Source organism: Pseudoalteromonas sp. Z1A2 (genome assembly GCF_011378755.1).
Lineage (GTDB): Bacteria > Pseudomonadota > Gammaproteobacteria > Enterobacterales > Alteromonadaceae > Pseudoalteromonas > Pseudoalteromonas distincta.
Map to the genome: position 1 here is coordinate 1 of NZ_WTKX01000029.1, position 49,974 is coordinate 49,974.

42 protein-coding genes and 10 tRNA genes are annotated in these 49,974 nt (G+C 39.8%); 21 read left to right on the forward strand and 31 right to left on the reverse strand.

Annotated features, from left to right (window positions below):
• Positions 1-453 precede the first annotated feature (453 nt).
• Both GQR47_RS16940 and GQR47_RS16945 read left to right on the forward strand, forming a co-directional pair.
• A complete protein-coding gene (locus GQR47_RS16940) occupies positions 454-1,869 on the forward strand; it encodes a sodium:alanine symporter family protein (protein WP_039488519.1) in 1,416 nt (471 codons plus the stop codon).
• A 163-nt stretch (positions 1,870-2,032) separates the two neighbouring features.
• On the forward strand, positions 2,033-3,631 hold the full coding sequence (locus GQR47_RS16945) for a BCCT family transporter (RefSeq protein WP_165724179.1): 1,599 nt from the start codon (positions 2,033-2,035) through the stop codon (positions 3,629-3,631).
• Between the two features lie 458 nt (positions 3,632-4,089).
• Here GQR47_RS16945 and GQR47_RS16950 read toward each other — a convergent pair.
• The 12 genes from GQR47_RS16950 to GQR47_RS17005 form a co-directional block, all read right to left on the reverse strand.
• Positions 4,090-4,176 (reverse strand) — tRNA-Leu (locus GQR47_RS16950).
• A gap of 38 nt (positions 4,177-4,214) precedes the next feature.
• Positions 4,215-4,288, reverse strand: a tRNA-Cys gene (locus GQR47_RS16955).
• Between the two features lie 19 nt (positions 4,289-4,307).
• Positions 4,308-4,383, reverse strand: a tRNA-Gly gene (locus GQR47_RS16960).
• A gap of 49 nt (positions 4,384-4,432) precedes the next feature.
• Positions 4,433-4,519: transfer RNA gene (locus GQR47_RS16965), tRNA-Leu, on the reverse strand.
• 39 nt (positions 4,520-4,558) lie between these two features.
• Positions 4,559-4,634, reverse strand: a tRNA-Gly gene (locus GQR47_RS16970).
• Between the two features lie 64 nt (positions 4,635-4,698).
• Positions 4,699-4,785 (reverse strand) — tRNA-Leu (locus tag GQR47_RS16975).
• 37 nt (positions 4,786-4,822) lie between these two features.
• Positions 4,823-4,896: transfer RNA gene (locus GQR47_RS16980), tRNA-Cys, on the reverse strand.
• 31 nt (positions 4,897-4,927) lie between these two features.
• A tRNA-Gly gene (locus GQR47_RS16985) sits at positions 4,928-5,003 on the reverse strand.
• A 212-nt stretch (positions 5,004-5,215) separates the two neighbouring features.
• Positions 5,216-5,761 (reverse strand): CDP-diacylglycerol--glycerol-3-phosphate 3-phosphatidyltransferase, encoded by a 546-nt coding sequence (gene pgsA / locus GQR47_RS16990; protein WP_032827134.1) that lies wholly within the window; start codon positions 5,759-5,761, stop codon positions 5,216-5,218.
• Between the two features lie 42 nt (positions 5,762-5,803).
• Entirely contained in the window at positions 5,804-7,627 is a 1,824-nt protein-coding gene (gene uvrC, locus GQR47_RS16995) for an excinuclease ABC subunit UvrC (protein WP_039488521.1), read from the reverse strand.
• 9 nt (positions 7,628-7,636) lie between these two features.
• Positions 7,637-8,287, reverse strand: coding sequence for a UvrY/SirA/GacA family response regulator transcription factor (gene uvrY, locus GQR47_RS17000; RefSeq protein WP_002963136.1), 651 nt, complete (start codon positions 8,285-8,287; stop codon positions 7,637-7,639).
• 108 nt (positions 8,288-8,395) lie between these two features.
• A complete protein-coding gene (locus tag GQR47_RS17005; protein WP_165724180.1) occupies positions 8,396-9,547 on the reverse strand; it encodes a dicarboxylate/amino acid:cation symporter in 1,152 nt (383 codons plus the stop codon).
• Between the two features lie 362 nt (positions 9,548-9,909).
• Here GQR47_RS17005 and cysK point away from each other — a divergent pair, with 362 nt between their 5' ends.
• The gene (gene cysK, locus GQR47_RS17010; RefSeq protein WP_002963138.1) at positions 9,910-10,878 is read left to right on the forward strand and encodes a cysteine synthase A; all 969 of its coding nucleotides are present in this window, start codon (positions 9,910-9,912) and stop codon (positions 10,876-10,878) included.
• A 142-nt stretch (positions 10,879-11,020) separates the two neighbouring features.
• Positions 11,021-11,455: a hypothetical protein gene (locus GQR47_RS17015; RefSeq protein ID WP_002963139.1), complete on the forward strand. Its 435-nt coding sequence runs from the start codon at positions 11,021-11,023 to the stop codon at positions 11,453-11,455.
• Between the two features lie 342 nt (positions 11,456-11,797).
• Here GQR47_RS17015 and GQR47_RS17020 read toward each other — a convergent pair whose 3' ends face one another.
• Positions 11,798-14,074, reverse strand: a complete 2,277-nt coding sequence (locus tag GQR47_RS17020; protein ID WP_165724182.1) for an acyl-CoA dehydrogenase — start codon at positions 14,072-14,074, stop codon at positions 11,798-11,800.
• 167 nt (positions 14,075-14,241) lie between these two features.
• Here GQR47_RS17020 and GQR47_RS17025 point away from each other — a divergent pair, with 167 nt between their 5' ends.
• Positions 14,242-16,089: a M2 family metallopeptidase gene (locus GQR47_RS17025; protein ID WP_165724184.1), complete on the forward strand. Its 1,848-nt coding sequence runs from the start codon at positions 14,242-14,244 to the stop codon at positions 16,087-16,089.
• A gap of 66 nt (positions 16,090-16,155) precedes the next feature.
• Here the strand turns inward: GQR47_RS17025 and GQR47_RS17030 are convergent, their stop codons facing one another.
• From GQR47_RS17030 to GQR47_RS17065, 8 genes are all read right to left on the reverse strand, one after another.
• Positions 16,156-16,959 carry a putative porin gene (locus GQR47_RS17030; RefSeq protein ID WP_165724185.1) on the reverse strand — a complete coding sequence of 268 codons (804 nt, stop codon included), beginning with the start codon at positions 16,957-16,959 and terminating at the stop codon, positions 16,156-16,158.
• Between the two features lie 664 nt (positions 16,960-17,623).
• Complete coding sequence (locus tag GQR47_RS17035; protein ID WP_165724187.1) at positions 17,624-18,418, reverse strand: putative porin; 795 nt, start codon at positions 18,416-18,418, stop codon at positions 17,624-17,626.
• Between the two features lie 199 nt (positions 18,419-18,617).
• Complete coding sequence (locus GQR47_RS17040) at positions 18,618-18,992, reverse strand: PH domain-containing protein (RefSeq protein WP_007377979.1); 375 nt, start codon at positions 18,990-18,992, stop codon at positions 18,618-18,620.
• Positions 18,992-19,900 (reverse strand): ABC transporter ATP-binding protein, encoded by a 909-nt coding sequence (locus GQR47_RS17045; RefSeq protein ID WP_007377980.1) that lies wholly within the window; start codon positions 19,898-19,900, stop codon positions 18,992-18,994. Before GQR47_RS17045 ends, GQR47_RS17040 begins: the two co-directional genes overlap by 1 nt.
• Positions 19,897-20,724 (reverse strand): ABC transporter permease subunit, encoded by an 828-nt coding sequence (locus GQR47_RS17050; protein WP_024603655.1) that lies wholly within the window; start codon positions 20,722-20,724, stop codon positions 19,897-19,899. The genes GQR47_RS17045 and GQR47_RS17050 overlap by 4 nt, the downstream gene beginning before the upstream one ends.
• Positions 20,725-20,867: 143 nt before the next feature.
• Complete coding sequence (locus tag GQR47_RS17055) at positions 20,868-22,049, reverse strand: cystathionine beta-lyase (RefSeq protein ID WP_008139073.1); 1,182 nt, start codon at positions 22,047-22,049, stop codon at positions 20,868-20,870.
• A 9-nt stretch (positions 22,050-22,058) separates the two neighbouring features.
• Positions 22,059-22,979, reverse strand: coding sequence for an NAD(+) diphosphatase (gene nudC, locus GQR47_RS17060; RefSeq protein ID WP_002962842.1), 921 nt, complete (start codon positions 22,977-22,979; stop codon positions 22,059-22,061).
• Positions 22,980-23,153: 174 nt separating this feature from the next.
• Positions 23,154-23,657 carry an NYN domain-containing protein gene (locus GQR47_RS17065; RefSeq protein ID WP_024595755.1) on the reverse strand — a complete coding sequence of 168 codons (504 nt, stop codon included), beginning with the start codon at positions 23,655-23,657 and terminating at the stop codon, positions 23,154-23,156.
• Between the two features lie 150 nt (positions 23,658-23,807).
• Here GQR47_RS17065 and GQR47_RS17070 point away from each other — a divergent pair, with 150 nt between their 5' ends.
• Both GQR47_RS17070 and GQR47_RS17075 read left to right on the forward strand, forming a co-directional pair.
• On the forward strand, positions 23,808-24,431 hold the full coding sequence (locus tag GQR47_RS17070; RefSeq protein ID WP_024595754.1) for a hypothetical protein: 624 nt from the start codon (positions 23,808-23,810) through the stop codon (positions 24,429-24,431).
• The gene (locus GQR47_RS17075; RefSeq protein WP_149602928.1) at positions 24,431-25,186 is read left to right on the forward strand and encodes a DUF3307 domain-containing protein; all 756 of its coding nucleotides are present in this window, start codon (positions 24,431-24,433) and stop codon (positions 25,184-25,186) included. The genes GQR47_RS17070 and GQR47_RS17075 overlap by 1 nt, the downstream gene beginning before the upstream one ends.
• 124 nt (positions 25,187-25,310) lie before the next feature.
• Here GQR47_RS17075 and GQR47_RS17080 read toward each other — a convergent pair whose 3' ends face one another.
• Positions 25,311-26,705 carry a DEAD/DEAH box helicase gene (locus GQR47_RS17080; protein ID WP_024595752.1) on the reverse strand — a complete coding sequence of 465 codons (1,395 nt, stop codon included), beginning with the start codon at positions 26,703-26,705 and terminating at the stop codon, positions 25,311-25,313.
• A 200-nt stretch (positions 26,706-26,905) separates the two neighbouring features.
• The gene (locus GQR47_RS17085) at positions 26,906-27,745 is read right to left on the reverse strand and encodes a 2OG-Fe(II) oxygenase family protein (RefSeq protein ID WP_008172584.1); all 840 of its coding nucleotides are present in this window, start codon (positions 27,743-27,745) and stop codon (positions 26,906-26,908) included.
• A gap of 267 nt (positions 27,746-28,012) precedes the next feature.
• On the opposite strand from GQR47_RS17085, the gene GQR47_RS17090 reads away from it, so the two are divergent.
• Positions 28,013-29,215 (forward strand): bifunctional alpha/beta hydrolase/OsmC family protein, encoded by a 1,203-nt coding sequence (locus GQR47_RS17090; protein WP_154903549.1) that lies wholly within the window; start codon positions 28,013-28,015, stop codon positions 29,213-29,215.
• Between the two features lie 58 nt (positions 29,216-29,273).
• On the opposite strand, the gene GQR47_RS17095 is transcribed toward GQR47_RS17090, so the two are convergent.
• Positions 29,274-30,041, reverse strand: coding sequence for an alpha/beta hydrolase (locus GQR47_RS17095; RefSeq protein WP_165724189.1), 768 nt, complete (start codon positions 30,039-30,041; stop codon positions 29,274-29,276).
• A 129-nt stretch (positions 30,042-30,170) separates the two neighbouring features.
• Between GQR47_RS17095 and GQR47_RS17100 the strand changes: the two genes are divergently transcribed.
• On the forward strand, positions 30,171-30,494 hold the full coding sequence (locus tag GQR47_RS17100) for a hypothetical protein (RefSeq protein WP_002959968.1): 324 nt from the start codon (positions 30,171-30,173) through the stop codon (positions 30,492-30,494).
• A gap of 88 nt (positions 30,495-30,582) precedes the next feature.
• On the opposite strand, the gene GQR47_RS17105 is transcribed toward GQR47_RS17100, so the two are convergent.
• From GQR47_RS17105 to aspS, 3 genes are all read right to left on the reverse strand, one after another.
• The gene (locus GQR47_RS17105) at positions 30,583-31,179 is read right to left on the reverse strand and encodes a pentapeptide repeat-containing protein (RefSeq protein ID WP_165724191.1); all 597 of its coding nucleotides are present in this window, start codon (positions 31,177-31,179) and stop codon (positions 30,583-30,585) included.
• A 14-nt stretch (positions 31,180-31,193) separates the two neighbouring features.
• Complete coding sequence (locus GQR47_RS17110) at positions 31,194-31,424, reverse strand: hypothetical protein (protein ID WP_002959972.1); 231 nt, start codon at positions 31,422-31,424, stop codon at positions 31,194-31,196.
• A gap of 119 nt (positions 31,425-31,543) precedes the next feature.
• The gene (aspS, locus tag GQR47_RS17115; RefSeq protein ID WP_165724192.1) at positions 31,544-33,322 is read right to left on the reverse strand and encodes an aspartate--tRNA ligase; all 1,779 of its coding nucleotides are present in this window, start codon (positions 33,320-33,322) and stop codon (positions 31,544-31,546) included.
• 247 nt (positions 33,323-33,569) lie between these two features.
• On the opposite strand from aspS, the gene GQR47_RS17120 reads away from it, so the two are divergent.
• From GQR47_RS17120 to GQR47_RS17145, 6 genes are all read left to right on the forward strand, one after another.
• Entirely contained in the window at positions 33,570-34,418 is an 849-nt protein-coding gene (locus GQR47_RS17120) for a DUF72 domain-containing protein (RefSeq protein ID WP_039488545.1), read from the forward strand.
• A 24-nt stretch (positions 34,419-34,442) separates the two neighbouring features.
• A complete protein-coding gene (locus GQR47_RS17125; protein ID WP_165724193.1) occupies positions 34,443-34,943 on the forward strand; it encodes a YgjP-like metallopeptidase domain-containing protein in 501 nt (166 codons plus the stop codon).
• Between the two features lie 210 nt (positions 34,944-35,153).
• Positions 35,154-37,337 carry a YHYH protein gene (locus tag GQR47_RS17130; RefSeq protein WP_206016176.1) on the forward strand — a complete coding sequence of 728 codons (2,184 nt, stop codon included), beginning with the start codon at positions 35,154-35,156 and terminating at the stop codon, positions 37,335-37,337.
• A gap of 12 nt (positions 37,338-37,349) precedes the next feature.
• Positions 37,350-37,856 (forward strand): hypothetical protein, encoded by a 507-nt coding sequence (locus tag GQR47_RS17135; RefSeq protein ID WP_165724195.1) that lies wholly within the window; start codon positions 37,350-37,352, stop codon positions 37,854-37,856.
• A 203-nt stretch (positions 37,857-38,059) separates the two neighbouring features.
• Positions 38,060-39,436 carry an ATP-binding protein gene (locus GQR47_RS17140; RefSeq protein ID WP_240915906.1) on the forward strand — a complete coding sequence of 459 codons (1,377 nt, stop codon included), beginning with the start codon at positions 38,060-38,062 and terminating at the stop codon, positions 39,434-39,436.
• A 4-nt stretch (positions 39,437-39,440) separates the two neighbouring features.
• A complete protein-coding gene (locus tag GQR47_RS17145) occupies positions 39,441-40,118 on the forward strand; it encodes a response regulator (protein WP_165724199.1) in 678 nt (225 codons plus the stop codon).
• Between the two features lie 152 nt (positions 40,119-40,270).
• Here the strand turns inward: GQR47_RS17145 and GQR47_RS17150 are convergent, their stop codons facing one another.
• Positions 40,271-40,957: a DUF3334 family protein gene (locus GQR47_RS17150; protein WP_002959987.1), complete on the reverse strand. Its 687-nt coding sequence runs from the start codon at positions 40,955-40,957 to the stop codon at positions 40,271-40,273.
• A gap of 116 nt (positions 40,958-41,073) precedes the next feature.
• On the opposite strand from GQR47_RS17150, the gene cmoA reads away from it, so the two are divergent.
• From cmoA to GQR47_RS17175, 5 genes are all read left to right on the forward strand, one after another.
• Positions 41,074-41,799: a carboxy-S-adenosyl-L-methionine synthase CmoA gene (gene cmoA / locus GQR47_RS17155; protein WP_007378000.1), complete on the forward strand. Its 726-nt coding sequence runs from the start codon at positions 41,074-41,076 to the stop codon at positions 41,797-41,799.
• 12 nt (positions 41,800-41,811) lie between these two features.
• Positions 41,812-42,780 carry a tRNA 5-methoxyuridine(34)/uridine 5-oxyacetic acid(34) synthase CmoB gene (gene cmoB / locus GQR47_RS17160; protein ID WP_138488804.1) on the forward strand — a complete coding sequence of 323 codons (969 nt, stop codon included), beginning with the start codon at positions 41,812-41,814 and terminating at the stop codon, positions 42,778-42,780.
• A 190-nt stretch (positions 42,781-42,970) separates the two neighbouring features.
• On the forward strand, positions 42,971-44,023 hold the full coding sequence (gene purM / locus GQR47_RS17165) for a phosphoribosylformylglycinamidine cyclo-ligase (RefSeq protein WP_002959993.1): 1,053 nt from the start codon (positions 42,971-42,973) through the stop codon (positions 44,021-44,023).
• Complete coding sequence (purN, locus tag GQR47_RS17170) at positions 44,023-44,670, forward strand: phosphoribosylglycinamide formyltransferase (RefSeq protein WP_002959994.1); 648 nt, start codon at positions 44,023-44,025, stop codon at positions 44,668-44,670. Before purM ends, purN begins: the two co-directional genes overlap by 1 nt.
• Positions 44,671-44,686: 16 nt before the next feature.
• Positions 44,687-45,421, forward strand: coding sequence for a DUF3108 domain-containing protein (locus GQR47_RS17175; protein ID WP_165724206.1), 735 nt, complete (start codon positions 44,687-44,689; stop codon positions 45,419-45,421).
• Positions 45,422-45,469: 48 nt separating this feature from the next.
• On the opposite strand, the gene GQR47_RS17180 is transcribed toward GQR47_RS17175, so the two are convergent.
• Positions 45,470-46,234, reverse strand: a complete 765-nt coding sequence (locus GQR47_RS17180) for a class II glutamine amidotransferase (RefSeq protein ID WP_165724201.1) — start codon at positions 46,232-46,234, stop codon at positions 45,470-45,472.
• Positions 46,235-46,557: 323 nt separating this feature from the next.
• Here GQR47_RS17180 and fadE point away from each other — a divergent pair, with 323 nt between their 5' ends.
• The gene (gene fadE / locus GQR47_RS17185; RefSeq protein WP_165724203.1) at positions 46,558-49,014 is read left to right on the forward strand and encodes an acyl-CoA dehydrogenase FadE; all 2,457 of its coding nucleotides are present in this window, start codon (positions 46,558-46,560) and stop codon (positions 49,012-49,014) included.
• 740 nt (positions 49,015-49,754) lie between these two features.
• Here the strand turns inward: fadE and GQR47_RS17190 are convergent.
• Positions 49,755-49,831 (reverse strand) — tRNA-Asp (locus GQR47_RS17190).
• Between the two features lie 54 nt (positions 49,832-49,885).
• Positions 49,886-49,962: transfer RNA gene (locus GQR47_RS17195), tRNA-Asp, on the reverse strand.
• Positions 49,963-49,974: the final 12 nt, after the last annotated feature.

The following is a 49,974-nucleotide window of genomic DNA, read 5'->3' on the forward strand; positions in this document are numbered from 1 at the left end:
CCTAAGTAGGTTGGCTGTTAGAACTCAATCTGTACGAGTGCCCACACAGATGATTGCTTTATATTGTTAAAGAACGTTTTGAGTCGCTTCAGCGTCTCAAGGGATGCGAATAATACACCCTTTATTTTTCGAGTCAACACTTTGTTTTAAACTTTCTTTTGGAAGATTTAAAACCGAAGTTTTATTTAACTCTGTGAGTAGTTCGTGCCTCGCTATGCTTCGGCGTTTCCCGTCTCAGTGGGGTCGCATTATAGGGAGCGGCGGATTTTACGCAAGCGTTATTTGCATAAAATAGTAATTAAAATTAAGCCCCAAGCAAGCGCACACGATAAACACAAGTTACCCACAAAACCCTGTTGATAACTCTGTTTTTGAACTTTAAAACTAAACACTTTTATCCTGATGTGATAAGTTGCGGTCACTTTTTTTAACTCATGTATTTAGGCAGTATCCATGACAGACATAATAAATAGTATAAGTGCCCTTCTATGGGGGCAAGTTCTCGTCTACTTATTAATAGCAGCGGGCCTCTTCTTTACTTTTCGACTAGGCTTTATTCAATTTGTGCAATTCCCACATATGTTCAAAGTTATGTTTGGTTCTCGTAAATGTGCCGATAACGAAATTTCATCCTTTCAGGCTTTTTGTACTTCATTAGCAGCTCGTGTCGGTACTGGTAATATGGCAGGTGTTGCTGTTGCCTTATATCTAGGTGGCCCAGGTGCTATTTTCTGGATGTGGCTTATTGCATTAATAGGTATGGCTACAAGTTTTGCCGAGAGTACTTTAGCTCAGGCTTATAAAACAAAAGATGCAGATGGTAATTTTAGAGGTGGCCCTGCTTATTATATGCAAAACGGTCTAGGCAAACGTTGGATGGGAACTTTATTCTCGTTATGTTTAATTTTAGCCTTTGGTTTAGTATTTAACGCAGTACAGTCAAACTCTATTGCTGCAGCATTTGAAGTAGCGTTTGATGTACCTAAGTATATAGTAGGCATTTGCTTGGTTATTGGTTCTGGCATCATTATTTTTGGTGGCCTAAAAACAATTTCTCGCTTTGCTGAAATGGTTGTGCCATTTATGGCATTAGCTTACCTGCTGGTTGCACTTTATGTATGCGCCATTAACTTTACTGCACTACCAGATGTGCTAGTGCTTATTATAAAAAGTGCTTTTGGTATTGAACAAGCTGGTGCTGGTGCTATTGGTTATGGTGTTACACAAGCGATGATCCAAGGTATAAAGCGTGGTTTATTCTCAAACGAAGCTGGTATGGGTAGTGCAGCTAATGCCGCGGCTACTGCGACACCTTACCCTCCTCACCCAGCATCACAAGGTTATGTGCAAATGTTAGGCGTATTTATTGATACTATTGTTATTTGTACAGCGACTGCTTCTCTTATTTTACTATCGCAGCAATTAGTACCTGAATCTGGTGTTATGGGGATTGAACTTACACAAGCAGCATTACAAGAACATGTCGGCGACTGGGGTACTTACTTTATTGCTATTGCTATATTGTTTTTTGCTTTTACTTCTATTGTGGCTAATTACTCTTACGCTGAAACAAATTTAATGTTTTTAGAGCACAACTCTAATAAAGGTATGTTTATCTTTAGACTTGTTGTTTTAGGTATGGTGATGTTTGGTGCTGTTGGTGAGCTTGGTTTAATTTGGACGCTGGCAGATATATCAATGGGTTTAATGGCCATTGTAAACGTTATAGCGCTATTTATGCTTTCAGGTGTTGTTGTATGGCTTTCAAAAGACTATAACGAACAACGCAAAAAGGGCTTAATACCCACCTTTGACAAAAGTAAGCATCCTAAACTTGCTAAAGAGGTTGACCCAGCGGCCTGGGAATAGAAAATAATCAGCGAGCTACGGCTCGCTTTTTTAGTTCTAAAATAACAAATACTACGCTTAATCATCTCATTGCTTATAAATAAAAGTTATATTAATTTTAAAACTATTTTATATTTAATTACGTAGGATATATGAATTAAGTTATCTATAAAAAGGAGATCCGATGGATGACATGACAAAAAAATACAGTATAGACACTACTGATTACCAAGTTGGGCAAGATAATGTACAAAAGTGGGGATTTGATATCCATAACCCAGTATTTGGTATAAGCGCCTTCTTAGTTGTTTTATTTGTAATACTTACCCTAGTTTTTGACCCTACCGTTACCCGTGATGCACTAACCTCGACTAAAGACGCAATAATTAATCAATTTGATAGTTACTTTATGTTACTAGCCAATGCCTTTGTGATCTTTTGCGTTATTTTAGCATTTTCTCCTTTAGGTAAAATTCGGTTGGGTGGCGTAAAAGCTCGTCCAGAACATGGTTACATGTCATGGCTTTCAATGCTCTTTGCAGCAGGCATGGGGATTGGCTTACTGTTTTGGGGAGTTGCTGAGCCAACTGCATATTATACTGGTTGGTATCATATGCCTATGGGCGTTGAGCCAAATTCACCGCAAGCACACTCATTAGCTTTGGGTGCAACCATGTACCACTGGGGTTTACATGGATGGGCGATTTACGCAGTTGTTGGATTAAGCTTGGCTTTTTTTGCATTTAATAAAGGCCTTCCTTTATCTATACGTTCGGTTTTTTATCCATTATTTGGTGATCGCGCCTGGGGGTGGCTTGGTCATATCATAGATATACTCGCTGTACTGTCTACTTTATTTGGTTTAGCTACATCGCTAGGCCTAGGCGCTCAACAAGCTACCAGCGGGATAAATTACCTGCTAGGCACTGATTACGGGACCGCTTTTCAAATATCTGTTATTGGTTTAGTAACGTGCATTGCAATTTTCTCAGTTATTAGAGGTATTGAGGGGGGTGTTAAAGTACTGAGCAATGTTAATTTAATTTGTGCATTTATTTTATTATTAGCTGTTATTGCCCTTACTTTCTCTGATGCAATTACTGCTATTTGGTTTACCCTTGGGGCGTACGTAGAGCACTTTGTACCTTTGAGTAATCCATTCAATAGACCCGATGAAGATTGGATGCACTCTTGGACTGTGTTTTATTGGGCATGGTGGATATCATGGTCGCCGTTTGTTGGGATGTTTATTGCTCGAGTTTCAAAGGGACGCACTGTACGCGAGTTTTTACTCGTCGTCATTGGCCTACCAACGCTTCTTAGTTTGGTTTGGATGGGCGTGTTCGGAAATATGGCAATTACACAAGTTATAGATAAAGTTGGCCCACTTGGACAAAATGGTTTAACTGATATCTCAGTGACTTTATTTCAAGTATACGAGCAGCTACCTCTTTCTAGTTTTATTTCTATTATTTCTATAGCACTCGTTTTGGTGTTTTTTATAACGTCGTCTGATTCAGGATCGCTTGTAATAGATGGTATAACTGCGGGCGGTAAAATAGATGCACCAGTGCCACAACGTATATTTTGGGCTACAGTCGAAGGCGTGATTGCAGCAGTATTACTCTGGGTTGGTGGCTCGCAAGCATTGCAAGCGCTTCAGTCGGGCGTAGTTACTACAGCTTTACCGTTTTCAATAGTACTTATTTTAATGTGTGTTGCGCTTATCCAAGGCTTTTTGAGCGAGTATCCAATTTACAAAGCTCAGAGTAAACTGCAATAACAATTTATCTTTTATAAGCGATCCTCAAGGGTCGCTTATAAAATCTTCGCAATTCGTATAACTAAGTGCTTAACGCATTCCCTATACTCCCACCTTAAATTTATTTTTGACACCGCACTTCTATTACATTCATTAATGCCACCCCTCGTTAAAACTTAGGTACAGGAGTAATTGCCAAGAAAATTAAATAACCAGCGTTCTGATTTTTGCTTTGTTATAAACAGGTGCTCTTATACCAATTCAGTTAATTAACCAGCTGGGATAAAAGTAGTAACTGTTAAATACAAACAGGCAGCTTTATAAATGTATGATGGTGAAACTCTAAGATATTAAAAAGAAATAGATTTTAAAGGTAAGTAGGTATTAAAAATAAGATTAGAGAATTTAAGTAAGAATAATTTTTGAATGTTTTAAAATTAGAAGCAATTTAGAATTTAATCTGAGGATTTGAATAAAGATGGTGCCCGAGGCCGGACTTGAACCGGCACGACTTGTTAGTCGAGGGATTTTAAATCCCTTGTGTCTACCAATTCCACCACTCGGGCATCGAGTTTGCTAATTAAAGCGTGTGGAGTAAATTATATGGAGGCGGAACCCGGAGTCGAACCGGGGTAAACGGATTTGCAATCCGGTGCATGGCCACTCTGCCATTCCGCCTAAATGTTTCCAAATAATTTGGAGCGGTACACGAGGCTCGAACTCGTGACCTCGACCTTGGCAAGGTCGCGCTCTACCAACTGAGCTAGTACCGCAAAATACTATTTTATCAACTTTAAATTATCTTGGTTAAACAATTTAAAGTGGTGCCCGAGGCCGGACTTGAACCGGCACGACTTGTTAGTCGAGGGATTTTAAATCCCTTGTGTCTACCAATTCCACCACTCGGGCATCGAGTTTGCTATTTAAAGCAAGTGGATAAAACTAATATGGAGCGGTACACGAGGCTCGAACTCGTGACCTCGACCTTGGCAAGGTCGCGCTCTACCAACTGAGCTAGTACCGCATCATATTAATTCTAAATTAACCATTTTATAAATTACACTTGGTAATGCAATTAAACCACAAAGTGGTGCCCGAGGCCGGACTTGAACCGGCACGACTTGTTAGTCGAGGGATTTTAAATCCCTTGTGTCTACCAATTCCACCACTCGGGCATCGAGTTTGCTAATTAAAGCGTGTGGAGTGTTGAAATGGAGGCGGAACCCGGAGTCGAACCGAGGTAGACGGATTTGCAATCCGGTGCATGGCCACTCTGCCATTCCGCCCCAGTACGGGGTATTAACCTTAAGATAAACTTGGAGCGGTACACGAGGCTCGAACTCGTGACCTCGACCTTGGCAAGGTCGCGCTCTACCAACTGAGCTAGTACCGCATTTTATTTATCAGTTATTTGAATTAGCACATGATGATTTATGTGAACATTCAGGTAACTGATTAATTACCGTTTTGTTTATCTCGGGGGCTATGCCCTCTCAACACGGACGCATTCTACAGAGATTATTAAACGCGTCAATACAAAAAATGCTAGTTTTGAACTGTTTGCTTGTTTTTTATCTAAAACGGTGCATTATTATACATTTAGAGTTAATTTTTAGTCAATTCACCCCATGCTGCACGTAAATATTGCATCATAGAACTCAAGGTTAAAAAGGTCGCAATGTACAGTAGTCCAAAACTTAAATAGTTCATCCATGTATCATATTGCCAAATCAAACCGATAATGGCTAACATTTGTGCAGCCGTCTTAATTTTACCCATGTTTGATACAGCGACATTACCACGCTTACCCTGCTCTGCCATCCATTCACGAAGTGCAGATATGATAATTTCACGGCTTATTATAATAAGAGCAGGTATAGTCATGTACATTGACTGGTACTGATCAGATAACGCTACAAGTGCGGCACATACCATTACTTTATCAGCAACAGGATCTAAAAAAGCACCAAAAGGGGTTGATTGCTCAAGCTTTCTTGCTAAATAACCGTCTAGTATATCGGTGATTGATGCAAGCCAAAAAATAAAGGCGGCAGCAAAAAAAGCCCAGCTATAAGGCAAATAAAATATCACCAAAAAAACGGGGATAAGAAAAAGTCTAAATGTTGTGAGTGTGTTTGGAATATTCCACATAACTACTTGGATATGTCTTTTTTGCTATATTCGCATGTAGGGCTAGCCCTTGTCATGCAAATGGTTAAATATCTTCTCAGCCATGTCAGGGCTGATCCCAGGAACTTTCTTTAACTGTTCTATATTAGCAGCTTTTACTCCCTGCATGCCCCCTAAATATTTTAATAATGTTTGCCGACGCTTAGAACCGACTCCATTTATTTCTTCTAGTAGTGATTGCGTACGTTGTTTTTGGCGTTTATTACGATGACCTGCAATTGCAAAACGATGAGATTCATCACGTATATGCTGTATTAAATGTAGCGCAGGTGCATCTGAATCCATAGGAATGGTTTTTCGACCACCGTCAATTAATAGTGTTTCAAGGCCTGGCTTACGGCTAGTACCTTTAGCAACACCTACTAACAAAGGCATTTTTGTATGTGGCCAGTTAGAAAAGTACTGCTCCGCGCGCCCCAGTTGCCCCTTACCACCATCAATAAAGATAACGTCTGGAATTTTGTCTTCATCTACTAATTTGTTGTAACGCTTATTAAGTGCAAACTCCATTGCAGCATAATCATCACCACCGGTTATACCCGTTACATTATAGCGCCTATACTCTTTTGTATTTGGGCCTTGTGAGTCAAATACAACACAACTTGCAACAGTGTTCTCACCCATAGTGTGGCTTATATCAAAACACTCCATTCGGGTAATATCATCAAGTCGCAGTGTTGCTTTTAATTGTGCATAACGTTTATTAATAGAGTCTTGGGTACTTTGCTTAACTGCAATACTGTTTAATGCATTTTTATTGGCCAGTTGTAAGTATTGAGCACGCTCACCACGGGTAACTACTTTAAGTGTTACTTTGCGCTCACTTATTTGTGTGAGTGCTTCACCGAGTGCCCCGCTCTCTTCTATTTCAAACGGTAATATGATTTCTTTTGCAATACGCCCTGTTGCTCCTGGCGCTAAATAGTACTGTCCTAAAAATGAAGTCAATATTTCTTGCTCACTTGAATCTTTAGGTACTTTTGGAAAATACGTTTTACTACCTAATACTTTGTGATCGCGGATCATTAATAAATGAATACCATTTAAACCATTTAAATGAGCAAAACCAACTACGTCCATTTCAGCAAAATTACCTGATATAGACTGTTGCTCCTGCATTTTACGAAGTAACATTATTTGGTCGCGAACTTTTGCCGCCAGTTCAAAGTTTAATTGTAGGCTGGCTGCTTCCATTTTCTTTATTAAATCAGCAATAACTTCGTGAGATTTACCCGTTAAAAACTTACGGACATAGTCAACTTGCTCGCTGTAATCATCATCCGTAACTTTATTCACACACGGAGCTGAGCAACGCTTAAGCTGATATTGCAGACACGGGCGACTTCTTGCGCGGTAATAAGCATCTTCACATTGACGAACAGGAAATATTTTTTGCATTAAGCGCAAGCTTTCAGATACCGCTCCCGCGCTCGGAAAAGGTCCAAAGTACTCACCTTTAATTTTACGGCTGCCACGATGAAACGCTAAACGAGGGTGTTTATGGCTAGTTAATAAAATATAGGGATACGACTTATCGTCGCGTAATAATATGTTGTAGCGAGGCTGGTATTTTTTTATTAGATTATTTTCAAGCAACAGCGCTTCTGTTTCAGTATTAGTGAGTGTGACTTCGATGTCACAAATATTACTCACTAAAACGCGTGTTTTGCTGTCGGTAATGTTACTTCTAAAGTAACTGCTCACACGCTTTTTTAAATGCTTAGCTTTACCAACATAAATAACTTGGTTGTCACTATCAAGCATGCGGTATACACCCGGCTCACTTGATAGCGTTTTGAGAAAATGTACGTGATCAAATTCAGACATAAATTATAGTTAGTACGAAACGTCTATATCAATCATTTTATGACGGATTGCTAAATGGGTAAGCTCAACATCACCACCTACATTTAGCTTTTCAAACATACGGTAGCGATAGCTATTTACTGTTTTTGAACTTAGGTTTAAACGCTCAGCTATATTTTGTGCTTTTTCACCTTTAGTGATCATAAGCATAATTTGCAGTTCGCGTTCAGATAAGCTCTGAAAAGGATTTTCGTCTGTGCGACCTGTCACTTGCGCAAGTGCTATTTGCTGTGCAATTTCAGGAGCAATATAACGCTGACCGGCATGAACACAACGAATGGCACGCACCATTTCGTCAGAGCCAGCACCTTTAGTTAAAAAGCCATGTGCACCAATTTGCATTACTTTACTCGGAAACGGGTCTTCACAGTTAACGGTAAGCACAATAATTTTTACATCAGGGCAGTAACGACAAATCTTTTTAGTCGCTTCTAATCCGCCCATGCCTGGCATATTCATATCCATTAATACTATGTTTGGCGCATGCTGACGACAAAACTGTACAGCCTCTTCGCCAGTTTTAGCTTCACCAATTACTTTAAACCCTCGTACATCATCAAGAATACGCTTTATTCCTGTTCGTACAAGTTCATGGTCATCAACTAAAAGTACATTAATCAATGGAACATCCTCACTTACCTAACAACATGCAATTTAATTAAATTAATTTGCCACAGTAACATACATAAAGCGAAACAATAACTAATATTATTGCCTCGCCCTAATAGTTTAAGATGACGATTTTTCGCTAAATCTGTCAACCCATAACGCAATGATACCATCACCCGTTACATTACACGCAGTACCAAAGCTATCTTGTGCCAAATAAAGTGCAATCATTAATGCAACCGCGCCTTCATTAAACCCAAGCATGCTTGTTAATAGACCAAGCGCCGACATAACTGCGCCACCTGGAGCACCTGGTGCTGCAATCATTACTACACCTAACATCATAATAAACGGTAGCATACCCATTAATGAAGGGACTTCCATGCTTGGCGATAAAAACATAACAGCCATTGCACAGGTTACTATAGTGATAGTTGAGCCAGATAAGTGAATAGTCGCGCAAAGTGGTACGGTAAAGTTAGCTACATCTTCTTTAACCTTATTTGCTTTACTTGATTGAAGCGATACTGGAATCGTTGCTGCACTTGACATAGTACCTAACGCTGTAAAGTAAGCTGGTAGCATATTTTTAACTAATTCGATTGGATTACGTTTTAATAGTATACCTGTCGCTATATATAAAACGCTTAACCATAACCAGTGCATAACAAGCGCTGCAATTAGTACTACGCCAAATGTTTGCAGTGTATCTACCACAGTACCCGCTACCGTCATTTCGGCAAATACACCTGCAATGTAAAATGGTAAAGCAGGGATAATTACTTTTGATAATAATCCGTCAATCACATCACGGCCCTGATCAGACACCTTTTTAAGCGTATCAAGCTCTAATTGGCTCATGCCTATACCAAATACAAAAGCAGTTACTAATGCGGTCATTACCCCCATCAAAGGTGGAATTTCTAAATCAATAAAGCTGCCAATTTCTGTAGCAACTTCTGCCTCGAATGTAATACCACCACTTAAAAAAGGGATAACAGCACTTACTAATAAAAATGCAAGCGTACCTGCAATAATTGTAGAGCTATAAGCAAACCCGACTGTTTTACCAAGTAAGTGACCAGACCCTTTTGGTAGGCCTGCAATACCTGATGCAATAAAAAATAATATAATAAGTGGAATGGTAAAGGAGATAATTTGACCAATCAGCTCTTTTACTGTGAATAAAAGTTCAACACCAGTTATAGGTACATATAGTCCAACTAGGATACCGGCCACAATACCGGCAATTAATTTTAAGATTAATTTCATTGTGATTGCTTAATTGAATTTAGATACGTGTTTTTATCATGTTTTAGACGCATTGTGTGATAAAACTATTCAAGTTACATTCATATGCACAAATATTGAACAAACACAGCTTAATTCAATACTCTTTTGAACATTTTTTAACTAAACGAAGTTTTACTCTTTAAATTTTAAATTAAGCCCGCACCTATAATAACTAAAGCACCGCTAATAATTGATTTTTATTTCGACTGGTTATAAGCCCAATAGATATATGTTATAGCCAAACTTTACTTTAGTTTTTTTAAACTCACAGTAAAGTGTGTTTATATAGTTAGTAGCAAAGGCTATTAACACGTTGATCAGATTGCATCCAAAGGAACATTATGTCTACTATTTTTGAAGATAACTCACTAAGCATCGGTAATACACCGCTGGTAAAACTTAACCGTGTTACAGGTGGGAATGTATACGCTAAAGTTGAATCTCGTAATCCAAGCTTTAGTATCAAATGCCGCATTGGTGCATCGATGATTTGGGAAGCTGAAAAGTCAGGTCAGCTTGTTGAAGGTAAAGAACTTATTGAACCAACATCTGGGAACACCGGTATTGCACTTGCATTTGTTGCAGCAGCACGTGGTTACAAGTTAACGCTTACTATGCCAAACACCATGAGCCTAGAACGTCGCAAGCTATTAAAAGCATTAGGTGCAAATCTAGTACTTACCGACGGTGCAAAAGGTATGAATGGCGCAATTGAAAAAGCAAAAGAAATTCAAGCAACAGCACCTGATAAGTATATTTTATTACAACAATTCGAAAACCCTGCAAACCCAAAAATTCACTTTGAAACAACAGGCCCTGAAATTTATGATGCGCTTGATGGCAAAGTAGACTTTTTTGTAGCCGGTGTTGGTACTGGTGGTACTATTACAGGTGTTAGCCGCTACCTTAAAACAGAAAAAGGTCTAAACGTTAAGTCTATTGCTGTTGAGCCAACTAACTCTCCAGTTATTAGCCAAACGCTTGCCGGTGAAGAAATTAAACCAGGTCCTCATAAAATCCAAGGTATTGGTGCTGGCTTCATTCCTGGCAACTTAGATATGGACTTAATTGATGGCGCAGAGCTTGTATCTAACGAAGACGCAATTGCAATGGCGCATCAGTTAATGAAAAAAGAAGGTATTTTAGTAGGTATTTCGTCAGGTGCAGCGGTTGTTGCAGCTAAGCGAATTGCTGAAAAGCCTGAAAACGCAGATAAAAATATTGTTGTTATCCTACCTAGTGCAACTGAGCGCTACTTATCAAGCCCAATGTTTGATGAAGAGTTTAGTGAACAAGAACTAGTACAATAAGTAATTTTAAGATTTTTAGAAGGATGCTTTAGGCATCCTTTTTTATTATTTATTATCCAATTTTCTATTTATTGCCTGCCATACCTTTACATCTGCATAGATAAACCACACACTTTAAAAAAACTAATTAATAATAATTAATATGAAAAAAATCACGAGTTTATTAAGTTTGGTCATCTGTTTATTTTTATCAGCCTGTGGTGACGATACCAAAACACTTGGCGACACTCCTGGCGATACAGCAACCGCTTATTTTGATGCGCTTTATAACCAGCAAGACCTTCAAAAAGCCAGCACCATGGCAACCCCCAACCTTACACGTATAATGAAATCCTACGGCACCGCTAAACAGTTTTCCCGTAACTTAGTAAATATGCAATACGATGAAGTCACCATTGAAGTTGATATGACCAATATGAGCGTCCGTGAACAATACGGCGATAACGCTAAAATAAACCTTATTTTTACCGGCTATTTAAATGGTGATAAAATTGACGAAATGCGCAGTGTAAAAATGCTTCGTAAAAAGGGAAAATGGTACATAGATAAAATTGTTGCCGACCCTTACGCTCGTTAAAAATAAATGAATTAAACATAAAAAGGCCTTACATTCGTAAGGCCTTTTTCGCTTTAGCAGGGCGTGTTGATCTTTGTGGATTGGAATTTGTTCAATCTAGGGGCGATTTAATCGCGGCGCGAGGTTTGTAACCTAGTGGGCTAAGTAAAAACCGAGCAACAAAGAGTTAATCGTCCCTAGAAAGAACCCAAAGGGCAGCGCATGTTTGGCATTTATGCTGCGTTATCGCCTATTTATGGGGAATAACCACACTACATAGGCTCTGCCTTGTCTAAAAACCAAACAGCCTGCTGCAAATTCAACCACGAAAGGTCAACACGCCCTAGTATTTAAAGTAGTGCGCTACAGCTCACCTGGTTGAAAATTATCAACTGCAATGGCTTTCTTTCGTAACTTATTAGCGTGATGCATTGCATCAGCATCCGTTTGCTCTAACAACTTATTTTCAAGTGCATAGTTAATAGCGCCTTCAATATCAAGCGTTGTTGGCACACTGCCCTTGCGCTGCCATTGTTTTAAGTCTTTAAACTGCGCTTGCATATCATGCATAGCTAAAAATGCGCTTTCCATGACCCCTGTACCTGCATTTTCATCTACATAACATAAATGCGTTAAGCGGTTTCTAAATACACCAGGTTGAGTCATACGCTCGCAAATACTTTGTGCTATTTCATCACTTGGTCTGTGGTAATGGTTTCCAAGCGGGAACACGATACGTTTAAGGATAAAATTCACAACCGGATTTGAAAAGTTTTTAAAGAAGCCATTAAACGCTTGGCCAATTTCAAATAATGAGTTCTCAATTGCATATTTTACAAATGGTAAATCAGCTTGTTGGCGCCCTTCATCTTCATAACGTTTTAAAACAGTTGATGCTAAGTACAAATGACTTAATACATCACCCAAACGCGCTGATATCATTTCTTTACGTTTAAGTTCACCGCCAAGCATTAACATTGCAACGTCTGTACAAATAGCTAAGCCTCGGCTCATTCTACTCAGTTGTTTATAATAAATAGCCGTTTCACCACCTACAGGCGCTTTAGCAAAATAACTACGTGTTAAGCCATGCACAAATGCCATACCTGCATTACTTGCTGCAAATATTATATGGTTCATTAATAAACCATCAAATTGTTCAAGTGCTGCGTCGTCATCTTCCATTGCAGCGGCTTCCATTTCTTTTAAAACAAATGGATGACAGCGTGTTGCACCTTGGCCAAATATCATTAAGTTACGCGTTAAAATATTCGCGCCTTCAACCGTAATTGATACTGGAATCCCCATATAGCCATGCGCCAAATAGTTATTAGGCCCTACTTGAATTCCTTTACCTGAATGAATATCCATTGCATCATTCATTACCGTACGACCCATTTCAGTCATATGGTATTTAGCAATCGCTGTTACAACCGACGGGCTTAATTTTAAATCAATCGCACCTGCGGTCATTAATCTGCACGACTCAAGTGTGTAAGTTAAACCACCAATACGCGCAAGTGCCTCTTGCACGCCTTCAAATTGCCCTATAGATACACCAAACTGCTGGCGTACCATGGCATATGCCGATGTCATTTTTGAAGCTAAATGCCCAGTTGCTGCACTTAATGCTGGTAGTGATATTCCACGCCCTGCACTTAAACATTCAACAAGCATTCTCCAGCCACGCCCTGCACACTCTTGACCACCAATGATCCAGTCCAGTGGTATAAATACATCTTTACCGTAAGTGGTACCATTCATAAAGGCCATATTAAGGGGATAATGACGCTCACCCGTTTCAACACCCGGATGATCGGTTGGTATAAGCGCACACGTTATACCTAGCTCTTTTTTATCACCTAATAAAGCGTCTGGATCATACATTTTAAATGCTAAGCCGAGTACAGTAGCCACTGGTGCAAGCGTAATGTAACGTTTTGACCAATTTAAACGCAGGCCCATTACTTGCTCGCCATTGTGCTCACCCATACACACAACGCCTGAATCAGGAATGCTGCCAGCATCAGAGCCCGCCTCTGGGCCCGTTAATGCAAAACAAGGAACATCTGTACCATTAGCTAAACTTGGCAGCCAACGATCTTGCTGCTCTTTAGTGCCATAGTGAAGAAGTAACTCGCCCGGACCTAAGCTATTAGGCACCATAACAGTGACTGCGGCTGTTAAGCTTTTAGTCGAAATTTTTGACACTATCGTTGAATTAGCAATTGCCGAGAACTCACGACCGCCAAATTTTTCAGGAATGATCAGCGCAAAAAAACCTTCTGTTTTTAGGTAATCCCACACTTCTTTTGGTAAGTCTTTGTCTTTTTGTACAATTTGATAATCATCAAGCATCGCCAATAAGGTTTCTACTTGGTTAGCCATAAATGCGTTTTCTTTATCGCTAAGCTCTGGTTTTGGAAAGTGGTGCAGTTTTTGCCAGTCTGGGTTACCACTAAATAACTCACCATCCCACCAAACATCACCTGCTTCCATTGCCTCTCGCTCTGTTTGCGATAATGGCGGAAGCACCTTTTTGAACATTTTAAACGTAGGACGACTAATCAAGTTTAGGCGAATATCTTTAACCGCAAAAATAACCACCACCACGACCAGCAATATTATAAATATTAACATGCGCACATTCCTTACACATTGAATGAAAATAGTAACTTAATTATGACCCATCTTAATTTAAATACAATCATTGCACGACGAGTCGTGAGCCTTAACGCATTCATTTTATTGTTTTAAACATCACTGCTATTATCAACGTTTTAATAACAATAAATTAAAGGAATAGCATGACCCCCTTTCGATTTAAACTAAGTATGAGCGCCTTAATGGTAGCAAGTACTCTTGCTTTAACGGCCTGCGATGCGCAAGTATCTATCGACACTACCGATTCACCACACACTAAAAAAGCTGTAACAGCTAAAGATGCAAATACATTTATAACAAACACAGAAAAAGAACTAAGTGCACTTTATTTAGAATCGAGCCGTGCAGAGTGGATTTACGCAAACTTTATTACTCACGATACATCTGCTCTATCGGCTGAAGTTAACCGTAAAATGACCGAAACAGTCGTGCGTTTAGCAAATGAAGCTGCAAAATACGACGAACTAGAGCTTGATTACGATGCTCGCCGTAAGCTTGATAAACTAAAACTAGCACTTACACTTCCAGCCCCACAAGACGCTGATAAAACAGCACAACTTTCACAAATTGTTGCAGAGCTTGGCGGGCTATATGGTAAAGGTAAATACTGTAAAGAAGATGGCAGCTGTTTGAGCCTTGGCGACATGACCTCAAAAATGGCCACCAGCCGAGATTACAACGAACTACTTGATTTATGGCAAGGCTGGCGTGAAATATCAAAACCCATGCGCCCACTTTACGAGCAACAAGTAGCACTTACCAACGAAGGTGCGAAGGAGCTTGGTTATGCCGATACGGGCGCTATGTGGCGCAGTAAATACGATATGCCTGCTGATGACTTTACCACTGAGCTTGACCGTATTTGGGGCCAAGTTAAACCACTTTATAACTCGCTACATTGCCATGTTCGCGCAAAGTTAGGTGAAAAGTACGGCACCGACAAAGTACCTCAAGATCAGCCAATACCAGCGCACTTACTCGGTAATATGTGGGCGCAAGCATGGGGTAACATTTACGATGTTGTTGCACCAGAAAATGCCGATCCGGGTTACGATGTAACCGAGTTATTAGCTCAAAATAATTACGACGAGCTTAAAATGGTAATAGGGGCTGAAACCTTTTTTACCTCAATGGGATTTGAGCCACTGCCAGAGACCTTTTACGAGCGCTCGTTATTTGTAAAACCAAAAGACAGAGACGTGCAATGTCATGCATCTGCATGGAATATAGATAGCAAAGACGATTTACGTATTAAAATGTGTATTCAGCGCACGGGCGAAGAGTTCTCTGTTATTCACCATGAGCTAGGCCACAATTTTTATCAGCGCGCTTACAACAAACAGCCTTTATTTTATCAAGAAAGTGCCAACGATGGTTTTCATGAAGCCATTGGCGACACCATTGCCCTTTCGGTTACACCAGGCTACTTAAAAGAAATTGGCTTACTAGAGCAAGTACCTGATGAATCAAAAGACATTGGTCTATTAATGAAAATGGCACTTGATAAAGTAGCCTTTGTACCGTTTAGCTTAATGGTTGATCAGTGGCGTTGGCAGGTATTTTCAGGGGAAGTAGCACCAGAAAATTACAATAAAGCATGGTGGGAACTACGTGAAAAATACCAAGGAGTGCAAGCGCCTATCGCACGTAGCGAAAACGACTTTGATCCGGGTGCTAAGTACCACGTTCCGGGTAATACGCCTTATACACGTTACTTTTTAGCGCATATTTTACAATTTGAGTTTCATCGCAGCTTATGTGAAATTGCCGGTAACGATAAAGCCATTCATCGCTGCTCTATTTATAATTCAAAAGAAGCAGGGGATAGGCTAAACGCTATGCTTGAAATGGGTTCATCTCGCCCTTGGCAAGAAGCGCTTGAAACTGTAACAGGTAAGCCGCAAATGGATGCAACAGCAATGCTCGATTACTTTGCACCATTACAAACATATTTAGATAAACAAAACGAAGGCCGCAACTGCGGCTGGTAAATAGCGCTGAACAAAAAGCCCGCTCAAATGAGCGGGCTTTTTGTTCATATTCTAATTTTAGTTAAATTAAAACTGTAAGCTTAAATTTGCAAAGTAAGCATCATAATCAGAATCATCCCAGTTATTGCCGTAACCTGCTTCTAAACCAACATTGTTGTTGAAAAAGTGTTGAGCACCAAGAGTGTAATCATCATTTTTATTAACTGTAACAAAAACCGATGTTGCTTTGCTGAAATAGTAGTTAGATGCTAATTCCCAGTTACTTGAACCGCCATCAACATCTTCAAATTTACCTTCAACAGTCAAGTAGTTACCTTGCTGTAAATCAACAAAGTACTTAGCTGCTACTGCACGGTAATCAAACTCATCATCTGCTGTTACTGTAAAGCCAATATAATCAGTGCTGTTTAACTGGTGGTTATATGCCAAATCAAACACAAACTGATTGTCAGCATCTTCTACATCAACAAACGTAGCTTTTAATACAAGGTTTGGGTTAAAGAAGTAACCAGCTGAAAGTTCAATTACATCCGTGCTTGAGCCAAAATCACTATCGAAATTATTGTACTGTGCACCTAATACAAAATCTTCTACAAAATACTCACCGCCAATGCTAGTAACATCTCCAAAATCATTATCACTGTATGCACCATAAACATTTGTTTGCTTATTGATGTATTCAAATTGATCGTAAGGACCTAAAGTCGCTTTTGGAGAAAAATAATAAGTTGAGTCAACAGTTACTGTGTCATCACCATCTACATCCACGTATCCTACATGGCTGATTGATTGGTAAGTATCTGCAGCTATTGCAGTGGTTGCAGCGCTTGATAATAAAATGCTCGAAATGATAACGGCTAATTTTTTCATTTTAAATTCCCTATAAATATTACTTTTTATGCCTCAGCTGTCTAGCTAAAGTCGGGGCGCATCCTAACGTCAAAAAAATGAACAAAAACTGAATAAGAGGGCAAATTAAAACCACTTGAAATGTAAATAATTACAAGTAAATGTAAACAACGGGTATCAATAAAATCTACGTAACAATAGTCTGTCATCATTTAAACTCAAAAAGTAACAAATAAGGTACAAGTTGTCGCTAAATTAAACACAACTTAATTATTCGATAAACCTCATCAATATAACCTCCCCTCACTAAATTTTTCTAATTTCTCAAAATAATGACTATAATTAATTCATTATTTCTGAATTTATAATAAAAAATAGGTTTGTATAAGTGCATATTTTTATCTGTTTTTTCCAATAACCATTATTTACCAGCAAAAAAAACTCCAATACTCATTATTTTATAGCTATTATCATCGACTCTACTTAATGGCTTTAATAACAATCTAGCCATTTATGGCATTTTTATTTATAACTTAAAGGGGTTATTTAGATGAGCATAATAAAAGCCGTAATTATGGTTAGTAAAAGTTTATAGTTAAAAGATCAAACGTTTATAAACAACAAAGCCCGCTAAATTTAGCGGGCTTTTGATATTACTTTTGTATTAACTAAGTAGGGGACTTAATTAAAACTGGAAACGCATGTTAGCAAAGTACGCATCGTTATCAGAATCATCAGCGTTGTTTTCGTAACCCACCTTTACACCAATATTTTTATTGATAAAGTGTTGAGCACCAAAGCTGTAAGTGTCTTGCTTGTTGTAGTTAGCAAATACAGATGTTGCTTTTGAGAAGTAGTAGTTAGTTTCTGCTACCCATTGGTTTTCTGCGTCATCAATGCTTTCGTATTTACCTTCAAAAGTAAGGTAGTTACCTTGCTGTAAATCAATAAAGTATTTAGCAGCAACTGCACGGTAATCAAAATCGTCGTCTGATGTAAGTGTAACACCTACGTAATCTGTGCTGTTTAGCATGTAGTTGTAAGCTAAATCAAATAATGCGAAATCGTCGCCGTCTTTGTTTTCAACTAGTGTTACTTTTGCAAGTAAATCAGGGTTGAAAAAGTAACCACCCGTCAGTTTATAAAGCTCACTGTTAGAACCTGAATCTGGGTCTAGGTTTTCGTAAGATGCGCCAACAACAAATTCATTAATGAAGTATTCACCACCAACCGATGTTAAATCGCCAAAGTCGTCATCAGCGTAGCCACCATATACGTTAGTTTGTTTATTGATGTATTCAAACTGATCGTACGGACCTAAAGTTTTTTTAGGAGATAAGTAGTAAATAGAATCTACAGCAACGGTGTCGTTGTTATCGCTATTTTTGTAGCTTAGGTTACTAATTGAATTATAGCTGTCTGCAGCAGCCGCAGTGCTAGATAATAAAATGCTCGAAATAATAACTGCTAATTTTTTCATTGTAAGACTTCCCTATGTACATTGCTTTTTATGCTCTAGCTGTATTGCTAAAGTCGAGGCACATGCTAACGTTAGGAAACTGAATGAAAACTTAACTAACCAGTTGTATTTATTAAGTTAATTGTAAGGAAGTGTTGTAAACTGTAAAATTAAAGTAGTTGCAACATCTAGTCAACAACTACTTAAAACATGTACCGTATTAAAGCGCGTGTTGGCTAATAATTCGGTAAACATCGTTAATATTGTCGCCAGACTTAAACTCTTTACTAATTGGTGTTGGATCTGAGCCAACCCATATTTTTAGCTCGGCATCTAAGTCAAAATGGCCTGCACTTTCTTTACTAAACTTGGTAATTTTAGAGTAAGCAATACTCACCATTTCCATTTTAGAACCGGTCATACCTTGCTTATCAATTAAGATTAAGCGCTTATTAGTAAAAATAAACATATCACGTACTACTTTATATGCTTTTTCTACTTGCTCGCCGTCAATTAATGTATTGGCGAGGATTTTTTCTAAATCAGAATCGTCAACTTCGCTTGCATTACCCATAAGTCCGCTAAGTAAACCCATTATACTTTCTCCTGTTTAAATATTTGATTCTCTAATGTATGACCATTAACTAACTGCCGGTACTGCCAGTGTTGTTGATGACAAAAATTCAGTAGTGCAATATCAAGTGGATCGCTCGTTGGCTGATACTCAACTACATATTCTTTATGTTGGCTCATATACACACGACTCACACCTGCAATTGCTTGAAGCTGTTGCTCAACATTTTGATAAGCCTCGCTTAGCATTAATGTATAAAAGTGTTTATCGGTATTATTAGTTTTTGTTTGATGCTCGCTTAGTACGCCTTTATCTAAATGAAGTACCTGTGAGCATAGTCGCTCAAGCTCAGTTAAATCGTGAGAGCTTAAAATAAATGTAGCCTGTTCACTTAATTCTGATACCAGCTCACGTACTTCTCTGGCATGAATCGGATCAAGCCCTGCGGTTGCTTCATCAAGCATTACAATTTGTGGTGCGCCAATAAGTGCTTGCGCTATCGTAACGCGCTTGCGCATACCGTGCGATAAATCCCCCGCACGCTGCTTTGCAATTTCTTTTAAGCCAACTAAATCAAGTACACGTAGCGCCTCAGTTTGACTTTGCTTAGCACCCATACCTTGCAGCTTTGCATAAAAGGCGAGTTGCTTATCTATATTAAAACGAGGGTCAAGTTGCGCGTCTTGCGGTAATGCACTTACTTTATTAAATAAAGCAGCACTACCAGGTTTATGCCCTAATATTTCAAGGCTGCCTTTACTTGGCGCAATATAGCCGCACAACAAACTAAATAAGGTAGTTTTACCCGCACCATTTGGCCCTACAAGTGCCACTGGCGCGCCTTTGTTAATTTCAAAGTCCACATTATTAAGCGCAAGTTTTGCACCATACGATTTACTCAAACCGCTAGCTGTAATTAATGGTCTCATAGTGAGCTCCTTGCAAAAATACGTTGAGCAACGCTTAGTAATACCGCAGTTTGCACAAGGGGAATAGCCACAGCGCTCAATAATGGTAAATTTTGCCCCGCTAATAGCTCTATTTGCACACCCGGAAATAAATAATCAAGCAAGCCTAATGCGGGTATTTGCCATTGCAATATACCAACTACAATACCGCCTGCTGCAAAATATAAAATTGCCAATACAATAGATAAACGCGATGAGCGAGCAAAGGTATTAATTAACGTCATTAGTGCTACAAATGGGCACAAAGTAATCACTAATATTAAAAATATAGAAAGCGCACGGGCAAAACCACCAGCCAGTAAACTTGGATCTCTAAAACACAATACCGCGAGTGTAGCCACAAGCGTTATACCCACCAAACATGCTAATACTCCTAGCTGCCCTAAAAAACGGCCAAACAGTATTTCAAAGCGAGTGGAGCGCAGTGATAAAAACCTTAGTGTGCCGCGCTCTCTATCGCCTACCGTTTGGTCGCTACAAATAAATAAACCAAAAACGGGAAAGCTATAAAGGGCTATTAACCAGTACATAGCAAATTCGGCCTCAGGCCAATCCAATAATTTACTTAAACCAATAGAACCTGATATATCACGGGCTATTTGCTCAAAATCAGGCGCACTTACAATGCCTACTGCCTGCCCTATTGGGTAGCGCAGTATTATTAGCCACACCAATGCAAAGGCAGCTAATGCAATAAGTCCACGTTTAGTTAAAAACATACGTACAAGCTCAAATCCCGCTATTTGCGTTAATCGCCCTACGTTTATCGGTAATGGTGTTGCCATTGACTATCCTTAATGACTTTTTATTTTCTGTGTATTTATCCACACTAAGTGTAAACACCTTGAATTACCAGCAAAAAAAAGCTCACCTGTGGTGAGCTTTGTAACAATACATTTAAATGTAACAGTATAAATTGCGATATAAATTATAAATACTGCTTATAAACCTCAAGTGCTTGGCTTAAATCGCTAATTAAATCTTCAACATCTTCAAGGCCTATGTGCAAACGAATAACCGGCCCTAAATCCCAACCTGTATTTGAGCGCAACCCTTTCATGGTTAAATTAGCCGTTACCAAACTTTCAAAACCGCCCCACGAAAAGCCCATTTTGATATGCTCAAGGCTATCTAAAAATGCATCAATCGCTTTTTGATTGCCGGTTTTCATCACAAATGAAAACAACCCATTACTGCCATCAAAGTCACGTTTAAAGAACTCATGCCCTGGGCAGCTTTCAAATGCAGGGTGTCGAATATGATCAACAAGCTCATGTTGCTCAAGCCATTTAGCTACTTCTATTGCTGCTTTTTCATGTTGATTTAAACGCACACCCATTGTACGCAGGCCTCTAAGTGCTAAATACGCATCATCGGCACTGGTACATTGCCCTAGTAAGTATGAGTTTTCGCGCAAGGTTGGCCAGTACTTTTTATTAGCAACAGCCACCCCCATCATCACGTCTGAATGGCCAACAATATACTTTGTTGCAGCTTGAATACTAATATCAACACCGTGCTCTAACGGGCGATAATGCAGACCGTTACCGTAGGTATTATCAAGCATGGTCATTACGTTGTGCTCATTGGCTACTTTTACCATAGCGGGCACATCTTGCACTTCCATCGTAATAGAGCCTGGAGATTCTAAAAACAACACTTTAGTATTTGGCTGAATGTAATCTTTAATACCTGCGCCAATGGTTGGCGGGTAATAGGTTGTTGTAATGCCCAGCCCCACTAAAATTTTATCGCAAAAATCGCGAGTTGGTTCGTACACGTTATCAACCATTAAAATATGATCACCGGTTTTTAAAAACGATAAAAATACTTGGCTGATCGCCGCAGCGCCACAAGGGTACAATGCACACCCTTCGCCGCCTTCAAGTTCTGTAATCGCTTCTTGCAGCGCAAAGTGTGTTGTTGTTCCTCGGCGCCCATAAAATAACGTTTTATCGCCACGGGTTTTAGCTGCTTCTTTTAAATCGGCTACAGTATCAAATACAATGGTAGATGCACGCTGTACAACAGGGTTTACTACGCCATGTGTATAGGCTTTTTTTCGCCCTGATGATACCAGCTGAGTGTTTTTATTACTTTTACTCGACATTGTTAATCCTTAAGGGTTTGTGCGCCAATGCTCAATTAAATAACGAGAGATAGAATCGGTTCTAGGCAGCTTTAAATGCTCGCCTTCTTCGTGCCAATTACCAAATTGCTCTAAGTCTTCACGACTAAACCATTTTGCATCGTCTAGCTCTTCTTTATCTACGTTAATTTGCTCAGATGTCGCCTGTGCAAAAAAGCCAAGCATAATTGACGATGGGAACGGCCATGGCTGAGATGCTACATAACGTACATTATCAACCTCTATACCTGCCTCTTCTTTAACTTCACGCGCAACAGCTTGTTCTAGTGTCTCCCCTGGGTCTACAAATCCAGCAAGCGATGAATACATACCAGTGGGCCACGCAGCTTGGCGACCTAATAAACAGCGTTCTACTCCGTCAGCAAAGACTTTAGTAACGACCATAATTACCGCAGGATCGGTACGCGGGAATGTAGGATGCTTACAGTTTTCGTTTTCACATACACGAGAATGCCCGGCTTCCACTGAACGGTTTTTACTACCGCAGCGCCCACAAAAACGGTGCGTGGCATGCCAATAACATAGCCCTCTCGCAAGGGCTGCTATTGAGGCATATTTAATGGTTACTTGAGGCCCATATTGGCGAATATCAAAAAACTGAGCGCCCTCTATTAAAGGCGAAAGTACGCTTTCATCCAGATCAGAAACATCCAATGCAAACACACCATGTTTAGCATTGTTTAAACCAACAAAAATAGCACTCGTTAAATCTAAATGTGCCACTTGTTGATACGTTAAATAGCTTACTTTAGGGGTATCTTTAATAAATAGGGTTTGATTATTTTTAACTAAAACCCATTTACTTTGCGCCGACATTTGCGCTTTAAGCCACGATGGGTCTTTACGAAAATTTGAGCCTCTATCTAGTGGCATGTTGCTGTAATGAAGCATGTAAGTCCTTGGTAACTCGTTATGCTTTAAAATTACCATAATCATTTAGCAAACCCAATTGATTACAGTAATAAAAAAAGCCTATATAAGGCTTAATTCATCTATTACGGCTTTGTATTAAAATCTCTCATGTTGCAGGCACTTAGCTTGCACTTTTTTAACTATTTTTTACTGTTAAAGTAGCAAAGTATTATCAATTAAATGAAATTGCTCTGCGCTTTGTTTTAATACCTCAGCAGTTAACCTGTCAGCACCGTATACATCGCACGGTACATTATATTGACTTTTTAAATGCCCAAGTAACAAAGCAAAGTCACCATCGCCAGAGAGCAAAATAACTTTATCAAGATTTTTACCCTGCTCTAACATGTCTATTGTTATGCCTACATCCCAATCGCCTTTAGCACTTCCATCACGGCGTTGAATAAATGGCTTTAGCTTTACGTCAAAACCAATCGCACGCAAAATATTTTGAAACTGATTTTGCTTTTCATCTCCTCGATAAATTGCATACGCAAAAGCACACTCAATATTGTATTGCGCCTCCATCATTCGCCAAAACGCATTGTAGTCAAAATTTTTCCCGTAACTCTCACGGCACGTGTAATAAATATTTTGCACATCAACAAAAATACCGACCCGTGGTTTCGTGCTTTGCTGCTCGTTTTGTAAAGTCATTTAGTGTCCTAGTGAGGATTAATAGCAATAAAAGTAACGTTATAAAATAAGTGTACCTTGCAATTTATATTTAAGTAACCTAAATTAGTTACATACCCTTATGTAACCAATATTGGTTACATATTAAAAAGTAACCATTTTGAGATTTTTATGATTGGTGTGATCAGCGGCGATATTATTAAATCGCAAACAATCCCTAAGCAGCAATACGATGCCATGCTTTATCAACTAGAGCAAAGTTTGCGAAACATTTCGGGGGAGCAAACACTTTGGAATATATACCGAGGCGATGCCTTTCAGTTACAAGTTAATAATCCTGAGCTCCTTTTTAAAAATGCCATACTTGTATATTTACACCTTAAATCGTCAGGTTATGAACTACGACAAAGCTTGGCGCTTGGGCAAATAGATAACCCACGCAGCGATATAAAAACAGCAACCGGTTCTGCTTTTACTCTTTCGGGGCAAGGCCTTGATAAAATAGGTAATCAACGCTTTGTTTTTAATATTAACGAGCAGCAGCTCGATGAAAGCTTAAATCTTAATTTAGCTTTTGCCGACGTATTGCTCACTAAAATCACACAAAAACAAGCAAATGCCCTGTATGTCTATTTAACATCACCAGACAACAGCCACGCGGCACTGGCTAAAGAGCTTAAAACAAGTCGCGAAAACGTAACCAAACTACTAAATTTAGCGCACTACCAACTTATAGAGCGCTTTATTAAGCACACACAAAACGTTATAAAAAATATAATTAAAGGAGGTGAATAATGGCGTTTTCACTTTTACTGGTCGCGCTTATTATTGGCCACTTACTCGCTGATTTTTACTGGCAACCTATGAGTTGGGTAAACGACAGAAATACCCGTCACTTTAAAGCCAGTAAGCTTTATTTTCATGTACTAGTGCATGGTGTAACAAGTGCACTCATTATTACCGTGTGGGAATACACATTCGGCTGGCAGCAACTAAGCAGTGTTTTAATTGCCACGGCGAGCATTATGCTGAGCCATTACTTTATTGATATAGCTAAATCGTATTCTAATAAAGGCGTGGTGCCTTTTTTACTAGATCAAATAGCGCACATACTCGTTATTATTGCGCTCAGTATTTGGCTAACTGATAACAATAGCTTTATGGCTGCAATTAATAATATGCTCACTGATCCCAAAATACTGTGGGTGGTATGCGGTTATTTAATTATTTTAAGTCCCAGCGCCGTATTTATAAGAATGATGTTAGAGCGTTTAACAAGCAACTTTTCAAGTACTGGTAGCTTACCACTTGCAGGGCAAAGCATAGGTATGTTGGAACGCGTACTTATGCTGAGCTTTATATTGCTTGACCAATTTGCAGGGCTTGGATTTTTACTTGCGGCAAAGTCGGTATTTAGGTTTGGTGATTTAAGTGCAAGCAAAGATAAAAAACTTACCGAGTACGTTATGCTTGGCACACTACTTAGCGTAAGTGTTACTTTATTTGTCGGCTTGGGTATTAACTATTTAATCAGGCAGGCAATACAGTAAGTACAATTTACAGGTAATAAAAAACGCGCTGCCTCTATTTAATTAAAGAAGGGAGCGCGTTTTTTGTATCAGCATTTAACTAAATTCTAAATTAATTAAACGCTAGTGCAATCACTAATAATGATTAATCGTTATTGGTGCGACGACGGCGTTGGCCATTACCGCCAACAGATTCACGCTTTGCCCATGGGTTTTGCGCGCTGTCATCTGTTTTAGCAGCTGGCTTTTTAGAACCACCACGGCGTGGGCCGGTACCATTACCACCATTGTTCGGCTTTTTGCTGTTAGGCTTGCTGCTATCAGATTTAGGCTTATTAAAAGGCTGCTTTTTCTTAGGCTTTTTAGCCGGCAGTGGGCGAGCATCTAATGCGCGTTCAGCTACTGGGTTAATAGGCTCAAAACCGTCTTCTTCAGCACGTGGAATAAGCTCACCAATAAAGCGTTCAATACCGTATAAATCAACAGCATCATCAACCGTTACAAACGAAATCGCATGACCCGACGCACCAGCACGGCCTGTACGGCCAATACGATGAACATAATCTTCATATACGTTTGGTAAGTCGTAGTTAACAACATGCGGTAATTCAACAATGTCTAAGCCACGTGCAACAATGTCTGTTGCTACTAATACGCGTACTTCACCACTTTTAAAACCATCAAGTGCTTTAACACGTGCGCCTTGTGATTTATTACCATGGATAGCCGCGCCTACAATGTCATCGCGCTCTAGTTGTTTAACTAAGCGGTTAGCACCGTGCTTTGTACGGCTAAACACTAATACTTGTTGCCAATCGTTAGTGCGAATCAAGTGGCTTAGCAATGCTGTTTTACGTGTTTTATCTACCGCGTAAACGCACTGAGTAACACTTTTCGCTGTGGTATTTTTTGCAGCAACTGAAATTTCAACTGGGTCATTAATTAACCCTTTTGCTAATGCACGAATTTCATCTGAAAATGTAGCCGAAAACATCAAGTTTTGACGTTTAGCAGGCATTTTAGCAATTAAGCGTTTAATATCGTGAATAAAGCCCATGTCTAACATGCGGTCAGCTTCATCGAGTACAAGCACTTCAACGCTATCAAATTTAACTGCATTTTGATTATGTAAGTCGATTAAACGACCCGGCGTTGCGACTAAAATATCAACACCTTTACGAAGACGCTGCATTTGTGGGTTAATTTTAACGCCACCGTAAACTACAAATGAGCTCACATCAGAATGCTTAGCGTACTCTTCAACGTTTTCACTTACTTGCAAAGCAAGTTCACGTGTAGGCGTTAAAATAAGTGCACGTACGTGGTTACTCTTAGCTTTAGGGCCCGACGACAAGCGCTCAATAAGTGGTAATGTAAAACCCGCTGTTTTACCTGTACCTGTTTGCGCAGCCGCCATAACATCACGGCGTTCAATAATTGCAGGAATTGCTTGAGCCTGAATCGGCGTTGGCGTTTCATAGCCCTTTTCTAAAACCGCATTAACCAAAGACTGTGATAAACCTAAACCTTCAAAACTCATATAAACTCTCTTTTAAATAAGGCTACATTAGCCAGTTGCGCGCATTATACCTGTAGTAGCTAAGAATGCATGCCATTATTTACGTTGCAGGCAATTGAGCATAGTTTATTAAAATTAAACCTGTGATCAAGTTGCTTAAAAATGCAAAAAACGGCCATAGGCCGTTTTTTGTTTATACTTAATTACTCTAAGTATTAGAGTTACTTAACACCTAACTCACGCAAACGTTCTTGCAAGTAGCTATCTGCCGTGTAGCGCTCTGAAAGCACAACATCTGGATGCGGGTGTAAAAATAACGGTAATGAAATACGCGATTTAGTAGATGCTTTACCCGTTGGGTTAATTACACGGTGAATTGTCGATGGGAAATACCCGCCCGACGCTTCTTGTAGCATGTCGCCGATATTAATAATTAAGCTGCCAAAATCACATGGCACGTCTAACCAACCGCCATCTGTTTTTTGAACTTGTAAACCTGGCTCATTAGAAGCTGGTAATACAGTCAATAAATTAATATCGCCATGGGCTGCTGCGCGAATAGCACCAGGCTCTTCATCACCCGTCATTGGTGGATAATGTAGGATACGTAACAATGTTTGCTCAGAATCGGCAATCATGTCTTTTAAATCAATCGAAAACTTAGCACGTACATCAGCTGGTGCTTCAGCCTGAACCCAGCTTAATAATGTGCCAGCAAATTCACTTGCTAAACGGTAGTATTCACGTACATCAGCCTCAAGCTGGGCAGGAACGCGACCTTTAGGGTACACATGAAAGTACTCTTTAATGTCTTTTATTGTAAAGCCTTTCGCTACTTCTGATACTGAAGGCGGAAAGTAACCGTCTTGAGTTTCTTTAGAGAATAAAAAGTCGTGCTTTTGCTCTGAGTTAAAAAAGTCTTGCCAATTTTTGTAAATAGACTCAACTAAAGACTGTGGGATTGGGTGGTTTTTTAAAACGCCAAATCCAGTATTTCTTAACGATTCAACAAATTGTGCAGCCGCATCGGGAGCTTTATAATCAACAGTAGGTAATTGCATTGTACGTTCCAGTGAATAGGTTGTGTGAAGTGAGTTGCTTTTAATAGTGCTAAATTACTTATATAAAGTAGCAAAGCCTTCAATATAGCGCTATGCGAGGATAGACAAATGACCTCAAAAACATAAGGACATATGTCCGCAAGGCATAGTCACTGTCACTTTGCTTGATCAAGATCAACTAATAAAAAAACGTTGAATTTGCAAGGTTTAGTAACTATCTCTGGTCTATTATTAGAATATATTTTATTTGTGTAAATAAGGCTCCCCATGCGACAAAAAGTATCTTTTAAAAGCGGCGATTTAGAACTTGCCGGCCAACTTGAACTTCCCTCTGGTGACGTTAAGTTTTACGCGCTATTTGCACACTGCTTTACATGCGGTAAAGACATTGCAGCAGCTACACGAATTAGCCGTGCACTCACACAACAAGGTATCGCCGTACTGCGTTTCGACTTTACCGGTTTAGGTAATAGTGATGGCGATTTTGCTAACAGTAACTTTTCATCAAACATTCAAGATTTAGTATCTGCGGCAAATCATTTACGTGAGCATTTTGCTCCGCCGCAACTACTCATTGGCCACAGTTTAGGCGGCGCTGCGGTACTTGCTGCTGCTGAGCATATTCCTGAAGTATCGGCTATTACAACCATTGGCGCACCGTCAGATGCGCAGCACGTAGCGCATAACTTTGAAGCACACCTTGATGAAATTAACGCAGCAGGTGAAGCTAAAGTTAACTTAGCTGGTCGTGAATTTACCATTAAAAAGCAATTTATTGACGATATAGCCAAGTACGATAAAAGCCACATAAGTAAACTTAAGCGCGCATTATTAGTAATGCACTCCCCTATTGATGCGACTGTAAATATTAGTGAAGCTGAAAAAATTTATGCATCAGCTAAGCATCCTAAAAGCTTTATTAGCCTAGATAACGCCGATCACCTTTTAACAAATAAAAATGATGCCGACTACGCTGCACAAATAATTGCAACGTGGGCAAACCGTTATGTTAAGTACGACAAAACTAAATACACGGCAAGTTTAACGGGTGGTAATGTACTTGTTGAAGAAAAAGACCATGTATTTACTCAGCACGTAAGTACAAAAGATCATACTTGGCTTGCAGATGAGCCAATAAAAGTAGGCGGTAAAAACTTAGGTCCCGATCCGTATCATCACTTATTAGCGGGGCTTGGTGCCTGTACGGCAATGACATTGCGCATGTACGCTACACGTAAAAAATTACCACTGGAGCATGTTAAAGTAGAGCTTGATCACACTCGCGATTACAACAAAGATTGCGACGATTGTGAGCAAACCGGTAACCTTGAAGCCATTACCCGTAAAATCACCTTACGTGGCGACTTAACAGAGCCTGAGCGTCAGCGTTTACTCGAAATAGCCGACAAATGCCCAGTGCATAAAACACTACACAATAACCCAGTTATTGTAAGTGAACTGGTAGAATAACTGCCGTGAAATTAATATAGCGCAGGTAACACTGCGCTGTGATTTAACTTTTATATACCTAACTTTTACTATCTAAAAATCCCTCTACTTCTTTACTCATTCTATCCACCAGCCATTTTGGCCCGCCATCGTACATATCGTTATGACGCGATTTTTCTATCATTATTTGCGTAACAGGAAACTTATTCAGCTCTGAATCGTTTAACAGCACATTCGCATCAGCTGGGTAATCACTACCGCGTAGAGTAAGTACGCGAATGTTTTTATTGCGCGGGATCAACATGCGGCGATGATCGAGCGTAATAATAGTGCTAACTTCGTTTGGATAAATAGAGCCGTATAATGACGAAATATCCCCGCCGTTTGAGTGCCCAAATAAGGTGAGTTTTGTAAAGTCGTATGCTGGGTATTTACTCGATAGCTCATTAACTAAAAACTTAAGCGTTACTACACCACGATGCCAGTTTCCCATACGTGTTGTTAAGTAAGGCTGCTCACGATTAAGGTAAGGGTCACTTTTTAATTCATGTGCAACGGCTATTGTTAAATATCCGTGCTGATTAAACGCATTACTGGCAAACGTATACTTGTTATGGCTAATCCCGTAACCTGCGTTAATAAACGCTACAGGGCATTTTACTTGCGCTGTACACTTAGCATTGTTACTTGGCAATGTAATATTGATAGGAATAGTGCGATTGCGGCTTTCATCAGTCATAACGCCATCGTTTGCATAGCTTGTCGCGCTTATTGCTGATGTGCTTATATCTGATGCACTTAGAGCTAGTGCGCTTAACATAAAAAGCTTTTTAAGTGTTTTTTGCATATTTAAACTTATATAAATTATTGTTTTTAATTAAAAATAATTTTTACTTTATAGGTTTGCATTCTCTATTGTCAAACTATGCGATAATGGCCGCCATTGTTTAAATATATTTAGTAAAAGATCCAATAAATGAAATCATACAATAGCATTCAAGAACGTATAGAAATTTTAGAAGACAAACTAACGGCAATACATGACGAAATCGAAACACTAAAAACCCCTGCTAAAAACAACAATGAACGTATTATTTTTAAGTTTATTGAAACAGGCAGCACAGGTAAAACGAAGGATTTTGTTCGTGAGTTAGGTATTAAATCACCACGTGACGGTTTGTTTTCATCAGGTGACGTTACAAAACTAATTAAAGATGGCGCTGAAGATATTTCACCTGCGTTATTAGAAATCGCAAGACAGCTTGCCAGTGCACGTAATAAAAATGGCCCTAGCCGTTAATTACGCAGTTACGCAGTTACGCAGTTACGCAGTATCTAGAAGCCCAGCCAAGCTGTCGCTTCTAGATATGTAATCATATTAAACTAAATTAATCACAAAGCTCTATATTAAGGCTGGTAAGTAAATTAAGTGCTTCGAAGCGATCAAACTTAGCATTCGCTAAAATATTATTATTCAAATCTATATTAAACGCTGTCGCACCTACAAAATCACATTTTGTTAAGTTAGTTTGAAAAAACTCACTATCGCGAAAATCTGTTCCTGTAAATTCACTACCGCTTAAATCAGCATGTCTAAAATCAACATTTTTGGCAAAGCAGTGTGTTAGTTTGAGGGCTTTGAGGGTTAATTCAAAAAAAGAACTATTACTGAGCTCGCAATAATTAAAACTCACCGGTGCGTTAATACTAAGCGCTGGCCAATCTACGTCAGTCCATTGCAGACTATTTAATTTACAGTGGCTAAAACTTACATCTTCAAGCGAGCTGTAGTTCCATTTAAGTGACGATAAATTACAGTTTTTAAAGTTGCACTGTATAAATCGGCAATTTTTAAACTGCCCGCCTGAAAAGTCGCAATCGGTAAATGTGCACTCTTCAAACTCAGAATTTTCAGTTAGTTGCTCTTCGCGCTGTAAAGCATTAAATTGCTCGTCGAAGTAGTGATTATTATTTGAAATTGACACTATTAACCTAGTTTTTAATGGGCATAGACGCTATTTTTAGGTAAATCTTTTTTAAGCGCAAGCACTGCAATAAAAATCAAAGCAAATAGTGGAAATAGCGCTAAACAGCCACCCACAAAAGCTAAAACCCCCGGCATAGTACTTTTACGCTTACCTATTTTGTAGCTAATTACAGCAAAAATAGGAATACTCAGCACAATAAAAAAAACTAAAAATTCACCAAATAAGGTTGCATTGATCGACATAATAATTCCTTTTTCGTCTATTCGATTAAAATACATGTTGCTGTAAATTTAACCACAAAAAAACCCTTAAGCATATAACTTAAGGGTTTTTAAATTTAGCTCAATAAGCTAAACAAAAATTACTCTTCGCTAGGTATCGATTTTTCAACAACACTAATTGCAAGCTCAGCTAACGAATCCATATTAGGCTTACTAGGCGCGTTAGTTAATAAACACGACGCTTGTGTTGTTTTAGGGAAAGCAATAACGTCACGAATGTTATCGGTACCACATAAAAGCATTGCTAAACGGTCAAGACCAAATGCTAAACCAGCATGTGGTGGTGTACCGTATTTAAGTGCATCAAGTAAAAAGCCAAACTTGTCTTGTTGCTCTTGCTCGTTAATACCTAAAATTCTAAATGCAGTTTCTTGCATATCTGCATTATGAATACGTACCGAACCGCCACCCACTTCGTAGCCGTTTAATACCATGTCGTAGGCATCTGAAATAGCCGCAGCTGGATTTGCTTCAAGCTCACTTGCAGTGATATCTTTTGGTGCAGTGAATGGATGATGCACAGCATGTAATGTGCCTTCGTCATCTTCTTCAAACATTGGGAAGTCTACAACCCAAAGTGGTGCCCAACTATTAAGGTTAGTGATTTCTAAGTCAACACCAATCTTAACGCGCAGTGCGCCCATTGCTTCATTTACTGTATTGCGCTTATCGGCACCGAATAAAATAATATCGCCAGACTGTGCATTAGTACGCTCAAGTAATTTTGTGATTACGTCTTCGCTTAAAAACTTAGCCACTGGTGATTGAACACCTTCAGCGCCTGCAGTGTGGTCATTTACTTTCATCCACGCCATGCCTTTAGCGCCGTAAATACCAATAAACTTAGTGTAATCGTCAAGCTGTTTACGAGAAAGCTTAGCGCCACCCGGTACAGTTAATACAGCAACACGACCTTTTTCGTCGTTAGCTGGACCTGAGAAAACATTAAACTCTACATCTTTAACTAAATCTGCAACATCAACTAACTTCATTGGGTTACGTAAATCAGGCTTATCAGAACCGTAAAGGCTCATTGCCTCGCTGTAAGGCATGATTGGAAAATCGCCTAAATCAACGTTTAACAATGTTTGCCACATCTCGCGGATCATTTTTTCAGTCATACCACGTACTTGATCAGAGCTCATGAACGAGGTTTCTATATCTATTTGGGTAAATTCTGGTTGACGATCGGCACGTAAATCTTCATCACGGAAACATTTAACAATTTGGTAGTAACGGTCGAAACCCGACATCATCAACAATTGCTTAAATAACTGTGGAGACTGTGGTAAAGCGTAAAAACTACCTTTATGAACGCGGCTTGGCACTAAGTAATCGCGTGCGCCTTCTGGCGTTGCTTTAGTAAGTACAGGTGTTTCGATGTCTAAAAAGCCGTTTTCATCTAAAAAGCGACGAACAAAGCTGCTTGCTTTAGCACGTAATTTAATACGGTCACTCATTTCTAGACGACGTAGGTCTAAGTAACGGTATTTTAAACGACGCTCTTCTGAGTTTACTTGGTTAAAATCAAGTGGAAGCGGTTCAGAGCGGTTAATAATTGTAAGCTCAGTACCTAAAACTTCAATTTCACCTGTTGCCATATCTTTATTTACTTGGCTATCAGGGCGTGCACGTACAGTACCTTTTAGCTGAACACAAAATTCTTGGCGAAGTGTGTTAGCTGAACTCATTAACTCTTCAATGTCAGAGTCGAATACAACTTGTACTAAACCTTCTCTATCGCGTAAATCGACAAAGATAAGTCCACCAAGGTCACGTCGTTTGTTGATCCAGCCACATAGTTCAACTTCTTGATCTACGTGAGTTTTATTTAGCTGTCCGCAATATATAGAGCGCATAGTTTTCCTGTCAGATAAAAGGCTTAAACGGTTATATTTATTTGTTTTAAGGCGTGTGATTTAAAAAACAGGTCACCACAATACAAATAAAGCCGCTAGCAATCTAAAAATAATCAAATTAAGCCCTGCATTATACTCAACTAACATTAAGATGCTAGGGCGTGTGCCGCTTTTGCCCCTGAATTTACAGCAGCTCGTTTTGTTATTTGCTACACTATCGCCACTTTATAATAAGGCGCTAGTTTGTATGTTATATATTGGATGCCCGCAGTGGTCGAGTAATGCATGGAAAGGCAATTTATTTTCAAGCCAATGTAAAAACGCCGATATGCTTAGCCAATACGCCCAACACTTTAACTCTGTTGAAGGTAATACCAGCTTTTACGCTGACCCATCGCCAAGTACCGTATTGCGCTGGGCAAACAGCGTACCCGATGATTTTAAATTTACGTTTAAGTTTAATCGTCGCTTTAGCCACGAGCTGCACCTAACTAATGTTCAAACCGAGCTCACTGATTGGCTTAACTTGTTCTCCCCTATTTTAGAAAAAACCGGGCAAATCATGCTGCAATTACCTAAAGCATTTGGCCCTGGTGACTTACCCAAACTCGCCCAATTTATTAGCCTGTTACCAAAAGAGGTTAATTACGGTGTAGAGGTACGTCATACTGCGTTTTTTCAAAAGGGTGAAGCCGAAATTGCGCTTAACCAATTATTAATGGCAAATAACATAAATCGTATATCGATGGATACTCGCGCCCTATTTGCGGTAAAACCAACAACCGAAGCGCTAATAGATGCACAGCAAAAAAAGCCCCACTTACCGGTACATGCAATAGCTACTGGATCAGAGCCTATGGCGCGCTTTGTAATAGCCGATTTACAAAACGACTATAAACCCTTTTATAAACCGTGGCTAAGTAAAGTAAAACAATGGCTTGATGAAGGAAAAACGCCCTATGTGTTTTTTCATACGGCAGATAACCGAGAAGCGCCATTATTAGCAAGGCAGTTTTGCAAAGACCTTGGTTATGATCACAAAGCATTAAACCCATTTACTGGCGAAAAAGAAGCCCACCAGCCAGCACTTTTTTAAAAGTAAAACGACAGAGAAATAATAATGAGTAAATACGCACATTACTTTACCGGCTACCCAGCTAACATTGTTGAGCAAGTATTAAGCCTTATAAATAACAACAAGGTATGTGACTACTTACTTAAAAAGTATCCGCAAGCACACACTATTACCAGCGATAAACTACTTTATAGCTATGCAACCGAGCTTAAAAAACAATATTTAAAAAATGCGCCACCATTTGGTCGTGCGGCGTTTAAAAAACAAGGCGACATGGTGACCAATGCACTCGGTACACATACGTATCGAATGCAAGGTAAAACCCGTAAACACGATTTAGCGATAAACAGCGACTTGCTCCGCGCTCCCGAGCCGTTATTAAAAGCGTTAGTGGTACATGAGCTCGCCCACTTTAAAGAAAAAGACCACAACAAAGGCTTTTATCAGCTTTGCTGCCATATGGAACCCAGTTACCACCAGCTAGAGTTAGATTTAAGAATTTTTTGTGTGGTAGTCGCAATGGGTGAAAATCCTTATTTAAAATAAGGGTTTTAGCGTTACTTAAATGAGTGTAAATAACGCCATACTTAAGTTAATATTTCCTTTCATAACCAAACGCCCATACCCAGTCTTTTATCCCCGTAAGCAGCTCACAACTTAACGCCAGCCCTTAATAAAAAAAGTTTAAAACTACATAATTGCCCTACATTTGAGAACTACACTCTTAAAAGTTAATTTAATCTTTGGAGTTTTTAAATGATGAAAAATACCCATGCCATTTTACTCAGTGCCCTGTGCTGCTTAACCTTAAGTGCCTGCAACGAGCAAAACAGCCAATCACTTGAACAATCAAACCTCAATGATTTTACTCTAACCAGCTCAAAAGTAAGTGATGGCGGTAATTTGCCTATTACTTATACATGCGATGGGCAAAGCATTAGCCCCCCACTTAACTGGAGTGGAGCACCTAAGGCAACCAAATATTATGCGTTAATTATGGATCATAAAGCGCCAGAGGGAATGCATTGGTATTGGACCATGTACAATATTGCCGCCGATAAAACACAAATTAAAGCGGGCGAAACCCTCGGTGAAGTAGGCTCTAATAGCGTAAACGATTTAAACCAATACGCGCCGCCTTGCTCTAAAGGTCCAGGTGAAAAAAGCTATACTTATACTGTGTACGCGTTATCTGCACCGGTTACCTTTAATAGCGATACAAAGGTAGATCGCTCAGCATTACTCGCTGCTGTAAAAGATATTACGCTCGATACTGCAAGTATGACGGTTAAATACTCGCGAAGCGCTAATAGCGCCGAGCACAAACCTAATACAAGACCAAAACCAAATGAGCAACCAAAGCCTGATAAATCATATTTAACCGCTAACGTAAAATCACCTCGTTGCGATGCTATTAAACAATCAGTGAGTAATGCAGGGTTTGATAAAAGCGTATCTGTTACGTGCGATGAACACTATGCTTATATTGCCTCATCTACTTATCCTGATCATGAAGTAATGACTGGTATTACAGGTACTAACGAGCAAATACCCGTTCCAGCTAAAGACTACGTAGCACCTATAAAGCTAAATCCTAAAAAAGCAAAAACAATAACAACAATTGATGCAGCCGTAGGTGTTGCCGTTAACGGCGTACCAATATACGACTATTCTTCGCAAGGTGAGTTGGACGTAAATAGCTACGATGAAAAACACGACACTTTAGCACTCGGACAGTTAGATATATGTGGCGGACACGCAGGACGAGGTGATGACTACCATTATCATGTATCGCCAACGTGTATGATTGACACAATGAAAAACCAAACAAGCGATGCCATTATTGGTTGGGCTTACGATGGTTACCCGCTGTATGGCAGTAAAAACCCAGACGGCAGTGCAATTGCCAAAGGTGACCTTGATGTATGTAACGGACAAACCGACGACACATTTGGCTATCGCTACCAAACATCAGCTACGCCGCCGTATATTATTCAGTGCTTAGTTGGTGAAGTAGATACCGCAAAATTACCAAGAGTGTCACCACTTAGTGGCGATACTCAAGGTATAAGAGCCGACTTGCGCCCGCCACAAGGAGGCGTTGAAAACCTAACGCACACAATCTCTGAAAACGGCAGCCGTACAATGAGCTACTCATACAAAGGCGAGAACTACTTTACTACCTACAGCCCTGCATCACAGGGAAAAGACTGCTATAGCTTTAAACAAAAAACCATCAGTAATGGTGGCAAAGTTCAAACAGGTACATTTTGTAGAGGTCCGCAACCAAATCACCTTACTCCAACAGTCACTAAGCAAAATACAAATCCTGCCATTACAGGCAAGCATAACTTAAAGCTAGAAGCATGGGCTGATAACTGGTTTACAGCCTACATAGGCGAGCAGTTACTTGTTGAAGATTCTGTGCCTATAACTACAGAGCGTTCATTTAATGCCGAAAGTATTACGTTTTCTGCAAACTACCCTATTGAGCTTAATTTAATAATTAAAGACTTTAAGCAAAACGACACTGGGCTTGAATACATCGGCGCTAAAAATCAGCAAATGGGTGATGGCGGTTTTATTATGCAACTTACCGACACCGATACAAATAAAGTAGTTGCCGTAAGCGATAAAAGCTTTAAATGCGAAATACTGCACAAAGCGCCGCTCAACAAATTATGCGAAAGCGAATCAAACCCTGTCGCGGGCGAAGGCGTTTGTACGTTTATGTCAAAAGAAGCACCAACTAACTGGCTGCAAAGTAACTTTGATAACGCAAACTGGGCTAATGCAGTAGAGCACAACTTTGCCGATGTAGGACCAAAAGACGGTTACGACGATATTAACTGGGATGAAAATGCAAAATTCATATGGGGCGAAGACTTAGAAACCGACAACACCCTTATTTGTAAAGCAATTATTGAGCAACCTCAATAAAAGGTAGTAATTATGTATTTTTTAAAAAAATTAAAATGGCTAATGCTCGCGTGTATTTTAACAAGTATGAGCGCTCAAGTGAGCGCCCATGTATTAAAAAACACAACAGCCCAAGTAATTTTAAGAGATGGGCAAGTTGAAGTAAAAGTATTAACTAATGCTGAGCATTTAATCTCAGCGCTGCAAAGCGAGCAAGCATGGCTTATGGGCGATATTGATAAGCTTATGCCTACAAACTTAAGTGCAGAGCAACAAGAAGAGTTTGTAAAAAATGCACTTAAACAAAAAACGAGCTTACGTGTAAATCAGCAAGTTATCGTGTTTGAACGCGTCGTTTTTACCACCAGCAACAACGAAGCGCACGACCTAGAAATTGTTTTTCAAGCAAAGCACACATTTACAACAGTAGATGAGCTTGCCATATCGTTCCCTAAAAGTTTAGGTGCAGTACACGCAAGCTTTGTAAAACCACAATATAAGTTACTGGGTGCTGGCGATACCGCAAAAATAAAGTTCTAGCCCAAGAATCAACATACCTAAAAGCTTACTTAAAAAGGATTTTAGTAAGCAACTCCCTAAATACGCTAATTGTAGGCACATAATCAATATGCAATACTGCTTGGTACGTTAACGTCATGATTTTTACTATTTGCCAATCAGTGAAATTAATACATAAATTCTTTTTAGCTTTTTTTATCACTAATATCGCCCTTGTTGGGCTTATGTTTGTGTTTATATACATGACCTTTTCGTCAGGTTTTAACGACTTTGTTGAACAAGAAGAAACAAAACATGTAGCAATGGTTAAGCATCAACTTATTGAGCTTTATAGCGGATTAGGCAGTTGGCAACCCATTACACAAAGCACGCAATTATGGCGCTCTATTGTAGAGCCGCAAAAAAAGCCAGGCGAGCCCAAAGCGAATAAACACACAAGCACCCCACCCAAACCAAATAACAGCAATGCAACGCCTTCTTTATTGTGGGTACACTTACCTGCAGGTTCCCTTAAAACAGGGCAACGTATAAGTTTATATGATCAAAATAAAAAGGTTGTTATTGGTAGGGCTAATTTAAACGACAACCCACATATAGAACCTATTTTATTAAACAATAACGTTATAGGCTGGATAGGTTTAGTACCTTCAAAACTTGTGCAAAGTAGCCCAGTAAAAGTATTTTTAGCAGCACAATTTCATAACTATTTTATGATCACATTACTCGTTATTGTGCTCGCATTTATTATGGCTATTGTGTTATCTCGCCATTTAATAAAACCAATAAAGCAAATAGTGACTGGCACCGATGAGTTAACAAAAGGAAATTTTGCCAGCAGAATCATCCCCTCTAGTAAAGATGAGCTAGGTACCCTATCCAACAACTTTAACGCCTTAGCCCACACGCTTGAGCAAAACCAACAAATGCGGTTTCAATGGGTGTCAGATACATCCCACGAATTAAGAACCCCACTTACTGTACTACGCTCGCATTTACTAGCCGTGCAAGATGGCGTATTTACAGCCGACACAAAGCGTATTAATTTACTCATAAACCAAGTAGATAACTTAAGTCACATTGTTGACGACCTAGCTCAACTAGCACAAACAGATAGCGTTAATTTAACCTATGACAATGCGCGCATTGATTTAATCACTATTTTTGAGCAATCAATTGAAAACTACACCGCTCGCTTTAAAGAGCGTCAATTAAATGTAGATAGCAAAAGCTTAACCAAAGCCGGCAAATGTATAATAAATGGTGATAAAGAACGCCTTATACAATTATTTTCAAACCTGTTAGAAAATACCTGCAGATACACGCATAAAGGTGGGCAAGTAATAATACTTGCCCACAAAAGACCCAATAACATTGAGCTTATTTTACAAGATTCAGCCCCAAGTGTTTTACCAAACGACTTACAAAAATTGTTTGAGCGTTTTTATCGCGTTGAAAAATCTCGAAGCCGAGAGCACGGCGGCTCGGGCTTAGGGCTTGCACTTTGCAAACAAATAGTAGAGGCACATGGCGGTCAAATATCGTTGCACAACTCACCACTCGGTGGGCTAGAGGTAAAAATAACGCTGACACTTTTAGGTTAAAATAATGGCATCACAAAAAATACTTATCGTTGAAGACGAAGAAAACATTGCCGAGGTACTTATTGCCTACGCTAAGCAACAAAATTACGAAACTGAGCACTTTAATAGTGGCAAAGGTGTAGTTAGTTTTGTAAAACAAAACGCAGTAGATTTAATACTTCTTGATTTAATGCTGCCAGATGTTGATGGCATAGAGCTATGTAAGCAAATAAGAGCCTTTTCAAGTCTGCCTATTATTATGCTTACCGCAAAAAGTGAGGAAATAGACCGCTTGCAGGGTTTAGAGATCGGCGCCGATGACTACATATGCAAACCCTTCAGCCCCAAAGAAGTTGTAGCACGCATAAAAGCCGTACTAAGAAGGACCAGCCAGCCTAAAACCAACATCATTAATCATAATAATTTCCAATTACACAAAGACGATTACGAAGCACGCCTAAACGACAAAAGTATTGGCTTTACCGCCGTCGAGTTTAAAATATTTTTATTATTTATAAGCCACGTAGGGCGTGTTTTTACCCGCGAAGATATTATTAATAACGTATACAGCGACACAACCGACATATCCGATCGCAACATAGATACACATATTAAAAATATACGAAAAAAGATTAACGACATTCAAGCAGGACTAAACCCAATAGCAGCGGTTTATAGTGTGGGCTATAAATTTAAAGAGTAGGTTTACTTATTCAAATAAAGCTAACATGACGCAAAAGCGCGATATAAATCGCGCTTTTATTTTAATCACTAACCTGAACACTCATAACTAAAGATTAATAGCTGAGCAGTCGTTGGGTTTCGTTTCTCTCAACCCAACCTACGTAAATAGACTTAAAGCCCTAGGCCTGCCATAAAATCATCATCGCCATCATCTTGTTCTACTGCTTTAGATGATTTTTCTTTGTCCGCTTTTTTACGTGCTTCGTTTTCAATTATGTCGTCTGGGTCGAGTGCTTCTGCAATATCAAAGTCGTGTAATTTAATGAACTCTGTTTTATCCATCGCTAATTCCAAGTAAAAGATATTTTGCTTACTTGTGGTGAATGTTACGCGGCGGGCTTGCGGGCGATCCATCGTGGTATCTACCGATATTTGCACTTGCTTGTTTATTGCCATCATTTTTGGCTGGTTTTGCGTAATAGACGTATGTAATTGCTCACGCACTTTAGACGTAAAGTCGCCAACAATTTGATTCATCAACTCGCCTAGTACGTTTGATACGTCGTCTGATAAATGGCTATGCGCTATTTCATCTTCTGGCATTCCCATATTGCGCATGTAATCGCCATAAATTTCCATCGCCGCTTGCGAAGTAAAGTTGGTAATTACGAGCCCTGTAAAACCGCCGTCAAATAAAACAAAGCAACCAATATCTGGTCGCATACATGTACGTGTTATTTTTTGCACCATGGCTGAGTAGCTAATACCATTACCGCTGGCTGATGTGAGTACACCTGTCACTGAATGACAAAGGGTTGCTAATATATCGTCTGTGCTGATGACCTTACTTTTGCTCATTTAATCTTCTCTTTTGTACTTATTATTCATAATTCTAGTCAAGCTACTGAATTTATCACTGACTATCCAGTATAAAATGTTAAAATAGCGCCATTATTTACAAAGAGACTGCCTTCGTGACCATAAAAGACAGTATTTATGCCTCTGAGCAACAAGTAAAAGATTTTAGCTTTGACCAAAATGTAGTCGAAGTTTTTCCAGATATGATCCAGCGCTCTGTACCTGGGTATGCCACCATTGTAAGCACTATGGGTAAACTTGCGGGTGAATACGCACAAAGTAACTCAAATCTTTATGATTTAGGCTGCTCACTGGGCGCAGTCACGCTTAGCATGCGCCGTAACATTCGCACCGATAACTGCCATATAATAGCGGTAGATAACTCTCAAGCTATGGTTGAGCGTTGTAAGGTGCACTTACAAGGTTTTAAATCGGATGTGCCGGTTACTGTTACTTTGGGCGATATTAACGAGCTTGAGATTCAAAACGCCTCAGTAGTAGCAATGAACTTTACACTGCAATTTATTCCACATGCGCAGCGCCAAGCCGTGCTTGAAAAAATATACGCTAATTTAAAGCCTGGTGGTGTATTGCTGCTAAGCGAAAAAATTAAAGCCGAAAACGAGCAATGCGATAACCTATTAATTGATTTGCACCACGACTTTAAACGTCACAATGGCTACTCAGAGCTTGAAATAAGCCAAAAACGTACCGCCATCGAAAACGTTATGCGCCCAGATACACTAAGCGCTCACTTTACTCGCTTACAAGATATTGGTTTTAGCCAAACTCAAGTGTGGTATCAATGTTTTAATTTTTGCTCAATGGTAGCAATTAAATAAAGAGAGTCATCCATGTCTCAATGGTTTAACCAATTTTACGCATCTATCGCACAAAGCCCACTTAGTCACTGGCTAGAAACCCTCCCTGCTCAATTAAAACATTGGCAAAACGAGGCTAGCCATGGTGATTTGCCTAAATGGCAAAAAGTACTTAAAAACTTGCCTGAGGTGGCAACTTCCCATGTTGATATTTCTACAAAGGTAGAAATTGGCGCGCCAGGAGAGATGAGTGATGGCGAGCAAAAGCAAGCCATGCATTTATTAAAACGCATGATGCCATGGCGCAAAGGCCCATTTAGTGTGCACGGTATTGAAATAGATACAGAGTGGCGCAGTGATTGGAAGTGGGACCGCCTGCTTCCTCATATTGAGCCATTAAAAGGCCGCACTGTTTTAGATATTGGTTGTGGCTCAGGGTATCATTTATGGCGTATGCGCGGTGAAGGCGCAGAGTTTGTCGTGGGTATTGATCCATCTGATTTATTTTTATGTCAGTTTCAGGCAATTAAACACTACAACCCAGATGAAAACGTACATTTACTGCCACTAGGCGTAGAAGCATTACCCGAGCTTAAAGCGTTTGATACTGTTTTTTCTATGGGTGTACTTTATCATCGTCGCTCACCTATCGACTTTTTAGCGCAGTTAAAAGCGCAGCTTCGCCCAGGCGGCGAACTCGTACTTGAAACCCTAGTAATTGAAGGCGACGAAAACACGGTATTAGTCCCAACCGACCGCTACGCTAAAATGCGCAACGTTTGGTTTATTCCAAGTACTGCAGCATTAAAGCTGTGGATGGAGCGCGTTGGCTTTAAAGATGTGCAAATAAAAGATTGCGCTATTACCACGCTTGAAGAGCAACGTAAAACCGACTGGATGGAAAACGAATCGTTAATCGATTTTTTAGATCCAAACGATACAAGTAAAACAATTGAAGGCTACCCCGCTCCACTTCGAGCCATATTAACCGCAAAAGCATAGCTGTTAATTTAACGCCTTTAATACTAAAAAAACGCCTACGGGCGTTTTTTTGTTTATTTAAACAACAAACAGCGGACAAGTGTCCTTGTTAATTATTTCAAAATTACATTTACGCTAGCCGCGACCTTGCAATTGTTGTAAAATACGCGCGTTTCTAAGCAACCCAAAACAACTATTTTGAGGAAAACCTGTGAGCGAACAAAAACAGTCTCTAAGCTATAAAGACGCGGGCGTAGATATCGACGCTGGTAATGCACTTGTTGAGCGTATTAAAGGCGTAGTTAAAAAAACTCGTCGTCCTGAAGTAATGGGCGGAATTGGTGGTTTTGGCGCACTTTGCGAAATTCCTGAAGGCTACAAGCAACCAGTATTAGTTGCAGGCACAGATGGTGTTGGTACTAAACTACGTTTAGCAATCGACTTAAAAAAACACGATACGGTTGGTATTGATTTAGTTGCAATGTGTGTAAACGACTTAATTGTTCAAGGTGCTGAACCCCTGTTTTTTCTAGATTACTATGCAACTGGTAAACTAGATGTAGACACAGCAGCTGACGTAGTGACAGGTATTGGCAAAGGTTGTGAAATTTCAGGTTGTGCCCTAATTGGTGGCGAAACAGCTGAAATGCCAGGTATGTATGATGGTGAAGACTACGACATGGCAGGCTTTTGTACAGGCGTTGTAGAAAAATCAAAAATTATTGATGGCACAAAAGTAGCAGCAGGCGATCAGCTTATTGCACTTGCTTCAAGCGGTCCTCATTCAAATGGCTTCTCTTTAATTCGTAAAGTACTTGAAGTGTCAAAAGCTGATACCAGCGCTGACTTTGAAGGTAAAACATTAGGCGAAACTCTACTTGAGCCTACGCGTATTTACGTAAAACCTTTACTTGAGTTATTCAAAAACGTTGACGTACATGCGCTTTCACATATTACTGGCGGCGGTTTTTGGGAAAACATTCCACGCGTATTACCCGCTTCAGCAAAAGCTGTAGTTAAAGGTGATAGCTGGCAGTGGCCACCAATTTTTAATTGGTTACAAGAAAACGGCAACATTACTACACACGAAATGTACCGTACATTTAACTGTGGTGTAGGCATGGTTTTAGTAGTCCCTGCTGACAAACTTGAGCAAAGCTTAACAATGCTAAAAGACTTGGGCGAAAATGCATGGCACCTTGGTGAAATTCAAGATGCAGCAGCTGGCGAAGAGCAAGTTGAAATTGTAGGTGGTGCTAAGTAATGGCACCGACTCGTCTGGTAGTTTTAATCTCAGGTAGTGGCTCTAATTTACAAGCCATCATAGATGCCTGCGAACGTGGCGAGATAAACGGGCATATAGCGGCTGTTATTAGTAATAAAGCAGACGCTTATGGCCTAGAGCGTGCAAAACAAGCAGGTATTGCTACAAAAGTGCTCAGTCATAAAGATTTTGACTCGCGCGAAGCGTACGATGCGCAATTAATGAACGTTATCGACTCTTTTATGCCAAATCTAGTTGTATTAGCTGGGTTTATGCGTATTCTTACTCCTGGCTTAGTGCAAAAATATGTTGGAAAAATGTTGAACATTCATCCATCTTTGTTGCCTAAGTATCAGGGGCTGAATACCCACCAAAGAGCAATTGATGCAAAAGACGATGTTCATGGCGTAAGTGTTCACTTTGTTACTGAAGAATTAGACGGCGGTCCCGTTATTCTTCAGGCGCAAATACCTGTACTCAAGGATGATACAGCAGAAACATTAGCAAAACGCGTGCATGAGCAAGAGCATATAATTTATCCTTTGGTGGTCAAGTGGTTCAGTGAACACAGACTTACTATGGAAGCAGATTATGCAGTTCTTGACAAAAAACAACTTCCTGCACACGGCGCGCACTACCCACAATAAAAAAATAAGTGCCCTGTTGTTATGTGCGGGCGCTTTACTTCCAACTAGCCTAATTGCAGGCGAATTGACCCAGTATCAAGCTAATTACGATATTTTACGCAAAGGCAAAAATCATGGTGAGGCTGTTCGTGAGCTCAAAAAAACGGGCGACGATACTTATGAATTAACATACCACAGCAATATTGAGTGGATGATTTTCTCTGACTCTCGTGAAGAAACATCAAAGTTTACCTTTAAAGATGGCAAGGTTACCCCGCATCATTACAACATGATTCGTACAGGGACAGGCCCTGATAAAGATTACAAAATTGATTTTGATACAACAAACAAAGTAGTGACTAGCAGCGCTAGTGAATACCCACTTAAATGCGAATGGACTGATGAATTTCAGGATGCTATTTCGTACCAAGTGCAAGTGCGCGAAGGATTGAAAAAAGGCAAAACAAGCTTTTCATTCCCCCTTATAGATAAAAAAGGTAACCGCCGCGACTACAACTTTGAAGTTGTTGAAAAAGAGATGATCTCCTTACCTATCGGTAATGTAGAAGCCATTAAAGTGAAGCGTTTATACGATAACGATAAACGCCAAGCAATTGCATGGTTCGCGCCAGAAATGGATTACATGCTGGTACGTATGTGGAAAGGCGAAAAAGGTATGGAGCAGTTTGAAGTTCAAATGAATTCATTTACTGTTACTGCGCCTACAGCTGTTGCGCCTGCTACAGCACAACAACCTCAAGAAGCTAACTAAATTTAATTAAACCAAAGTTAAGTTAAGTTAGTATTTAAAATAGGTGGGCTAAATTAGCTCACCCATTTTAAACAATGCAAATTCCCCAGGCTCCATTTTTTGCCAGCGCTCATCATTCGTCAAAGGCCTTGTAGCTATAACTGTTACTACATCGTTTGGTGTGGTCTCTTGTTGAAAATCAACCACCATGTCGGCATCAATCAACGTTGCTTTACCAAATGGCGCACGGCGCGTTATGTAGTGTAAGTTATTAGTGCAATACGCTAAAACAAACACCCCATCGGTCAATAACATATTAAACACGCCTTTTTCACGTAGCGTATGCGAAAGCTTAGCCGCATATCTAAAAACCGACGCCATATTACTTGGTCGCTGCGGGTACTTTTCACGAATTTTGTCAAGCAACCAGCAAAATGCCAACTCGCTATCGGTATTACCCACAGGTCGATAATATTCAGGTTTTAAATCATGATAATTTGAAAGCTGCCCGTTATGAGCATAGGTTATTTCACGCCCCCACAACTCACGAGTAAACGGATGAGTATTTTCAAGACATACCCGACCTCGATTACCTTGGCGAATGTGGCTAATAACCGAGACACTTTTAATGGGGTATGCTTTAACGAGCTTTGCAATTTCAGATTGATAACTCGGCTCAGGATCTTTAAAGGTTCTACAGCCTTTACCTTCGTAAAATGTAATACCCCAACCATCTTTATGAGGACCCGTATTACCACCACGCTCTAAAAGGCCTGAAAAACTAAAACAAATATCGGTAGGCACATTGGCTGACATGCCAAGTAATTCACACATTAATAAAATAACCCTTAAAAACCATACATTAAAATAAATAGCGAATATTTGTGTATTAAGCGTACACTAAATTGCAGCCCGCTATAACGGCTATACTTACTTAAAAAGTGTCATTTTGCTATTAGATTTATTTATTTTTACGTTAACACTACTTACGGCTAATGCTTTGACTATACGATAGTTATTGAGCGTTCCTCTGTCGGGTAATTAAATATCGTATTTAAGTTACTTTCTACTACAATTTAACATCGTTATGTACTTGAAAATTACTGTTACTAGCGCTACTCTAAGTGAGGTGGTCTGACCTCTATTAAGGAATAAAAATGACACTCATATTTACACTGGTTCTAATCGCGTTGCTTTGCACTGCGGTTTACCACAGAGCAAGTTGGAACACAGCACTTGGTGTTTCGGCTATAACTTTATTAATTGGTACCTTTGCGGGTGCTTTTGGTTTAATTAGCTGGTTGATCTTTTTGATCATCGCGGTTCCTCTTTCTGTTACTGGCCTTCGTCAGCAATATATCATCAAGCCTATTTTTGCTACGTTTAAAAAAGTAACGCCAAGCATGTCTGATACTGAAAAATCAGCTATTGATGCCGGTACGACGTGGTGGGAAGCTGACTTATTTTGCGGTAACCCAGATTGGAAAAAACTTCACCAATACCCAGTTCCTAAACTTACTATTGAAGAGCAAGCCTTTGTTGATGGCCCTGTTGAAGTAGTATGTAGCATGTTGGACGATTGGGAAGCAACGCACGAACTAACCGACCTTCCTCAAGATGTATGGCAATATCTTAAAGATAATAAATTCTTTGCCATGATCATCAAAAAAGAATACGGCGGTTTAGAGTTTTCTGCATTTGCACAGTCTTGTGTACTTCAAAAACTAACAAGTAAATCAACATTACTTTCGTCAATTGTTGGTGTACCAAACTCTTTAGGCCCAGGTGAATTATTACAACACTATGGTACAAAAGAGCAAAAAGATCATTACTTACCGCGCCTAGCGAGCGGTCAAGAAATTCCATGTTTTGCATTAACTTCGCCAGAAGCGGGTTCTGATGCAAGCTCAATTCCAGACTACGGTGTGGTATGTAAAGGGCAATGGAATGGTGAGGAAGTTGTGGGTGTTAGTTTAACGTGGAATAAGCGTTACATTACACTTGCCCCAGTGGCTACCGTACTTGGTCTTGCGTTTAAGTTACAAGATCCAGATGGGCTAATTGGCGACAATAAAGAGCCAGGCATTACCTGTGCACTTATTCCAACGGACACTCCTGGAGTTGAAATTGGTCGTCGACATTTCCCGCTTAACGTACCATTTCAAAATGGTCCTACTCGCGGTAAAGATATTTTCGTACCACTTGATTATATTATTGGTGGTCCAGATATGGCTGGTCAAGGCTGGCGCATGCTGGTTGAGTGTTTATCGGTTGGTCGTGCAATTACATTGCCGTCAAATTCTGCCGGTGGCATTAAAATGATTGCCGTTGCAACGGGTGCGTATAGCCGCATTCGTCGTCAGTTCCGTTTACCTATTGGTAAAATGGAAGGTGTTGAAGAGTCACTAGCAAAACTTGCTGGTTACGCTTACAGCTCTGATGCTGCGGTTAGTATGTCTACGGGTGCGGTTGATTTAGGCGAAAAGCCATCGGTAGTTTCTGCCATTATTAAATACCACCTGACAGAGCAAATGCGTGATGCAACTATTCATGCAATGGATGTACTTGGCGGTAAGGGCATCATGCTTGGGCCAAATAACTATTTAGGTCGTGGCTACCAAGGTGCACCTATTGCCATTACCGTTGAAGGTGCAAACATCTTGACCCGTAATATGATTATTTATGGTCAAGGTGCAATTCGCTGTCATCCATTTGTACTTACCGAACTAGGTGCGTGCGAAATTGAAGACCGCGAAGAAGCGCTTAACGTATTTGATAAAGCGCTAATGGGTCATATTGGTTTTACTATGTCGAACCTTGTACGTACTAAGTGGCTTGCTCTTACCGGCGCTCGTTTTACAAGTGTGCCGTACAACGACGAAACTGCTGAATTTTACCGTATAGCGTCACGCTTTAGTGCATCACTTGCACTTATGTCTGACATTAGCATGGCAGTATTTGGTGGCTCACTAAAACGTAAAGAACGTATTTCAGCACGTTTAGGTGATTTACTTAGTTACCTATACTTAGTATCTGCAACGCTTAAGCGTTACAACGATGAAGGCCGTAAAAAAGAAGATTTTGCTCTAGTAAAATGGAGTTGCCAAGATCACCTTTACCATTGCCAACGTGCACTTGCTGATTTAATTAATAACATGCCTTCGGCTCCACTACGCGCCGTGTTAAAAGTATTGTTATTCCCGTTTGGTCGCCCTGTTCGTAAACCAACTGACCAACTTGAGCATAAACTAGCACAACTACTACAAGTACCTAGCGAAACGCGTAACCGTTTAGCAAGCTACGTATACCTAACAAATGAGCCACTTAACCTTGTAGGTCGTCAAGAGCAAACGCTTAAAGACGTCCTTGATGTTGAGCCATTATTTGAAAGAGTATGTAAAGAAAAAGGCCTTAAACTGCCATTCTTTCAGCTTGATAAAGTAGCGCAAATGGGACTTGAAGCAGGCATTTTAAGCCAAGCAGAGGCTGATAAACTAGCTGCTGTTGAGCAATCTCGTTTAGATGTTATTAACGTTGATGACTTCGACCCTGCTGACTTACTTGCAGGAAAAGCCGCACGTAATAGCGTTAAAAAAGAAGCTGATGCTGCTTAACTAAGCTAAGCATTTACAGACCAAAAGCCAGCATATAACGTGCTGGCTTTTTTGTGCACAATAAAAAGTTTTAACAACGTGATGGAGTAGTTTAATTCGTTAGATTGTTTAAATAATTATACAGCTTGGTATAACAGGCAGCTCTAACATCTAACCAACCCTAAAAGCTCTGTATTGATTAAATACCCCTAATTCACCTCTATACTCCTGTAAAAACTTAAACTCTCTCAAGAGCTCTACAAGTACAACACTATAAAGTTAATGACTATACCAATTAGCAATAATACTTAGAGCCTGCCTAGCAGTGTTAAAATCTCTGATATACGACTGCATAGATGCAGGAGATAGATCAATGCAGGATCATTTGCCGAAAACAACTGAATAACGAATTATTCCTTATTATCGACATGCTTTTCTTACATCAAAATAGATTACTTAATTAAGCGAATTGGGGTTAAACCTGGCGTTAAGCTAACTGCGGTAAAAGTTACGAGAAGAGAGATACAGCGCAATGCAGAAGCACTTACCCAGAGCATCGGCAGATTTATATAGGTATTGATACGGATAATAAGGAATATCAGCAGGTTTGTGCAAGGAATGTGTTTGATAGCTGATAGCTGATAGCTGATAGCTGATAGCTGATAGCTGATAGCTGATAGCTGATAGCTGATAGCCAAAGAATGTTTTACTAAATTATTTAATCAAGGATTTTATAAGCTTGTTATTGAGGAAATAACAAGTGGCGGAGTGGACGGGACTCGAACCCGCGACCCCCGGCGTGACAGGCCGGTATTCTAACCAACTGAACTACCACTCCGCAGTGGTATGTGCATGGGGTAATGCACTTACTAATTTTAATCATGATATCAAATGGCGGAGTGGACGGGACTCGAACCCGCGACCCCCGGCGTGACAGGCCGGTATTCTAACCAACTGAACTACCACTCCGCAGAGATATCA

Excerpts from the sequence above, each read along its gene's own strand:
- GQR47_RS17090 (WP_154903549.1), top strand. The coding sequence starts at position 28,013 with ATGCGACAAAAAGTATCTTTTAAAAGCGGCGATTTAGAACTTGCCGGC.
- GQR47_RS17125 (WP_165724193.1), top strand. The coding sequence starts at position 34,443 with ATGAGTAAATACGCACATTACTTTACCGGCTACCCAGCTAACATTGTT.
- GQR47_RS17150 (WP_002959987.1), bottom strand. The coding sequence starts at position 40,957 with ATGAGCAAAAGTAAGGTCATCAGCACAGACGATATATTAGCAACCCTT.
- GQR47_RS17145 (WP_165724199.1), top strand. The coding sequence starts at position 39,441 with ATGGCATCACAAAAAATACTTATCGTTGAAGACGAAGAAAACATTGCC.
- aspS (WP_165724192.1), bottom strand. The coding sequence starts at position 33,322 with ATGCGCTCTATATATTGCGGACAGCTAAATAAAACTCACGTAGATCAA.
- GQR47_RS17070 (WP_024595754.1), top strand. The coding sequence starts at position 23,808 with ATGATTGGTGTGATCAGCGGCGATATTATTAAATCGCAAACAATCCCT.
- GQR47_RS17100 (WP_002959968.1), top strand. The coding sequence starts at position 30,171 with ATGAAATCATACAATAGCATTCAAGAACGTATAGAAATTTTAGAAGAC.
- GQR47_RS16940 (WP_039488519.1), top strand. The coding sequence starts at position 454 with ATGACAGACATAATAAATAGTATAAGTGCCCTTCTATGGGGGCAAGTT.
- GQR47_RS16945 (WP_165724179.1), top strand. The coding sequence starts at position 2,033 with ATGGATGACATGACAAAAAAATACAGTATAGACACTACTGATTACCAA.
- GQR47_RS17045 (WP_007377980.1), bottom strand. The coding sequence starts at position 19,900 with ATGAGACCATTAATTACAGCTAGCGGTTTGAGTAAATCGTATGGTGCA.
- GQR47_RS17020 (WP_165724182.1), bottom strand. The coding sequence starts at position 14,074 with ATGTTAATATTTATAATATTGCTGGTCGTGGTGGTGGTTATTTTTGCG.
- GQR47_RS17035 (WP_165724187.1), bottom strand. The coding sequence starts at position 18,418 with ATGAAAAAATTAGCAGTTATTATTTCGAGCATTTTATTATCTAGCACT.
- GQR47_RS17110 (WP_002959972.1), bottom strand. The coding sequence starts at position 31,424 with ATGTCGATCAATGCAACCTTATTTGGTGAATTTTTAGTTTTTTTTATT.
- GQR47_RS17095 (WP_165724189.1), bottom strand. The coding sequence starts at position 30,041 with ATGCAAAAAACACTTAAAAAGCTTTTTATGTTAAGCGCACTAGCTCTA.
- GQR47_RS17080 (WP_024595752.1), bottom strand. The coding sequence starts at position 26,705 with ATGAGTTTTGAAGGTTTAGGTTTATCACAGTCTTTGGTTAATGCGGTT.
- GQR47_RS17120 (WP_039488545.1), top strand. The coding sequence starts at position 33,570 with ATGTTATATATTGGATGCCCGCAGTGGTCGAGTAATGCATGGAAAGGC.
- GQR47_RS17025 (WP_165724184.1), top strand. The coding sequence starts at position 14,242 with ATGACCCCCTTTCGATTTAAACTAAGTATGAGCGCCTTAATGGTAGCA.
- GQR47_RS17180 (WP_165724201.1), bottom strand. The coding sequence starts at position 46,234 with ATGTGTGAATTACTTGGCATGTCAGCCAATGTGCCTACCGATATTTGT.
- uvrC (WP_039488521.1), bottom strand. The coding sequence starts at position 7,627 with ATGTCTGAATTTGATCACGTACATTTTCTCAAAACGCTATCAAGTGAG.
- GQR47_RS17140 (WP_240915906.1), top strand. The coding sequence starts at position 38,060 with ATGTTTGTGTTTATATACATGACCTTTTCGTCAGGTTTTAACGACTTT.
- GQR47_RS17030 (WP_165724185.1), bottom strand. The coding sequence starts at position 16,959 with ATGAAAAAATTAGCCGTTATCATTTCGAGCATTTTATTATCAAGCGCT.
- GQR47_RS17005 (WP_165724180.1), bottom strand. The coding sequence starts at position 9,547 with ATGAAATTAATCTTAAAATTAATTGCCGGTATTGTGGCCGGTATCCTA.
- nudC (WP_002962842.1), bottom strand. The coding sequence starts at position 22,979 with ATGCTTCATTACAGCAACATGCCACTAGATAGAGGCTCAAATTTTCGT.
- cysK (WP_002963138.1), top strand. The coding sequence starts at position 9,910 with ATGTCTACTATTTTTGAAGATAACTCACTAAGCATCGGTAATACACCG.
- GQR47_RS17050 (WP_024603655.1), bottom strand. The coding sequence starts at position 20,724 with ATGGCAACACCATTACCGATAAACGTAGGGCGATTAACGCAAATAGCG.
- pgsA (WP_032827134.1), bottom strand. The coding sequence starts at position 5,761 with ATGTGGAATATTCCAAACACACTCACAACATTTAGACTTTTTCTTATC.
- purN (WP_002959994.1), top strand. The coding sequence starts at position 44,023 with ATGGCACCGACTCGTCTGGTAGTTTTAATCTCAGGTAGTGGCTCTAAT.
- GQR47_RS17040 (WP_007377979.1), bottom strand. The coding sequence starts at position 18,992 with ATGGGTTTACTTAGCGGACTTATGGGTAATGCAAGCGAAGTTGACGAT.
- GQR47_RS17130 (WP_206016176.1), top strand. The coding sequence starts at position 35,154 with ATGATGAAAAATACCCATGCCATTTTACTCAGTGCCCTGTGCTGCTTA.
- GQR47_RS17015 (WP_002963139.1), top strand. The coding sequence starts at position 11,021 with ATGAAAAAAATCACGAGTTTATTAAGTTTGGTCATCTGTTTATTTTTA.
- fadE (WP_165724203.1), top strand. The coding sequence starts at position 46,558 with ATGACACTCATATTTACACTGGTTCTAATCGCGTTGCTTTGCACTGCG.
- GQR47_RS17065 (WP_024595755.1), bottom strand. The coding sequence starts at position 23,657 with ATGACTTTACAAAACGAGCAGCAAAGCACGAAACCACGGGTCGGTATT.
- cmoB (WP_138488804.1), top strand. The coding sequence starts at position 41,812 with ATGTCTCAATGGTTTAACCAATTTTACGCATCTATCGCACAAAGCCCA.
- GQR47_RS17085 (WP_008172584.1), bottom strand. The coding sequence starts at position 27,745 with ATGCAATTACCTACTGTTGATTATAAAGCTCCCGATGCGGCTGCACAA.
- GQR47_RS17055 (WP_008139073.1), bottom strand. The coding sequence starts at position 22,049 with ATGTCGAGTAAAAGTAATAAAAACACTCAGCTGGTATCATCAGGGCGA.
- GQR47_RS17135 (WP_165724195.1), top strand. The coding sequence starts at position 37,350 with ATGTATTTTTTAAAAAAATTAAAATGGCTAATGCTCGCGTGTATTTTA.
- GQR47_RS17075 (WP_149602928.1), top strand. The coding sequence starts at position 24,431 with ATGGCGTTTTCACTTTTACTGGTCGCGCTTATTATTGGCCACTTACTC.